This is a genomic window from Amycolatopsis iheyensis (genome assembly GCF_024703995.1).
Lineage (GTDB): Bacteria > Actinomycetota > Actinomycetes > Mycobacteriales > Pseudonocardiaceae > Amycolatopsis > Amycolatopsis iheyensis.
The window spans coordinates 1-55,141 of sequence record NZ_JAMXQV010000017.1 but is presented as its reverse complement, the minus strand read 5'-3'; the positions used below and the strand labels follow the sequence as shown (position 1 = coordinate 55,141).

At 71.6% G+C, this 55,141-nt stretch carries 59 protein-coding genes and 1 pseudogene (1 of these 60 cut by a window edge); 30 read left to right on the top strand and 30 right to left on the bottom strand.

Going from position 1 to position 55,141, the window contains the following annotated elements; genetic code table 11:
- The 8 genes and pseudogenes from M8542_RS29465 to M8542_RS29430 all read left to right on the top strand — a co-directional run.
- Positions 1-108 carry the 3' end of an N-acetylmuramoyl-L-alanine amidase gene (locus tag M8542_RS29465; RefSeq protein ID WP_257923524.1) on the top strand. It extends 1,215 nt beyond the left edge of the window, so 108 of the gene's 1,323 nt are visible here — the last part of the coding sequence; its start codon lies off the left edge, out of view; the stop codon is at positions 106-108.
- 22 nt (positions 109-130) lie between these two features.
- Positions 131-1,558: an adenylosuccinate lyase gene (purB, locus tag M8542_RS29460; RefSeq protein WP_257923523.1), complete on the top strand. Its 1,428-nt coding sequence runs from the start codon at positions 131-133 to the stop codon at positions 1,556-1,558.
- Between the two features lie 115 nt (positions 1,559-1,673).
- Positions 1,674-2,492, top strand: a complete 819-nt coding sequence (locus M8542_RS29455) for an ABC transporter substrate-binding protein (RefSeq protein WP_257923522.1) — start codon at positions 1,674-1,676, stop codon at positions 2,490-2,492.
- A gap of 241 nt (positions 2,493-2,733) precedes the next feature.
- A pseudogene (locus M8542_RS29450) lies at positions 2,734-3,165 on the top strand (substrate-binding periplasmic protein); the annotation flags it as partial.
- A 7-nt stretch (positions 3,166-3,172) separates the two neighbouring features.
- Positions 3,173-3,952, top strand: a complete 780-nt coding sequence (locus M8542_RS29445; RefSeq protein ID WP_257923521.1) for an ABC transporter substrate-binding protein — start codon at positions 3,173-3,175, stop codon at positions 3,950-3,952.
- A 6-nt stretch (positions 3,953-3,958) separates the two neighbouring features.
- Complete coding sequence (locus M8542_RS29440; RefSeq protein ID WP_257923520.1) at positions 3,959-4,726, top strand: amino acid ABC transporter permease; 768 nt, start codon at positions 3,959-3,961, stop codon at positions 4,724-4,726.
- On the top strand, positions 4,720-5,460 hold the full coding sequence (locus M8542_RS29435) for an amino acid ABC transporter ATP-binding protein (RefSeq protein WP_308210300.1): 741 nt from the start codon (positions 4,720-4,722) through the stop codon (positions 5,458-5,460). Before M8542_RS29440 ends, M8542_RS29435 begins: the two co-directional genes overlap by 7 nt.
- A gap of 43 nt (positions 5,461-5,503) precedes the next feature.
- Positions 5,504-6,385 (top strand): MOSC domain-containing protein, encoded by an 882-nt coding sequence (locus M8542_RS29430; protein WP_257923519.1) that lies wholly within the window; start codon positions 5,504-5,506, stop codon positions 6,383-6,385.
- Here M8542_RS29430 and M8542_RS29425 read toward each other — a convergent pair.
- A complete protein-coding gene (locus M8542_RS29425) occupies positions 6,268-7,074 on the bottom strand; it encodes an SAM hydrolase/SAM-dependent halogenase family protein (protein WP_257923518.1) in 807 nt (268 codons plus the stop codon). The two genes, M8542_RS29430 and M8542_RS29425, sit on opposite strands and share 118 nt — an antisense overlap.
- 47 nt (positions 7,075-7,121) lie before the next feature.
- On the opposite strand from M8542_RS29425, the gene M8542_RS29420 reads away from it, so the two are divergent.
- The 3 genes from M8542_RS29420 to M8542_RS29410 all read left to right on the top strand — a co-directional run bounded on the left by M8542_RS29420 (position 7,122) and on the right by M8542_RS29410 (position 9,266).
- Positions 7,122-8,111, top strand: coding sequence for a phosphoribosylaminoimidazolesuccinocarboxamide synthase (locus M8542_RS29420; protein ID WP_257923517.1), 990 nt, complete (start codon positions 7,122-7,124; stop codon positions 8,109-8,111).
- Positions 8,032-8,496, top strand: coding sequence for an NADPH-dependent FMN reductase (locus M8542_RS29415; RefSeq protein ID WP_257923708.1), 465 nt, complete (start codon positions 8,032-8,034; stop codon positions 8,494-8,496). The genes M8542_RS29420 and M8542_RS29415 overlap by 80 nt, the downstream gene beginning before the upstream one ends.
- A gap of 74 nt (positions 8,497-8,570) precedes the next feature.
- A complete protein-coding gene (locus tag M8542_RS29410; protein ID WP_257923516.1) occupies positions 8,571-9,266 on the top strand; it encodes a DUF2334 domain-containing protein in 696 nt (231 codons plus the stop codon).
- Here M8542_RS29410 and M8542_RS29405 read toward each other — a convergent pair.
- Positions 9,224-9,931 (bottom strand): DUF2306 domain-containing protein, encoded by a 708-nt coding sequence (locus tag M8542_RS29405; protein ID WP_257923515.1) that lies wholly within the window; start codon positions 9,929-9,931, stop codon positions 9,224-9,226. The two genes, M8542_RS29410 and M8542_RS29405, sit on opposite strands and share 43 nt — an antisense overlap.
- A 40-nt stretch (positions 9,932-9,971) precedes the next feature.
- On the opposite strand from M8542_RS29405, the gene M8542_RS29400 reads away from it, so the two are divergent.
- Positions 9,972-10,736 (top strand): TetR/AcrR family transcriptional regulator, encoded by a 765-nt coding sequence (locus tag M8542_RS29400; protein WP_257923514.1) that lies wholly within the window; start codon positions 9,972-9,974, stop codon positions 10,734-10,736.
- On the opposite strand, the gene M8542_RS29395 is transcribed toward M8542_RS29400, so the two are convergent.
- From M8542_RS29395 to M8542_RS29385, 3 genes are read right to left on the bottom strand one after another with little or no spacing between them, the layout of a single operon-like run.
- On the bottom strand, positions 10,699-11,334 hold the full coding sequence (locus tag M8542_RS29395; protein ID WP_257923513.1) for an MBL fold metallo-hydrolase: 636 nt from the start codon (positions 11,332-11,334) through the stop codon (positions 10,699-10,701). The genes M8542_RS29400 and M8542_RS29395 overlap by 38 nt on opposite strands.
- Before the next feature lie 35 nt (positions 11,335-11,369).
- Entirely contained in the window at positions 11,370-12,140 is a 771-nt protein-coding gene (locus tag M8542_RS29390) for a tyrosine-protein phosphatase (RefSeq protein ID WP_257923512.1), read from the bottom strand.
- Positions 12,141-12,142: 2 nt separating this feature from the next.
- Complete coding sequence (locus tag M8542_RS29385; RefSeq protein WP_257923511.1) at positions 12,143-13,081, bottom strand: DUF5937 family protein; 939 nt, start codon at positions 13,079-13,081, stop codon at positions 12,143-12,145.
- Positions 13,082-13,142: 61 nt separating this feature from the next.
- On the opposite strand from M8542_RS29385, the gene M8542_RS29380 reads away from it, so the two are divergent.
- Positions 13,143-14,288, top strand: coding sequence for an MFS transporter (locus M8542_RS29380; protein WP_257923510.1), 1,146 nt, complete (start codon positions 13,143-13,145; stop codon positions 14,286-14,288).
- A 34-nt stretch (positions 14,289-14,322) separates the two neighbouring features.
- Positions 14,323-15,819: an aldehyde dehydrogenase family protein gene (locus tag M8542_RS29375; RefSeq protein ID WP_257923509.1), complete on the top strand. Its 1,497-nt coding sequence runs from the start codon at positions 14,323-14,325 to the stop codon at positions 15,817-15,819.
- 91 nt (positions 15,820-15,910) lie between these two features.
- Here M8542_RS29375 and purQ read toward each other — a convergent pair whose 3' ends face one another.
- Together purQ and purS are read right to left on the bottom strand one after the other, a co-directional pair.
- Positions 15,911-16,588, bottom strand: a complete 678-nt coding sequence (gene purQ, locus M8542_RS29370) for a phosphoribosylformylglycinamidine synthase subunit PurQ (protein WP_257923508.1) — start codon at positions 16,586-16,588, stop codon at positions 15,911-15,913.
- Entirely contained in the window at positions 16,585-16,824 is a 240-nt protein-coding gene (gene purS / locus M8542_RS29365) for a phosphoribosylformylglycinamidine synthase subunit PurS (RefSeq protein ID WP_086675945.1), read from the bottom strand. The genes purQ and purS overlap by 4 nt, the downstream gene beginning before the upstream one ends.
- 149 nt (positions 16,825-16,973) lie before the next feature.
- On the opposite strand from purS, the gene M8542_RS29360 reads away from it, so the two are divergent.
- Positions 16,974-18,533, top strand: coding sequence for a GMC family oxidoreductase (locus tag M8542_RS29360; RefSeq protein ID WP_257923507.1), 1,560 nt, complete (start codon positions 16,974-16,976; stop codon positions 18,531-18,533).
- Positions 18,534-18,624: 91 nt separating this feature from the next.
- On the opposite strand, the gene M8542_RS29355 is transcribed toward M8542_RS29360, so the two are convergent.
- The 3 genes from M8542_RS29355 to M8542_RS29345 all read right to left on the bottom strand — a co-directional run bounded on the left by M8542_RS29355 (position 18,625) and on the right by M8542_RS29345 (position 22,493).
- Complete coding sequence (locus M8542_RS29355) at positions 18,625-19,050, bottom strand: pyridoxamine 5'-phosphate oxidase family protein (protein ID WP_257923506.1); 426 nt, start codon at positions 19,048-19,050, stop codon at positions 18,625-18,627.
- 66 nt (positions 19,051-19,116) lie between these two features.
- Positions 19,117-20,862, bottom strand: a complete 1,746-nt coding sequence (locus M8542_RS29350; RefSeq protein ID WP_257923505.1) for an ABC transporter ATP-binding protein — start codon at positions 20,860-20,862, stop codon at positions 19,117-19,119.
- The gene (locus M8542_RS29345; protein ID WP_257923504.1) at positions 20,859-22,493 is read right to left on the bottom strand and encodes an ABC transporter ATP-binding protein; all 1,635 of its coding nucleotides are present in this window, start codon (positions 22,491-22,493) and stop codon (positions 20,859-20,861) included. Before M8542_RS29345 ends, M8542_RS29350 begins: the two co-directional genes overlap by 4 nt.
- A 154-nt stretch (positions 22,494-22,647) precedes the next feature.
- On the opposite strand from M8542_RS29345, the gene purL reads away from it, so the two are divergent.
- On the top strand, positions 22,648-24,954 hold the full coding sequence (gene purL, locus M8542_RS29340; RefSeq protein ID WP_372508632.1) for a phosphoribosylformylglycinamidine synthase subunit PurL: 2,307 nt from the start codon (positions 22,648-22,650) through the stop codon (positions 24,952-24,954).
- Positions 24,955-25,025: 71 nt separating this feature from the next.
- Here the strand turns inward: purL and M8542_RS29335 are convergent, their stop codons facing one another.
- From M8542_RS29335 to M8542_RS29315, 5 genes are all read right to left on the bottom strand, one after another.
- Positions 25,026-26,072 carry a pentapeptide repeat-containing protein gene (locus M8542_RS29335; RefSeq protein WP_257923503.1) on the bottom strand — a complete coding sequence of 349 codons (1,047 nt, stop codon included), beginning with the start codon at positions 26,070-26,072 and terminating at the stop codon, positions 25,026-25,028.
- Positions 26,073-26,076: 4 nt separating this feature from the next.
- On the bottom strand, positions 26,077-26,988 hold the full coding sequence (locus tag M8542_RS29330) for a hypothetical protein (protein ID WP_257923502.1): 912 nt from the start codon (positions 26,986-26,988) through the stop codon (positions 26,077-26,079).
- A gap of 187 nt (positions 26,989-27,175) precedes the next feature.
- A complete protein-coding gene (locus M8542_RS29325; protein ID WP_257923501.1) occupies positions 27,176-28,045 on the bottom strand; it encodes a lysozyme in 870 nt (289 codons plus the stop codon).
- A 193-nt stretch (positions 28,046-28,238) separates the two neighbouring features.
- Entirely contained in the window at positions 28,239-29,039 is an 801-nt protein-coding gene (locus M8542_RS29320; protein WP_257923500.1) for a lysozyme, read from the bottom strand.
- 99 nt (positions 29,040-29,138) lie between these two features.
- Positions 29,139-29,837: a type VII secretion system-associated protein gene (locus tag M8542_RS29315; protein ID WP_257923499.1), complete on the bottom strand. Its 699-nt coding sequence runs from the start codon at positions 29,835-29,837 to the stop codon at positions 29,139-29,141.
- Between the two features lie 61 nt (positions 29,838-29,898).
- On the opposite strand from M8542_RS29315, the gene M8542_RS29310 reads away from it, so the two are divergent.
- Positions 29,899-30,279, top strand: coding sequence for a sterol carrier family protein (locus tag M8542_RS29310; protein WP_257923498.1), 381 nt, complete (start codon positions 29,899-29,901; stop codon positions 30,277-30,279).
- A 1-nt stretch (position 30,280) separates the two neighbouring features.
- On the opposite strand, the gene M8542_RS29305 is transcribed toward M8542_RS29310, so the two are convergent.
- Entirely contained in the window at positions 30,281-31,078 is a 798-nt protein-coding gene (locus M8542_RS29305; protein WP_257923706.1) for an SAM-dependent methyltransferase, read from the bottom strand.
- A 200-nt stretch (positions 31,079-31,278) separates the two neighbouring features.
- Here M8542_RS29305 and M8542_RS29300 point away from each other — a divergent pair, with 200 nt between their 5' ends.
- The 6 genes from M8542_RS29300 to arfB all read left to right on the top strand — a co-directional run bounded on the left by M8542_RS29300 (position 31,279) and on the right by arfB (position 36,171).
- Entirely contained in the window at positions 31,279-32,157 is an 879-nt protein-coding gene (locus M8542_RS29300) for a Sco1979 family transcriptional regulator (RefSeq protein ID WP_257923497.1), read from the top strand.
- 270 nt (positions 32,158-32,427) lie between these two features.
- Positions 32,428-32,667 carry a DUF397 domain-containing protein gene (locus M8542_RS29295; protein WP_160704466.1) on the top strand — a complete coding sequence of 80 codons (240 nt, stop codon included), beginning with the start codon at positions 32,428-32,430 and terminating at the stop codon, positions 32,665-32,667.
- Positions 32,654-32,959, top strand: a complete 306-nt coding sequence (locus M8542_RS29290) for a hypothetical protein (RefSeq protein WP_257923496.1) — start codon at positions 32,654-32,656, stop codon at positions 32,957-32,959. The genes M8542_RS29295 and M8542_RS29290 overlap by 14 nt, the downstream gene beginning before the upstream one ends.
- A gap of 119 nt (positions 32,960-33,078) precedes the next feature.
- Positions 33,079-34,605: an amidophosphoribosyltransferase gene (gene purF / locus M8542_RS29285; RefSeq protein ID WP_257923495.1), complete on the top strand. Its 1,527-nt coding sequence runs from the start codon at positions 33,079-33,081 to the stop codon at positions 34,603-34,605.
- 29 nt (positions 34,606-34,634) lie between these two features.
- On the top strand, positions 34,635-35,705 hold the full coding sequence (gene purM, locus M8542_RS29280; protein WP_257923494.1) for a phosphoribosylformylglycinamidine cyclo-ligase: 1,071 nt from the start codon (positions 34,635-34,637) through the stop codon (positions 35,703-35,705).
- 49 nt (positions 35,706-35,754) lie between these two features.
- Positions 35,755-36,171 (top strand): alternative ribosome rescue aminoacyl-tRNA hydrolase ArfB, encoded by a 417-nt coding sequence (gene arfB, locus M8542_RS29275; RefSeq protein WP_257923705.1) that lies wholly within the window; start codon positions 35,755-35,757, stop codon positions 36,169-36,171.
- Here arfB and M8542_RS29270 read toward each other — a convergent pair.
- From M8542_RS29270 to M8542_RS29260, 3 genes are all read right to left on the bottom strand, one after another.
- Complete coding sequence (locus M8542_RS29270) at positions 36,168-36,902, bottom strand: GNAT family N-acetyltransferase (RefSeq protein WP_257923493.1); 735 nt, start codon at positions 36,900-36,902, stop codon at positions 36,168-36,170. The genes arfB and M8542_RS29270 overlap by 4 nt on opposite strands.
- A 177-nt stretch (positions 36,903-37,079) precedes the next feature.
- Positions 37,080-37,730: a VanZ family protein gene (locus tag M8542_RS29265; protein WP_257923492.1), complete on the bottom strand. Its 651-nt coding sequence runs from the start codon at positions 37,728-37,730 to the stop codon at positions 37,080-37,082.
- Positions 37,731-37,969: 239 nt separating this feature from the next.
- Complete coding sequence (locus M8542_RS29260; protein ID WP_257923491.1) at positions 37,970-38,875, bottom strand: Gfo/Idh/MocA family protein; 906 nt, start codon at positions 38,873-38,875, stop codon at positions 37,970-37,972.
- Between the two features lie 66 nt (positions 38,876-38,941).
- Here M8542_RS29260 and M8542_RS29255 point away from each other — a divergent pair, with 66 nt between their 5' ends.
- The 4 genes from M8542_RS29255 (at position 38,942) to M8542_RS29240 (ending at position 43,499) form a co-directional block, all read left to right on the top strand.
- The gene (locus M8542_RS29255) at positions 38,942-39,571 is read left to right on the top strand and encodes an SCO2322-related protein (protein WP_257923490.1); all 630 of its coding nucleotides are present in this window, start codon (positions 38,942-38,944) and stop codon (positions 39,569-39,571) included.
- Positions 39,561-40,622: a CbiQ family ECF transporter T component gene (locus M8542_RS29250; protein ID WP_257923489.1), complete on the top strand. Its 1,062-nt coding sequence runs from the start codon at positions 39,561-39,563 to the stop codon at positions 40,620-40,622. The genes M8542_RS29255 and M8542_RS29250 overlap by 11 nt, the downstream gene beginning before the upstream one ends.
- Positions 40,619-42,217: an ABC transporter ATP-binding protein gene (locus M8542_RS29245; RefSeq protein WP_257923488.1), complete on the top strand. Its 1,599-nt coding sequence runs from the start codon at positions 40,619-40,621 to the stop codon at positions 42,215-42,217. The genes M8542_RS29250 and M8542_RS29245 overlap by 4 nt, the downstream gene beginning before the upstream one ends.
- A 451-nt stretch (positions 42,218-42,668) precedes the next feature.
- Positions 42,669-43,499, top strand: a complete 831-nt coding sequence (locus M8542_RS29240) for an ECF transporter S component family protein (protein WP_257923487.1) — start codon at positions 42,669-42,671, stop codon at positions 43,497-43,499.
- Here M8542_RS29240 and M8542_RS29235 read toward each other — a convergent pair.
- From M8542_RS29235 to M8542_RS29225, 3 genes are all read right to left on the bottom strand, one after another.
- The gene (locus M8542_RS29235; protein ID WP_257923486.1) at positions 43,481-44,299 is read right to left on the bottom strand and encodes an alpha/beta fold hydrolase; all 819 of its coding nucleotides are present in this window, start codon (positions 44,297-44,299) and stop codon (positions 43,481-43,483) included. The two genes, M8542_RS29240 and M8542_RS29235, sit on opposite strands and share 19 nt — an antisense overlap.
- A gap of 358 nt (positions 44,300-44,657) precedes the next feature.
- A complete protein-coding gene (locus tag M8542_RS29230) occupies positions 44,658-45,512 on the bottom strand; it encodes a 3-hydroxybutyryl-CoA dehydrogenase (RefSeq protein ID WP_308210299.1) in 855 nt (284 codons plus the stop codon).
- Between the two features lie 109 nt (positions 45,513-45,621).
- On the bottom strand, positions 45,622-45,810 hold the full coding sequence (locus M8542_RS29225) for a DUF3073 domain-containing protein (protein ID WP_257923485.1): 189 nt from the start codon (positions 45,808-45,810) through the stop codon (positions 45,622-45,624).
- A 207-nt stretch (positions 45,811-46,017) separates the two neighbouring features.
- Here M8542_RS29225 and M8542_RS29220 point away from each other — a divergent pair, with 207 nt between their 5' ends.
- Positions 46,018-46,914 carry a DUF8083 family protein gene (locus M8542_RS29220; protein ID WP_257923484.1) on the top strand — a complete coding sequence of 299 codons (897 nt, stop codon included), beginning with the start codon at positions 46,018-46,020 and terminating at the stop codon, positions 46,912-46,914.
- Between the two features lie 58 nt (positions 46,915-46,972).
- Here the strand turns inward: M8542_RS29220 and M8542_RS29215 are convergent, their stop codons facing one another.
- The 3 genes from M8542_RS29215 to ygfZ are packed head-to-tail and all read right to left on the bottom strand — an operon-like array spanning position 46,973 to position 49,645.
- Positions 46,973-47,905 (bottom strand): asparaginase, encoded by a 933-nt coding sequence (locus M8542_RS29215; protein WP_257923483.1) that lies wholly within the window; start codon positions 47,903-47,905, stop codon positions 46,973-46,975.
- The gene (locus tag M8542_RS29210) at positions 47,902-48,465 is read right to left on the bottom strand and encodes an RsiG family protein (protein ID WP_257923482.1); all 564 of its coding nucleotides are present in this window, start codon (positions 48,463-48,465) and stop codon (positions 47,902-47,904) included. The genes M8542_RS29215 and M8542_RS29210 overlap by 4 nt, the downstream gene beginning before the upstream one ends.
- A gap of 49 nt (positions 48,466-48,514) precedes the next feature.
- Positions 48,515-49,645, bottom strand: coding sequence for a CAF17-like 4Fe-4S cluster assembly/insertion protein YgfZ (gene ygfZ, locus M8542_RS29205; protein ID WP_257923481.1), 1,131 nt, complete (start codon positions 49,643-49,645; stop codon positions 48,515-48,517).
- A gap of 31 nt (positions 49,646-49,676) precedes the next feature.
- On the opposite strand from ygfZ, the gene M8542_RS29200 reads away from it, so the two are divergent.
- Positions 49,677-50,525 carry an aminodeoxychorismate lyase gene (locus tag M8542_RS29200; RefSeq protein WP_257923480.1) on the top strand — a complete coding sequence of 283 codons (849 nt, stop codon included), beginning with the start codon at positions 49,677-49,679 and terminating at the stop codon, positions 50,523-50,525.
- Here M8542_RS29200 and M8542_RS29195 read toward each other — a convergent pair.
- The 5 genes from M8542_RS29195 to M8542_RS29175 all read right to left on the bottom strand — a co-directional run bounded on the left by M8542_RS29195 (position 50,504) and on the right by M8542_RS29175 (position 54,560).
- Positions 50,504-50,923: a hypothetical protein gene (locus M8542_RS29195; protein ID WP_257923479.1), complete on the bottom strand. Its 420-nt coding sequence runs from the start codon at positions 50,921-50,923 to the stop codon at positions 50,504-50,506. The genes M8542_RS29200 and M8542_RS29195 overlap by 22 nt on opposite strands.
- 98 nt (positions 50,924-51,021) lie before the next feature.
- A complete protein-coding gene (locus M8542_RS29190; protein ID WP_257923478.1) occupies positions 51,022-51,867 on the bottom strand; it encodes a 5-oxoprolinase subunit C family protein in 846 nt (281 codons plus the stop codon).
- The gene (locus M8542_RS29185; protein WP_257923477.1) at positions 51,864-52,460 is read right to left on the bottom strand and encodes a 5-oxoprolinase subunit B family protein; all 597 of its coding nucleotides are present in this window, start codon (positions 52,458-52,460) and stop codon (positions 51,864-51,866) included. The genes M8542_RS29190 and M8542_RS29185 overlap by 4 nt, the downstream gene beginning before the upstream one ends.
- 5 nt (positions 52,461-52,465) lie before the next feature.
- Positions 52,466-53,080, bottom strand: a complete 615-nt coding sequence (locus M8542_RS29180; protein WP_257923476.1) for a heme-binding beta-barrel domain-containing protein — start codon at positions 53,078-53,080, stop codon at positions 52,466-52,468.
- A gap of 127 nt (positions 53,081-53,207) precedes the next feature.
- Positions 53,208-54,560 (bottom strand): DHA2 family efflux MFS transporter permease subunit, encoded by a 1,353-nt coding sequence (locus M8542_RS29175; RefSeq protein ID WP_257923475.1) that lies wholly within the window; start codon positions 54,558-54,560, stop codon positions 53,208-53,210.
- 45 nt (positions 54,561-54,605) lie between these two features.
- Here M8542_RS29175 and M8542_RS29170 point away from each other — a divergent pair, with 45 nt between their 5' ends.
- Positions 54,606-55,073, top strand: a complete 468-nt coding sequence (locus tag M8542_RS29170) for a MerR family transcriptional regulator (RefSeq protein WP_257923474.1) — start codon at positions 54,606-54,608, stop codon at positions 55,071-55,073.
- Positions 55,074-55,141: the final 68 nt, after the last annotated feature.

Here is a 55,141-nt window from a genome sequence, read left to right as displayed (position 1 = left end):
GACGTCCCGGCCAACCACACGCTGGTCACGGGCGGGACCAGGTACCTCCAGCTCTCCTACAACCACCGGCTGGTCTACGTGAAGGCGTCCGACGTGCGACCCTGCTGACCTGCGCAGGTATCGTGAGGGCGTGACGGACAAGCCCCGCATTCCGAACGTGCTCGCCGCCCGCTACGCCTCGCCGGAGCTGGTCTCGCTCTGGTCGCCGGAGCAGAAGGTCGTCCTGGAGCGTCAGCTCTGGATCGCCGTCCTCAAGGCGCAGAAGGACCTCGGCGTCGAGGTGCCCGATGGCGTCGTCGAGGCGTACGAGCGGGTGCTCGACACCGTCGACCTGGAGTCGATCGCCGCCCGGGAGCGCGTCACGCGGCACGACGTCAAGGCGCGGATCGAGGAGTTCAGCGAGCTCGCCGGCCAGGAGCACATCCACAAGGGCATGACCTCGCGCGACCTCACCGAGAACGTCGATCAGCTCCAGCTGCTCCGCTCGCTGGAGCTGATGCAGACGCGCGTCGCCGCCGTGCTGGCGCGGTTGGCCGCCCTCGCCGTCGAGCACGCCGACACCGTCATGGCCGGGCGCTCGCACAACGTCGCCGCGCAGGCCACCACGCTGGGCAAGCGGTTCGCCACGGCGGCCGACGAGCTGCTCGTCGCCTTCGAGCGGCTCGAGAACCTCGTCGAGCGCTACCCGCTGCGTGGCATCAAGGGCCCGGTCGGCACCGCGCAGGACATGCTCGACCTGCTCGGTGACGAGTCCACTTTGGACCAGCTCGAAGACCGCGTCATGCAGCACCTCGGGTTCAACCGGCGGTTCGTCAGCGTCGGCCAGGTGTACCCGCGCTCGCTCGACTTCGACGTGCTGTCCACTGTGGTCCAGCTCGCCGCCGCCCCGTCGAGCCTGGCCAAGACGATCCGGCTGATGGCCGGCCACGAGCTGGTCACCGAGGGCTTCAAGCCCGGCCAGGTGGGTTCGTCCGCCATGCCGCACAAGATGAACACCCGCTCGTGCGAGCGCGTCAACGGCCTCGCCGTCGTGCTCCGCGGCTACCTGTCGATGATCGGCGAGCTGGCCGGCGACCAGTGGAACGAAGGCGACGTCTCCGACTCGGTCGTCCGCCGCGTGGCGCTGCCGGACGCGTTCTTCGCGCTCGACGGCCTGCTGGAGACGTTCCTCACGGTGCTCACCGAGTTCGGCGCCTTCCCGGCGGTGATCGAGCGTGAGCTGGATCGCTACCTGCCGTTCCTCACCACGACGAAGGTGCTCATGGCGTCGGTCCGCGCGGGCGTCGGACGTGAGACGGCCCACGAAGCCATCAAGGAAAACGCCGTCGCCGTCGCCCTCGAAATGCGCGAAGGCCGCGCCGAGAACGACCTCCTCGACCGGTTCGCCGCCGACGAGCGCATCCCGCTCGACCGCGGTGAGCTGGACAAACTCCTCGCCGACCGGATCTCGTTCACCGGCACGGCCGGGCGTCAGGTGGCTCAGGTGGCCGAGCGCGTCTCGCAGGTCCTCGAGCGCTTCCCCGACGCTTCGGGCTACGCGCCGCAGCCCATCCTGTGAGCTGACGCACCCGTCCACGGACTGGAACGAATCCACCCGAACGGGCGAAATCCCTAATCTCGATCGCTGACCCCGCGAGCGCTGTCCGGCGCTCATCATCACCATGGAAGAAGCGATGAGATCCCCGCTGTCCAAGATCGCCGCCGCCCTCACCGCGGGCGCGTTGACGTTGACCCTGACCGCCTGCGGTGGTTCCGACGCGGGGTCGACCACCCTGCGCGTCGGGACCCTGAGCGACGCGCCGCCGTCGATCTACCTGGAGAACGGCCGGTTCACCGGCTACGACAACGAACTGCTGCGTGACATCGCGAAGCGGGAAGGCTTCGAGGTCGAGTTCGTCGGCACCGAGTTCTCCAGCCTGCTGGCCGGCGTCGCGACCGGCAAGTTCGACATCGGCAGCTCGACGATCTCGAGCACCGAGGCACGCAAGAAGACGGTCGCCTTCTCCAACGGCTACAACACCGGCTTCACCACGGTCGTGACGGCGAAGGGCGCGAACCTCAAGGACGTCGCGACGCTGCCGGGCAAGCGGCTCGGCGTGGTGCAGGGCTCGGTGCAGGACGAGTTCGCCGGCAAGGTCTCCGGCGCCCATGTCGTCCGCTTCCCGGACTACAACGCGGGTTTCGCGCAGCTGAAGAACGGCACGCTGGACGGCTGGGTCGTCCCGCAGGACATCGGGCAGAAGTACCTGGACCAGAACCCGGGCGTGCCGCTGGAGCTGGGGTACACGGCCGAGGACAAGGACACGCCGTCGGCGTTCGCCGTCGCCAAGAAGAACACCGACCTGCTGAACAAGCTCAACGACGGCCTGGCGAAGGCCGTCGCGGACGGCACGGTCGCCCGGATCTACGGCCAGTTCTACAAGAACACGCCGCTGTCGAAGGAACTCCGGCAGGGCGGGCCCGGCCTGCTCGTGAAGAACGTGGGTGTGTGACGTGCGGAAGCTGATCGTCACGAACTCGGGCAAGCCGGGCCCGCGGCGACTCGGCAACCACTCCGCCGTGGCGAAAATCCGTTCTCGAGGACCGCGGACAGCCCGGCTTCGGCAACGGGAGCGACTCCGGCCGCCGCAGCCTCGGGTCCGCCCACGCGAGCGGTCATGCGAATCCGGCGGTGCTCTTCTCGGTGGTCCCGCGATCGTCGGCACCGTGGACAAGCGAGGGGTGCGGGCCATCAGCTTGAGCATCCAGGCCAAGCAGGGCACGCCGGTCACCGATGAGAAGGGCCTGGCCGGCAAGCGCGTCGCCGTCATCCAGGCGACCGTCGGCGACCACTGGCTGACCAGCACGGTGCCCACCGCCCAGGCCATGCGCTTCCCGGACTACGCCGCCGCGCTGACCGCGCTGAAGACCGGCGCGGTCGACGCGTACATCCTCGACCAGAGCATCGCGGAGAAGAACGTCACCGACAACCCGGACGCCAAGCTGGTCGTCGTGAAGAGCTTCGTCACGGATGTGCCGCACGGCTTCGCGGTGAAGAAGGGCAACTCCGCGCTGCTCGGCAAGATCGACACCGGTCTCAAGCAGGTGATCTCCGACGGGACCTGGCTTAAGCTGCACCAGCAGTTCCTGCCGACCGCTCCGGTGCCGGCCGGGTTCCAGGGTTAGGAGAAGCATGAAGAAGACACTGGTCACGGCGCTCACCGCGACCCTGTTGATGGCGCTCACCGCCTGCGGCGGTGGCTCGGACAGCGGCAGCGACACCCTGCGCGTCGGCACGCTCAGCGACTCGAAGCCGAACGCCTACCAGGAGAACGGCAACTACACCGGCTTCGACAACGAGCTGCTGAAGGCCATCGCGGCCAAGGAAGGGCTCAAGCTGGAGTTCGCCGCGACGGAGTTCTCGGCGCTGCTCGGCCAGGTCGCGAACGGCACGTTCGACATCGGCAGCTCGGCGATCTCGCAGACCGACGCCCGCAAGAAGACCGTCGACTTCTCCGCGCCGTACAACTACCAGTCCCTCGGCATCGAAGCCAAGGAGACGGCCGGCATCACCGATGAGAACTCCCTGGCGGGCAAGCGGATCGGCGTCGTGCAGGGCACGGTGTCGGACACCTGGCTCGGCTCGAACGCGCCGACCGCGCAGGCCGTCCGCTTCCCGAACGACGCGGCCACGCTCAACGCCCTCAAGACCGGCGCGATCGACGGCGCGGTGTTCGACCAGGCCACCGCCGAGGACTACGCGAAGAACAACGCGGACGCCAAGCTCAAGGTGACCAAGGCGATCACCACGACCATCCCGCACGGGTTCGCCTTCAAGAAGGGCAACAACGAGCTGATCGGCAAGATCAACGACGGCCTCAAGAAGGTCATCGCGGACGGCACCTGGGTGAAGGTGCACGACCAGTTCGAGCCCACCGCGCCCGTGCCGGCGGAGTTCAAGGCGGGGCAGTAGTCCACAATGGACGACTTCATCAACACTTTTCTCGACTGGGAGTACATCTCCCAGGTCCTGCCTGACCTGCTGAAGACCGGCCTGCTGAACACGCTGGTCCTGTCGGTGTCCTCGGCGCTGATCGGCACCGTGGTCGGCATGCTGCTGGCCGTCATGGGCCTGTCGACCAAGTGGTGGCTGCGCTGGCCGGCGCGGATCTACACCGACGTCTTCCGCGGGCTGCCGGCCATCCTGACGATCCTGCTGATCGGTCAGGGGCTCGGCACGCTCGCGCGGGACGTCGTCGGCACGAACCCGTACCCGATGGGCATCCTGGCGCTGTCCCTGATCGCCGCCGCCTACATCGGCGAGATCTTCCGGTCCGGCATCCAGAGTGTCGACAAAGGACAGCTGGAGGCCAGCCGCGCGCTCGGGATGAGCTACACCAGGTCGATGGTGCTGGTGATCATCCCGCAGGGTGTGCGGCGGGTGCTGCCCGCGCTGGTGAACCAGTTCATCGCGCTGGTCAAGGACTCCAGCCTCGTCTACGTGCTCGGGCTGCTGTCCGGGCAGCGCGAGCTGTTCCGGATCGGCCAGGACCTCGCGGCCAACACCGGAAACCTGTCGCCGCTGGTCGCCGCCGGGGTGTTCTTCCTGGTCATCACCGTGCCGCTGACGCACCTGGTCAACTACATCGACAAGAAGCTCCGGACCGGGCGCAAGGTGCGGGTCGACGACCCGGACGACGGCGACCCGGTGGAGCTCGGCGCCGGCGGGAGGGTCAGCACGTGGTGACGGCGGTGCGAACGTCCAGTGTGGAGCTGCGCGACATCCACGTCAGCTTCGGCACGCTCGAAGTCCTGCGCGGCGTGGACCTGCGCGTGGAGAGCGGCAAGACGACCTGCGTCATCGGGCCGTCCGGCTCCGGCAAGTCGACGCTGCTGCGGTGCGTGAACCGCCTGCAGGAGCCGGACTCCGGCGACCTGCTGCTCGACGGCGAGTCCGTGATCAAGTCCGACCCGGACGCCCTGCGCCAGCGCGTCGGCATGGTCTTCCAGCACTTCAACCTCTTCGGCCACCGCAGCGTGCTCGACAACATCGTGCTGCCGCTGCGCAGCGTGAAGAAGCTGGGCAAGGAGGAGGCGGCGGAGATCGCCCGCGCGCGCCTGGCGGAGGTCGGGCTCGCGGACAAGGCGCCGTACCGGCCGAGCGCGTTGTCCGGCGGTCAGCAGCAGCGCGTCGCGATCGCGCGGGCGCTGGCGATGGAGCCCGAGGTGATGCTGTTCGACGAGGCCACCAGCGCGCTCGACCCCGAGCTGGTCAAGGGGGTGCTGAACCTCATGGCGGGACTCGCGTCGCGGGGCTTGACGCTGATCGTCGTCACGCACGAGATGGGCTTCGCCCGCAGCGTCGCCGACGAGGTGGCGTTCATGGACGCGGGGAAGATCGTCGAGCAGGGACCGCCGGCGCAGGTCTTCGACTCCCCGCAGAGCCCCCGCCTGCAGCGATTCCTGTCACAGGTCCTGTGAAAACGGTAGGGAGCTTCGCCGTGCCCGCGGGTAGCCTGCGGGCATGGCGAGGATCGCGCAGCTGACGTACTACCCGGTCAAGGGCTGTGCCGGCACTTCGGTGCCGGTCGCCGAGGTCGGCCCGGCCGGGCTGGCGCACGACCGCGTCTTCCAGGTCGTGGCGCCCGACGGCGACTTCCGCAGCCAGCGCCGCTACCCGGTGCTGGCGTCCGTCCGGCCGCGGGTGCTGGGCGGGAAGCTGAAGCTGTCCGCGGCCGGTTTCGACGACCTCGAGCTCGACATCCGGCGCGAGGGCCCGCGGCACCCGGGGTCGACGTTTTCCTGGCAGGGCACCGGAGTCCACCAGGGCGCCGAAGCCGCGGAGTGGTTCTCCGAGCTGCTCGGCCTGCCCTCGGTGCTGATCGGGGTCGCGCCGGACCACGAGCGCGTCACCAGCGGGGAGACGCCGGGCACCGCCGCGTTCGCCGACGGGCACGCGCTGCTCGTCGCCGGTGAGTCCTCTTTGGATGGACTGAACGAGCGGATCCTCGAACGCGGCGCCGAACCGGTGCCGATGGACCGCTTCCGTGCCAACGTGATCATCTCGGGCTGGGCCGAGCCGCACACCGAGGACGAGGTCCGCGCGATGACCGCGGGCACCGCGGAGTTCGGCTACGCCAAGCAATGCGTGCGCTGCACGGTCCCGATGGTCGACCAGGAGACCGGCAAGAAGGCCGGCCCCGAACCGATCCGCAGCCTCGCGACCTACCGCCGGCATCCGGACGGCGGCGTCACTTTCGGTATGAAAGCTGCGGTCGTGCGGCCGGGTCAGGTCGCGGTCGGCGACGAGGTGATCGTGCACTCCTGGGCCGGCCCGAGCCCGAGCACGGCGGCCGCGGAACCACCGTTGACGGCGACCGCGAGCCGGCCGGCCGAATCGGTGTAGAGCACGCTCGCGCCGGCGGGCACGTCGGCGAACGTCCGGCCGATCACGGTGCTCACCGCGACCCGCTCGCTGTGCACCAGCACCGCGCCGGCCAGCCCCGACAGCTCGAGGTCCGACGGCGTCGCCGCCAGCTGGACGTTGCCGAAGTGGTCGACCGTCAGCACCTCCGACACCAGCTTCCCGGGGAACGCCGCCACGAACGGCTCCGGCAGCTCGACGAGGTCGGCGACCGGGTCGCCGAAGTCGGCGGGCGCGACGCCCAGGGCCAGGTGCGCGGCGGCCGGCGCGAAGACGTCCCGGCCGTGGAAGGTCGACGACGTGACCGGCAGCCGCAGCGCCGGCTCGGCCAGCTCGTACGCGGCGCGGACGCCGCCGAGCGCGTGCGCGGCCGGCAGCAGGACGCCGTTGTCCGGCCCGACCAGCAGCCCGCCCCCGGCGACCACGACCACCCCGAGCCGGGCCGTGCCGACGCCGGGGTCGACGACGGCGACGTGCACCGACTCCGGCAGGAAGGGCGCGGTCTGGGCGAGCGCCATGGCACCGTGCCGGATGTCCTGGGGCGGCACCTCGTGCGTCACGTCGATCACCCGCACGGCGGGCGCGAGCCGCGCGATCACGCCGTGGCAGGCCGCCACGAAGCCGTCGCGCAGGCCGTAGTCGGTGGTCACCGAGATCCAGTCGTACGCCATGCCAGCATCATCCATGGTGGCGGAGGGTGCCCGTTAGGGTTCAGCCCGTGACACCCCTCCCCACCCTCGCGACCGGCAAGGTCCGCGACCTCTACGCCGCGGGCGACGACCACCTGCTGGTCGTCGCGTCCGACCGCATCTCCGCCTTCGAGCGCGTGTTCCCCACCGTCGTCCCGGACAAGGGCCGGGTGCTCACGGCGATGAGCGTGTTCTGGTTCCGCGAGCTCGCCGACGTCCTCCCGAACCATTTCGTGGCCTGTGACGGCCCCCTGATCCCGGAGGCGTTCCGCGGCCGGGCGCTGCTCGTCGAGCGCCTCCGGATGCTGCCGGTGGAGGCCGTCGTCCGTGGCCACCTGGCCGGTCGCGGGTACGCCGAATACCGCAAGTCCGGATCGGTGTGCGGAGTCCCGCTGCCGGCGGGCCTGGCCGAGTGGGAGCGCCTGCCCGAGCCGATCTTCACGCCGTCCACCAAGGCGCGGCCGGGTGAGATCGACGAGCACCTCGACTTCGACACGTTCGTGTCGGTCCTCGGCCGGCCGCTCGCGGAGCAGGTTCGCGAGGCTTCGCTGGAGCTCTACCGCCGGGGCGCCGCACACGCCGCCGGCCAGGGCTTGGTGCTGGCCGACACCAAGTTCGAGTTCGGCACCCGCGCGAACGGCGACCTCGTGCTCGCCGACGAGCTGCTGACGCCGGATTCGGCGCGTTACTGGCCGGCCGGCGGGCACCGGCCGGGCCGGCCGTCCTTCGACAAGCAGCACGTTCGTGACTGGCTGGTCGGCCCGTCGTCGGGCTGGGACTGCGTCTCCGAGCTGCCGCCCTTGCCGGCCGACGTGGTGCGCGCCACGCGCGAGCGGTACCTCGAGGCGTACCGCCGCATCACCGGCCTTTCCCTGGCAGACTGGCCGCGTGATCCTGCTGATCTGCGGCAGCCTGCGAGCAGGCTCGGGCAACGCGGCGGTGCTGGGGACGGTCGCGACCCTCGCCTCGAGCACGACTTACACCGGCCTCGGCGACCTGCCGCACTTCAACCCGGATGACGACCGCGACCCGCTGCACCCGGCGGTCGCCGCCCTGCGCGCGGCGATCAAGGCCGCCGACGCCGTCCTGATCTGCACCCCGGAGTACGCGGGCGGCCTGCCCGGCTCGTTCAAGAACCTGCTCGACTGGACGGTCGGCGGCGGCGAGATCTACGGCAAGCCGGTGGCGTGGATCAACGCGTCGTCGGTGGCGGCGCCGACCGGCGGCCGCGACGCGCACGACTCGCTGCGCAAGGTGCTGACGTACGCGGGCGCGAAGATCGTCGACGAGGCCTGCGCGCGGATCCCGGTCTCACGCGCCGACGTCGCCGACGGTCAGGTCGCCGATCCCGACCTGCGGGGCCGGATCGCGGTGGCGGTGCAGCGCCTGCGGGAAGGCGTCTGAGCCTTCCGGCAACGGACGCCCGCCCGTTCTGCGCAGTTCACGGGCCGGTCAGACGCGTGCGTCCCAATGGTGGCGTGGACGCTCGCTTGCTGGTTTCGCTGTCGGGAATCACCCCGCGCACGCTGCACCGGTGCGCCGACCTCGCGGCCGAGCTGGACCGCCGCAAAGTGCCGCTTTCGGTGCTCTACGCCGCTCGTACCGGCGAAGGCCCGGTGACGGAGTGGGTGCGCACCCGCGCCCGCCGCGGTGATTCGGTGCTGCTGCACGGCTACGACCACTCCGTCACGCCCACGCACCGCACGGTGTACCTGGGCAAGAAGGCGGAGTTCGCGACGCTGCCCGCGCACGAGGCGCGGCTTCGGCTGATCGCCGCGAAGGCCGCTCTCGACAACGCCGGGCTGACTGTCGACGGCTTCGCGCCGCCGCGCTGGATCGCGTCGCAGGGCACGCTGCAGGCGCTGGCCGAGCACGGCTTCCGGCTCTGCGCGGACCTCGGCGCGGTGCGTGACCTGGTCACCGGCGAGGTGCGTCGCGCCCGCGTGAACGAGTTCACCAGCCAGTCGCAGCGGACCGAGACCGTCCGCTGCTTCGCACTGGTGCTGGCGTCGGCGCGCGCGGCCCGCCGGGGCGGGCTGGTCCGGCTGGGGGCGGATGCCACGGACCTCACCCGCCCCGGCCTCCGCCAGGCCCTGCTCGACGCCGTCGACGTCGCGCTGGAGAACCGCGCTTACGGCGCCACGTACGGCTCGCTGCGCGCGGTCGCGGCCTGAACCTTCCGGGGTTTGCGCCGCCGTTCCAGCACCCAGTCGGCGAGCAGGAGCAGCAGCAGCGGGCTGAGCCAGACGCCGATGCTCGCGGCGCTGTAGCGCAGGAGTTCTTCGCTGCCGCGGAAAGTCGTGTCCAGCTCGGGCATGAGCACGATCGTCGTGATCACGTTGACGACCCGGCTCAGCACGATCGACATCGCGAGCGCGAAACTGCGGGACATCCACCGGCGGTGTTCGCCGAACCGGCGCTTGCGGGCCAGCCACAGGCCGGTCACCGTGACGGCGAGCCACAGGGCCGAGCCCACGAGGTTGGCCACCCGCACCGACGGGCCCGCCGCGGTGTGCCAGCCGATGTACAGCCCGAGCAGGCCGGCCGGCAGCGCCCCGGCGAAGACGTAGATCCGCCCGGTGATCCGGTGCCCGCGCGGGTGGCGGGCGCGGAAGGCGGGCCAGATCTGGAAGCACGCCGTCACCATCGCGACGGTGCCGAACAGGACGTGCCCGACGAGCAGCGGGTAGTAGACGGCGTTGCCTTCGGGCGGTCTCAGACGGGATTGGGCCGGGTCGAACGTCAGGTACGGCGGGACGGAGAAGGCCAGGAACGCCACGACCACCATCAGCAGCGGGACGATCCACGGACGGCGCCAGAACGAAACGGTGTATGACATACGCCTGAGTGTACGACATAAACGGTTTTAGGATGGGCGTATGCCGACGCAAGACAGCAAGGGCGCCGACGTGCGCCGCAGCCTCACGCTGCTGTGGGAGGGGAGCTCGCGGGGCCGGCGGGGGCCGCGGGCGCAGCTCAACGTCGCGCGGATCGCCGACGCCGCCGTCCGGATCGCGGACGCGGACGGCCTGGAGGCGCTGTCGATGCAGCGGATCGCCGCCGAGCTCGGCTACTCGACGATGGCGATCTACAAGCACATCCCGAGCAAGGACCTGCTGCTGGAGGTGGCGGCCGACGTCGGCGCCGGGCAGCCGCCGGAGCTCGACGGCGACTTCCGGCGGGCGGTCCGCCAGTGGGCGGGCGCGCTGTGGGACGGTTTCCGGGCCCGGCCGTGGATCCTGCGCGTCCCGCTGGACCACGCGCCGGTCGGCCCCCACCAGCTCGCCTGGCTCGACCGCCTGCTGCGGCCGCTGCTGGCGGCCGGCCTGGCAGGCGGCGAAGCACGCGCGGCGGCGTTGCACCTGACCGCGGTCGTGCGCGGCACGGCGCAGATCAGCTTGGACCTGGCCGGCCGCCAGGACGACGCCGAGCTGGCGCGGGCGCTGGACGGGATGCTCGATCCGGCGCGCTACCCCGCGCTGACGGCGTTGCACGCGGCCGAAGCCGCGGGCGAGTCCGGGTACGAGCGCGCCGCCGAAGACGCGCTCCCCGCCGAACTCGGCTTCGGCGTCGACCGCTTCCTGGACGGCGTCGAAGCGTGGGTGGCTAGAACTTCGCCGGTTCGGCCCGATCGAGCACCTTGACCTCGGTGCCTTCGGGCGCGAGGTTCCCGAACAGGCCGTAGTGCAGCGCGGGGTTGGCGAGCACGGCTTCGTGGATCGGCACGGCAACCCGCGGCGCGACGGCCCGCAGGTAGTCGACGGCCTCGCCGGCCTTGAGCCACGGCGCGCCGGTGGGCAGGCCGAGCACGTCGATCCGCTGCTCCGGCACGAAGAACGAGTCGCCGGGGTGGAAGAAGGCGCCGTCGTCGAAGACGTACCCGATGTTGGGGATCACGGGAATGTCGGCGTGGATGACGGCGTGCTCCCCGCCGACGGCCTTGACGGAGGTGTCCCCGACGGCGAAGGCGTCCCCGACGTTGGCGACGTCGAAGGGCAGCCCCAGCTTCTCGACCTCGGGCGCCGACCCGGGGTCGACGATCAGCTTGGCGTCCGGGTTGGCCTCGAGGACCTTGGGCAGCCGCTCGACGTCCAGGTGGTCGAAGTGCTGGTGCGTGACGAGCACGGCGGAAAGCTCCCGCTCGCCCTCGAAGCCGGTGGAGAAGGCGCCGGGATCGATCAGGATCCGCTCGGAGCCGGTCTCGAGCAACAGGCAGGCGTGTCCGAAATGGACGATACGCATCGGTGTTTCTCCTTCACGCGTGGTCGTTTTCCAGCCTAGTCCTGGTCGGTCAGCCGGTGCCGGATGTCGTCGAGGTCGCCGCGGGCGACCCCCGCGTCGAGGAGGTACCGCTCGACGTCGAAACCGTCGAGCGTGTCCCGGATGGCGGCCGCGGTCGTCGTGCCCCGCGCGGCGAGGACCGCCTCGATGGCCGGCCCTTGGTCTTCGGCGCCCATCGCGGCGAAGAGCGGTTTCACGGCCTCGGCGGACAGGTCGTAGTCCGCGGCGATGGCGTCGGGGCCGACGCCGGCCAGCGCCAGCAGCAGGAGCGCGACGAGACCGGTCCGATCGCGCCCGGCACCGCAGTGGAAGAGGACGCCCCCGGGCGCGGCCCGGGCGACCGTTTCGACGACGGCGGCGCAGCGTCGCGCCTTCCGTTCGAGGAAGACGCGGTAGTAGAGCGGGGTGCCGTTCAGCCGCTCGCGGTTGACGTACCGCCAGAACTCGAGGTCGTCGATGTCGTCGAGGGGAACCTCGACGCGGTCAATGCCCGCCGGGGTGGCCGGGGCGCTCGCGACGGCGAACCGCGCGGAGCCCGCCAGCGCCGTCGGGCCGTCCGCCGCCGGCCGGATTTCGTCGGGGTTGCGCAGGTCGATGACGGTCCGGACGCCGGCCTCCCGCGCCTGTGCCCAGCCCGTGCCGGTCACGAACCGCAGGTCACCGGCCCTGAAGAACGCGCCGCGGCGCGTCGTGCGGCCCGAGCGCGTCGGCAGGCCACCGAGGTCCCTGGTGTTGTAGAAGCCTTCCCAGGCCACCGTTCTGTCCATCGTCACAGTTTGCCGGTCAGCAGCGCGTCGCCGAGCTCCGTTCGCCGGTACAGCACCCGGTGCCCCCGCCGTTCCGACACCAGCAGCCCGGCGCCGAGCAACGCCTTGAGGTGCGCGGAAACCGTGGCCGGCGCCAGTGCGTGGCGGCGGGCCAGCTCGGTGGTCGCCGCCGGGTGGTCGAGCGTGGCCAGCAGCAGCGCCCGCGTCCGGCCGAGGACCTCCGCCACCGGGTGCGACGGCGCGGCCGAAGGCAGCCACAGCGAGGCGACGCCGCGCGCCGGGTAGAGCAGCGAGATCTGCCACGGCGGCACCGTCACCACGCCGACCCCCGGCCAGGCGAACACCGCCGGGATCAGGAGCAGCCCGCGCGAGTCGATCTCGAGCCGTTCCCGCGCCTGGACGTCCACGAGCACCGACGTCCCGGTCAGCCGGACGCGCGGGTGGAGCTCCGCGAGCATCGAAGCCAGGCCGCCGGAACCCAGCTGCCGGGTCCGGAAGGCGATGTCCGCCGCCAGCAGCTCGCGCAGGCGTGGCCATTCCGGCGCGAGCAGCGCGTGCCAGACCGTCTCGAGCTGGTCGGCGAGCAGGTCACGCGCGGTCGCCGGGTCGCGCGGCAGGCCGGACAGGTCGGCGTCGACCATCGCCAGCTCCAGCGCCACCTGGGCCGGCGGCGTCGCACGCACGGCGCGCAGCTGGGCCTCCGCGGTCGTCTCCGGGCCGTCGGGCGGCGGGCTGAGGAACTCGGTGATGTAGTGCCGTGCGCTCAGCACGGCGGCCAGCTCGGGCACGTCGACGTCGGGCGCGGTCGACGCCCACGGCAGGTTCGCTGGGTGCCCGCGGATGCCGAGCCGCGTCTGGACGGCGCCCAGGACCTCCTCCAGTGGCGAAATCGCGAACCGGACGCGTTGCGCGCCGGCCGCGCTCAGGGCCAGCTCGATCATCGGTGATTCGCTCTCACCCGAATAAGTGTGCCGCAGAACGTGGTCGAGAGACGGTCTCCGCATGTCGTTGTTCACCCATCGCGCCTACTGGCGCTGGTCGGCGGGCGTCCAGTTCGCCCGGTTGCCCTCGACCATGGCGCCCCTCGCGTTCACGCTGCTCACGACGGCCACGACCGGGTCGTACCGGCTCGGCGGCGTGCTGATGTCGGTCCTCGTCGCCACCGAGATGGTGTGCGCGGTGCCGATGGGCCGGCTGCTCGACCGCGTCGGTCCGTCGCGTGGCCTGCCGGTGCTGTTGCTGCTCACCGGCGCCGGGTTCGTCGTACTGGCCGCGGCCGCCGCGGCGAAGGCGCCGGCCGCCTTGCTGTTCGCGGCGGTCCTGCTGCCCGGCATCCCGGGCGGGGCGCTGTCGGGCGGGTTCCGGACCCTGCTCGCGGACACGGTCGACGACGAGCTGCTGCCCCGGGCGATCTCCGTCGACGGGATGCTCCTCGAAAGCGTGCTCGTCGGCGGTCCGGCGCTGGTCGCGTTGCTCGACCTGGCGGGTTCGCTCGTGCCGCTGGCCGCGATGGCCGCCGCCTGCGTGGCCGCCGCGGTGCTCGTCCCGCGTCGCACGGCTTCGCCCGACCAGGTGGAAGCCGAGCCGGACGGCCTGTCCGCCGGGCTCGGCACCTACCTGCCGTGGCTGTGCTGCGCCTTCACCGTCGGACTGCTGACGTCGACGATCGAGGTGGCGCCGTTGCCGCTGGTCCAGCGCCTCGGCGCGCCGGCGACGGTCGCTCCGGTCGTGATCGCCGTGCTGTGCGGGGCGAGTCTCGTGGGAGGCGCGCTCTACGCGTGGCGCGGGAAGGTCGGCGACCCGCGGCTGTTCCTGACCGGGTTCGTCGTGGGTGGGATCGTCCTGGCCGCGGACTTCGGCTGGCCGGGCCTGCTCGCGTCGGTGGCGGTGATCGGCGTGTGCGGCGGGCCGCTGGTCGCGGCGACGTCGGTCAACCTGCAACGGCTGCTGCCGAAGAACCGCAGGTCGGCGGGGTTCTCGTTGAGCTTCACCGTGCAGTCGTGCGGCTTCGGGCTGGGTTCGCTGGCGGTCGGCGTGCTGCCGTTGTGGCTCCCGCCGTTGTTCGGCGCCTTTGCCGCGGCGGTCGCCGGTGCAATGCTGGTGCGGAAGCCCGCACGAGCTATTGGCACGGTGTCAGTAACGTCGTAACCTGGGCTGACCCGCGACCTCCAGGGAGACGCCGATGACTGCCGTCCAGCCGAAGCCGACGTCGGTCGGCGAGACCTTCGACTCGCTGAGCCCGGCGACCGACGAGGTGGTCGGAACCTACCCCGTGCACACCGCCGAAGACGTGCGGGCCGCCGTCGAGCGGGCCCGTGCCGCGGCGAAGTGGTGGGCCGGCCTCGGCTTCGCGGGGCGCGCCGAGCGGCTGCGGAGCTGGAAGGGCGTGCTGACGCGGCGGCTGCCGCAGCTGTGCCAGGTCGTCCGCGACGAGACCGGCAAGCCGATCGCCGACGCGCAGCTCGAGAGCATCCTGGCCATCGAGCACATCGCGTGGGCGGGCAAGCACGCGAAGAAGATCCTCGGCAAGCAGAAGCGCTCCGCCGGCCTGCTGATGTCCAACCAGGCGGCGACCGTCGAGTACCAGCCGCTGGGCGTGGTCGGCGTGATCGGCCCGTGGAACTACCCGGTGTTCACGCCGCTGGGCTCGATCGCGTACGCGCTCGCGGCGGGCAACGCGGTGGTGTTCAAGCCCAGCGAGTACACGCCGGGCGTCGGGAAGTGGCTGGTCGACGCGTTCGCCGAGATCGTGCCGGAGCAGCCGGTGCTGCAGCTGATCACCGGCTTCGGCGAGACGGGCGCGGCGCTGGTGGGGGCGGGTGTCGACAAGATCGCGTTCACCGGCTCGACGGCGACGGGCAAGCGCATCATGGCCGCGGCCGCCGAGACGCTCACGCCGGTCGTCATCGAGGCGGGCGGCAAGGACCCGGTGCTGGTCGACGCGGACGCCGACCTGGACGCGGCGGCGGACGCCACGGTCTGGGGCGCGTTCTCCAACTCGGGCCAGACGTGCATCGGCGTCGAGCGCGTGTACGTCCACGAGAAGGTCCACGACGAGTTCGTCGCGAAGGTGGTGGAGAAGTCGAAGGACGTGCGCGCGGGCTCCGACGAGGCGGCGCAGTACGGCCCGGTGACGATGCCTTCGCAGCTGGGCGTGATCAAGCGCCACATCCAGGACGCACTGGCCCGAGGAGGCGAAGCGGTCCTGGGCGGCGAGGACGCGGTGGGCGACCGCTACGCGCAGCCGACGGTGCTGGTCCACGTCCCGGAGGACTCGGAGGCGGTGATGGAGGAGACGTTCGGCCCGACGGTGACGATCGCGAAGGTCCGCGACATGGACGAAGCGGTGGAGCACGCGAACAACACGAAGTACGGCTTGGGTTCGACGGTGTTTTCGAAGTCCCGCGGCGTGGAGCTGGCGGAGAAGCTGCGCACGGGCATGACGGCGATCAACGCACCGCTGTCGTTCGCGGGCATCGCTTCGCTGCCCTTCGGCGGCGTGGGTGATTCGGGCTTCGGGCGGATCCACGGGCCGGAGGGGTTGCGCGAGTTCGCGCGCACGAAGGCGATCGCCCGGCAGCGGTTCACGGCGCCGTTGACGTTGACGTCGTTCAGCCGCAAGGAGTCGACGGACGCCTTGGTGGCCAAGCTGGTGACCATCCTGCACGGCAAGCGGTGACGTGGTCCGGGGCTGTGGACAAGTAGTGTCCGCGGCCCCGGAACTGTCGGTGGCCCCCGGTAAACTGGTTACCGGGGGCCGAGGGCCGCCCTCAGGCGTTCACGAGCGCGTCCACCGCGCTGTAGAACATCCCCAGCCCGTCATCCGAAGGCCCGGTCAGCGCGTCGATCGCGTGCTCCGGGTGCGGCATCAGCCCGACGACCCGCCCGTTCTCGGACCGGATCCCGGCGATGTCGTTGCGCGACCCGTTCGGGTTCCCGCCGACGTACCGGAAGACCACGCGCCCCTCGGCCTCCAGCGCGTCCAAAGTGGACTGCTCGGCGACGTAGCACCCGTCGATGTTCTTCATCGGGATGAGGATCTCGGCGCCGGCGTCGTACCGCGAAGTCCACGCCGTGTCGTTGTTCTCCACCCGCAGCCACTGGTCGCGGCAGATGAAGTGCAGGCCCTGGTTGCGGATCATCGCGCCCGGCAGGAGCCCGGCCTCGCACAGGATCTGGAACCCGTTGCAGATGCCCAGCACCGGCATGCCCGCGCGCGCCGCCTCGATCACCGGCGTCATCACCGGCGCGAACCGGGCGATCACGCCCGCGCGCAGGTAGTCGCCGTAGGAGAAGCCGCCCGGGACGACCACCGCGTCGACGCCGTGCAGGTCCTCGTCCGCGTGCCACAGGGGCACCGCCTCGGCGTCGGCGTAGCGGACCGCGCGGGCCGCGTCGCCGTCGTCGAGCGTGCCCGGGAACGTGATGACCCCGATGCGCGCGCTCACGCGTCCACCCGGGTGATCGTCCACTGCTCGATCACCGGGTTCGCGAGGAAGCCCTCGGCGATCTTCTCGAGCGTCGCGTCGTCGACCGTGTCGTCGACCTCGATCTCGAAGTGCTTGCCCTGGCGGATCTCCTTGATCCCGGTGAACCCCAGGCGACCGGCGGCGCCGAGCGCGGCCTGTCCCTGCGGGTCGAGGATTTCGGGCTTCGGCATGACGTCGACGACGACTCGGGCCACGGCAGGCTGCTCCTTATTCACGCAGGTCGTGGGTACCCCGCGAGCATAGTTCACCCAGTTCGGCAGGCCGCGGCCGCCTAGACTGGCCCTACGCGCCGACCTGCGCCATGATGAGTCGTTGACATCGCGCCAACAGCTGTGGAGGCACCGTGGACTCCTACGACTACGTGATCGTCGGCGCCGGGAGCGCGGGCTGCGTCCTGGCCAACCGGCTCACCGAAGATCCGGCCGCCCGGGTCCTGCTGCTCGAAGCGGGCGCCGAGGACACCGCGGACGAAATCCACATTCCCGCCGCGTTCCCGAACCTGTTCAAGACCAAGTGGGACTGGAACTACGAGACGGTCGAGCAGAAGCACACCGGCAAGCCGGCGTACTGGCCGCGCGGGAAGGTGCTCGGCGGCTGCTCGTCGATCAACGCGATGATCTACATCCGCGGCAACCGCGCCGACTACGACGGCTGGCGCGATTCCCACGGCGCCGAAGGCTGGGGCTGGGACGACGTCCTCCCGTACTTCAAGCGCGCCGAGGGCAACCAGCGGCTCGACGGCCCGCTGCACGGCACCGACGGCCCGCTGAACGTCGAGGACCGCCGGTTCACCCACGAGCTGTCGACGGCGTGGGTCGACTCGGCGGTCGCGTGGGGCCTCAAGCGCACCGACGACTTCAACGGCGAGAGCCAGGAAGGCGCCGGCGTCTACCAGGTGACCTGCAAGAAGGGTCGCCGCTGGTCGACGGCCGACGCGTACCTGCGGCCGGCGCTGGAGCGGCCGAACCTCACGGTGAAGACCTGCGCGCCCGCCACCCGGGTCGTCTTCGAGGGCACGCGCGCGGTCGGTGTGTCCTATTTGGACAACGGGGTCGAGACGACCGCCCGTGCGTCGGCCGAGGTGATTTTGAGCGGTGGCGCGGTGAATTCGCCGCAGCTGCTGATGGTGTCCGGGGTCGGCCCGGCCGAGCACCTGCGTGAGCACGGCATCGACGTCGTCGCGGCGCTGCCGGGCGTCGGCGAGAACCTGCACGACCACCCGGCGTGCGGCATCATCTGGTCGACGCGGGACACGACCGACCTGGTCGACGCGGCCACGCCGCGCGGGCTCGTCCGCTACCAGCTGACCAAGCGCGGGCCGCTGACGTCGAACATCGGCGAGGCGGGCGCGTTCTTCCCGACCACGGACGGCTTGCCGGCGCCGGACATGCAGATCCACGTCGCGCCGACGTTGTTCTACGACAACGGCATGCGCGAGCCGACGGTGCCCGGGTTCACCTCGGCGGCGACGCTGGTGGACGTCGCGAGCCGCGGCCGCCTGCGGTTGAAGTCGGCGAACCCGTTGTGGAAGCCGGAAATCGACCCGGCGTACTACGCGGAGCCGGCGGACATGGACAAGATGATCGCCGGACTGCGGGCGCTGATCGAGATCGGTCGCGCCGGGCCGTTGAAGCGGTTCCTGGACCAGCCGTTCCTGCCCGCGCGGCACGATCTGAGTGATTCCGAGCTGGCCGAGCACATCCGGGAGAACACGCAGACGCTCTACCACCCGGTGGGGACGTGTGCGATCGGGTCCGTGGTTGATCCTGAGCTGCGGGTTCAGGGGATTGACGGGCTGCGGGTCGTCGACGCTTCGGTGATGCCTGTGGTGCCGCGCGGGAACACGAACGCGCCGACGATCATGGTGGCGGAGAAGGCCGCGGATCTGATTCGGGGGCGGTGAGGGCGGCCCTCGGCCCCCGGTAACCATTTTACCGGGAGCCACCGACAGAACCGGCTCAGCGCGGGCGCAGCAGACGTGAGTTGTCCACAACTCAGCCCTTGCTCTGGTCGTTCGACAGCCACTTCTCCGGCCGTACCCGCACGAGCACCGACCGCTCACCGAGGGCCGAGTCGACATACGCCCGAGCCTGGTCCTCGGGCCAGTACCGGCCCGCGATGCGCAACGCCTGCTCGCGCGTCGGGGGCTCGTCGTTCGCCACCACCGGGCCCTCGATCGTCACGTACCGGTACGGCGGGTTCTCGTCCTGCACCGCCAGGCTCAGCCGGCCCGCCGCGCAGATCGCGCGGTCCTTGACCGTGTCGCGCTCCATCCAGATCAGGACCTCGCCGCCCGGCGAGTAGTCGTACCAGACCGGGACCGCCAGCGGCGCCCGGCCGGCGCGCTCCACCGCCAGCACCCCCACGTGCACCCCGCTCAAAAACGACTCGCGCTCGGCCGCGGTCATCACGAAAGACATGGCACTCCCCGGGTAGCCGATCACCTACCTGGGGAGTAACCAGTCCTACACTCCGGACATTCCGGACTACGAAGCCGCCGCCACCAGGCGGGCGTACGAACCGCCCGCCTCCAGCAGCGAGTCGTGCGGGCCCAGCTCCGTGATGCGGCCGCCCTCGACCACCGCCACCCGGTCCGCCGCCGCGGCCGTGTGCAGGCGGTGGGCGATCGCGATCACCGTGCGCCCGGCCAGCACGCTGTTCAGCGACCGCTCCAGGTCACGCGCCGAGCCCGTGTCCAGCAGCGACGTCGCCTCGTCGAGCACCAGCGTGTGCGGGTCCGCCAGCACCACGCGCGCCAGCGCCAGCTGCTGCGCGATCGCCGCCGGGACCGGGTGCTCGCCCGAACCCAGCTTCGTGTCCAGACCGGACGGCAGCGTCGCCACCCACTCCGACGCGCCCGCCGAAGCCAGCGCCGCCAGCAGCTCGTCGTCCGTCCAGTCGCCGTCCGCGCGACGCGCCGGCAGCGCCAGGTTCTGCCGCAGCGTCCCCGAGAACACGTGGTGCTCCTGGGTCAGCAGCAGGACCTCGCCGCGCAGGACGTCGTCGGTCAGCGCCGAGACGTCCTGGCCGCCGATCCGGACCGAACCCGACGTCGGCGCCGCGATGCCGGCCAGCAGGCGGCCGAGCGTCGACTTGCCCGCACCGGACGGGCCGACGATCGCCAGCCGCTCGCCGCGCGGAACCCGCAGGTCGATGCCGTGCAGCACCTCGCGGTCGGCCGTGTACGCGAACCGGACGTCGTGCACGTCGATGTCGCGGCCCCGCGGCACCTCCGTCACCTTCGGCGACTCCTCGAGCGCCACCGAGTGCACGCCGAGGATCCGGCGCGCCGCGGCGGCCGCGACCTGCAGGTCCTCCAGCCAGAACAGCGCCTCGTTCAGCGGCGCCGACATCGCCTGGACGTACAGCAGCATCGTGGTGATCTCACCGAGCCCGGCCCAGCCACGCAGGTACGCGAGCAGCCCGAGCGGCAGCATGACCGCCAGCGGCAGCACGTAGCTGATCTCCAGCGACGGCAGCCACCGCAGCTGCAGCGCCCGCATCCGGCGTTCGCCGTAGATGCTCTGGTCCAGCGCGTGGTGCGCCGCGCCGATCCGCCGCTCGGCCAGCCCGAGCGCCTCGATCGTGCGCGCGCCCTCCGCCGTCTCGTGGACGCTCGTGGTCAGGTCCGCCCAGCGGTCGAGCATCCACTGCATCACCGACGGGATCCGCCGCTGGTACCAGACGTTCACGGTGACCAGCAGCGGCAGCGCGACCAGCAGGCCCAGCGCCAGCAGCGGCGACGTCAGCACCATCGCGACGACCGTGAACACCACGGTCACCGCCGCGATCAGGATCTCCGGCGCGGCGAACCGCGCCGCGTGGTCGATCCGGCCGAGGTCGGTGGTGGCGCGGCTGAGCAGGTCACCGGTGCCGGCCGCCTCGACCGTGCCGAGCGGCAGCTGCAGCGCCGTCCCGACGAACTCCTCGCGGGTCTCGGCCAGCACCAGCTCGCCGAACATCGCGCCACGCAGCCGCGCGACCTTCCGCGCCAGCGCCTGCAGCACCAGCACCGCGACGAACACCGCCGCCAGCACGTCGACGTGGCCGAGCGTGGTGCCGGCCGCGACGTCGTCGACCAGCGCGCCGAGCAGCTGCGGCCCGGCCAGCCCGATCAGCGTCGACACCGACAGCGCGCCGAGCAGCAGCCCGAACTCGCGCTTGTGGGCCGCCGCCGTCTTCAGCGCCCAGCGCCGGACGTCCTTCCGGGACGCCGTGGGGAGCCGTTTCATACCGTCACGCCCTTCGCCGTGAAGACCTCGTCGGCCACATGTGTCCACAGTGGACTTTGACTGAACACCACCGTCGTCTTGCCGCGGCGCAGCGCCGCGACGCGCTCGGTGATGCGTGCCTCGGTGTGCGCGTCGACTGCCGACGTCGGCTCGTCCAGCACCAGCACGTCGGCGTCGGTCGCCAGCGCGCGGGCCAGGTTCAGCCGCTGCCGCTGGCCGCCGGACACCTCGCGGCCACGCTCGCCGATCACCTCGTCGACGCCCTGGGGCAGCGCCTCGACGATGTCTTCGGCGTCGGCCGCGTACAGCGCTTCGGTGGTGCTGACGTCGCCCGCGCGCGCCGGCGCCAGCTGCTCGCGCAGCACGCCGGAGAACCAGATGTCCTGGTTGTGCGCGTAGACGACGCGCCGCCGCAGCTCCGCGAGCGCGACCTGGTCCGCCCGGATGCCGCCGACCAGCACCTCCTCGCCCTCGGCCGGGTCGGCGAAGCGGGCCAACCGGTCCGCCACCGCCTCACCGTCGGCGCCGAAGTCGACGACCGTCAGCCGGCCGGGCGCGACCCGCACCCCGGACTCGGAGTCGGCCAGCTCCAGCGGCCCTTCGGGCAGCCGGGCCGGCGTCTCCGGGTCCGCCAGCTTCGGGCGGATCGCCAGCAGCGCGACGACCTTCCGCGACGCGACCAGGCCGGACGTGATCGACCCGACCGCTTCCGTCGCCGCGGTGACCGGCCAGATCAGGAAGGCCGAAACGCCGTAGAACGCCACGAGCTGCCCGACGTCGATCGAGCCGGCCACGGCCAGCCGCGCGCCCAGCCAGGTGATCACCACGGTGACCAGGCCGGGCAGCGCGATCTCCGCCGCGGCCAGCCACGCCTCGGCCTGGCCGACCTCGATGCCGGAGCGCCGCACCCGCTGGCTCGTCTCGCGGAAGCGGGCGAAGAACCGCCGCTCGCCGCCGATGCCACGCAGGATCCGCAGGCCGGACACGATGTCCGCGCCGAGCGCGTTGACGTCGCCGCGCTTCTCGCGCTGGCTCGCCTTGCGCTTCTGCAGCGGCGCCAGCAGCGGCCCGATGCCCAGCACCGCGACCGGCACGCCGACGAGCGCGACCACGCCGAGCAGCGGCGACGTCGAGACCAGCCAGATCGCGACGACGACGAACGCCAGCAGCGAGCCGAACGCGCGCCCGGTCATCTCGACGGTGTTGCCGATGTGGTTGATGTCGGTGGTGGAGATCGCGACGAGGTTGCCGGTGGTCGTCTTCTCCCGCAGGCCGGCGCCGACGCGCGTGGTGTGTTCGGACACCGCCCGCTGCGTCGAGCCCGCGCCGTGCAGCCACAGGCCGTAGTTGAGGAAGTGCAGCCAGGTCCCGGTCAGCGTCTGCACGACGCCGAGCGCGGCGGCGGCCAGCGCCCAGCGCCAGACCGCGGCGCCGTCGTGCGCGCTGATGGCGCCGATGCCCTGGCCGACGACCAGTGGCAGCAGCGCGCCCGGCAGCGCCCAGAAGACGCCGATCGCGGCCGCGCCGAGGACCGAGCCCAGCCGGGCCCGGAAGACGGCGAGCAGGAAGCGGCTCGCGCTCGGCCGCGCGGGCAGCCGCAGCGGCGGAAAGGGATATGTGGCGGAAAGCACGATTCCCGACGGTAAGCCGCCGACCAGCGGATGGCGATCGATTTTCCGGCGCGGTGTCGGCCGGCTCACACGCGCACAGGCGGTCCGCGGAGGCAACCGGTTTTCGGTGGCCCACCGTCCGGAGTGCCCCGGAGCGCCCCGTATCCTGGCGGCCGTGGCGAACCCTGACACGGACACCGTGACCAGCACCGTTGACACCACCGAGCGCGCCGGGGCGACCCCGGACCACAGTCAGCCCTACCGCGAACTGGGCCTCGCCGACGACGAGTACGCCCGCATCCGGGAGATCCTCGGCCGCCGGCCCACCGACGCCGAGCTGGCCATGTACTCGGTGATGTGGAGCGAGCACTGCTCCTACAAGTCCTCCAAGAAGCACCTGCGGTACTTCGGGGAGACCGCCACCGACGAGATGAAGGCCAAGATGCTGGCCGGCATCGGCGAGAACGCCGGCGTCGTCGACATCGGCGAGGGCTGGGCGGTCACCTTCAAGGTGGAGAGCCACAACCACCCGTCCTATGTGGAGCCCTACCAGGGCGCCGCGACCGGCGTCGGCGGCATCGTGCGCGACATCATGGCGATGGGCGCGCGCCCGCTCGCGGTGTCCGACGCGCTGCGCTTCGGCCCGGCCGACGCCCCCGACACCAAGCGCGTGCTGCCCGGCGTGGTCGCCGGCGTCGGCGGCTACGGCAACTGCCTCGGCCTGCCGAACGTGGGCGGCGAGCTCGTGTTCGACCCGTCCTACTCCGGCAACCCGCTGGTGAACGCGCTGTGCGTCGGCGCGATGCGCGTCGAGGACCTGCACCTGGCGTTCGCGTCCGGCACCGGCAACAAGATCATCCTGTTCGGTGCCCGCACCGGCCTCGACGGCATCGGCGGCGTTTCCGTCCTCGCGAGTGACACCTTTTCGGGTGACGAGTCGGCGGGCGGCCGCAAGAAGCTCCCGAGCGTCCAGGTCGGCGACCCGTTCACCGAGAAGGTGCTCATCGAGTGCTGCCTCGAGCTGTTCCAGCAGAAGCTCGTCGTCGGCATCCAGGACCTCGGCGGCGCCGGGCTGTCCTGCGCGACGTCCGAGCTGGCCGCGGCAGGCGACGGCGGCATGCACATCTACCTCGACCGCGTTCCGTTGCGTGCCACCGGAATGACCCCGGCGGAGGTGCTCTCCAGCGAGTCGCAGGAGCGCATGTGCGCGGTCGTCTCGCCGGAGAACGTCGAGGCGTTCATGGCGGTCTGCCGCAAGTGGGACGTCATCGCCACCGACATCGGCGAGGTCACCGACGGCGAGCACCTGGTCATCACCTGGAACGACGAGGTCGTCGTCGACGTCCCGGCGCACACGGTCGCTCACCAGGGCCCGGTGTACGACCGGCCGATCGAGCGTCCGTCCACACAGGACGCGCTGATCGCCGACACCTCGGCGTCGCTGCCGCGTCCGTCCACTCCGGACGAACTGCGCGCGGACGTGCTCAAGCTGATCGCCTCGCCCAACCAGGCGTCCAAGGAATGGGTGACGTCGCAGTACGACCGGTACGTGCGCGGCAATTCCGTGCTTTCGCAGCCGTCGGACTCGGGCATGATCCGGATCGACGAGTCGTCCGGCCGCGGTGTTTCGGTCGCGACGGACTGCAACAGCAAGTTCGTCTACCTGGACCCGTACCGCGGCGCGCAGCTGGCGCTGGCGGAGGCGTACCGCAACGTGGCGACGGGCGGCGCGACGCCGGTCGCGGTGTCGGACTGCCTGAACTTCGGCGCCCCGACCGACCCGGGCGTGATGTGGCAGTTCGAGCAGGCCGTGCACGGCCTCGCGGACGGCTGCGTCGAGCTGGGCATCCCGGTGACGGGCGGCAACGTGAGCTTCTTCAACCAGACGGGTTCGACGGCGATCCTGCCGACGCCGGTGATCGGCGTCCTCGGCGTGATCGACGACGTCACCCGCCGCATCCCGACGGGCATCGGCGCGGAGGCGGGCGAAACCCTGCTGCTGCTGGGCGAAACGCATGACGAGCTGGACGGTTCGGCGTGGGCCCGCGAGCTCCACGGCCACCTCGGCGGCGTGCCCCCGCGCGTCGACCTCGCGCGCGAGAAGCTGCTGGGCGAGATCCTGGTGGCGGGTTCCCGCGACGGCATGATCTCGGCGGCCCACGACCTCTCCGACGGCGGCCTGATCCAGACCCTGGTCGAGACCGTCCTGATCGGACAGTGCGGCGCCCGGGTGTTCCTGGACGCCGACCAGGACCCGTTCGTCCAGCTGTTCTCCGAGTCGGCGGGCCGCGTGCTGGTGGCGGTCCCGCGCACGGAGGAGCTCAGGTTCACGGAGATGTGCACGGCCCGCGGCCTGCCGTGGCGCAAGACGGGTGTCGTGGACCCGGAGTCGGGCACGCTGGAGCTGCAGGGCATCACGGAGTTCACGCTGGACGAGCTGCGCGAGACCTGGGAGAAGACCCTCCCGGCGCTGTTCGGCTGACCTGTGGACAGGTGACGCGGAGGGCGCCGGGACTGTCGGTGCCCTCCGCTAGCGTGGAAATCGGGGGCTGCTCAGCCGGCCTCGGCGACGATGCGGACCTCGCCGTCGCGCAGTTCTTCGCCGGTCCAGCCGGCCGGCAGCCGTAGCTCCTTCTCCGCGGCCACCTTCGTGTTGTACAGCGAAACCGAGGCGGGCAGGGTCGCGAACCGCAGATCCGCCTGCCCGCCGAAGGAAGTCCGCCGCAGGTCCAGCTCGCCGGACGCGACCACCCCCGAGAACACCGCGTCCTTCGCGAACACCGCGTCCTTGAAGGTCGTTCTCCCGGCGAACTCCGTATCGGTGAAGTCGGCGTCCTCGTGGAAGGACGTGCCGCTGAACCACGCGTGGCTCTCGAACACCGCGCCTCGGCAGCGGAAATAGCCGACCAGCCGCCCGTCCGCCGTGCCCGCGGCGGTGAGGTACACCCGGCCCGTGAACCGGCAACCGCTGAAGTTGGTGCTGCTGTGCAGCGACGCGTACCGCAGCAGCAGGCCGCCGACCAGCTTGCCCGAAAGGTCGAAGTACTCCAGCGTCGCGCCGGTCAGGTCCAGGTCGTACGGCGGGCCTTCGGCGTCGCGCGCGGGCAGCAAGTCCGTGATCAGCCGCTGCGCCGTGAGCCGGACCGTCAGCTCGCGCTCCGGCTCCGGGTTTTCGGCGTCCGGTTCGGGTCGCGTGAACGGCCGCCGCAGGTAGGAGCACAGAACGTCCAGCACCGTCTGCGTGTACTCGGGCCGGCTGCGCGCCAGCCCCGCCAGCGCGTGCAACGCCCCCACCCGCACCTGGTCGGCCGCGTGACCGAGCAGCTCGACCGCCTTCGCGAACCGTTCGTCCGCGACGCGCAGCGACTCGAGCTCGTGCCGCTGCCGCTCGATGTCCTGGCGGCGTTCCTCCACCCGGCGGCGCCGGTCGTTCAGCCACAGCGCGTACAACGCCACGATCGCGCCGCCGGCCAGGCCGCCCGTCTTCAGGGCGTCACTGCGGCTGGTGCCGGGGTCGGCGAGCAACCAGCCGCCGACCCCCACCAGCAATACCAGCGACGCCGCGAACGTCCACGCCAGCGGCGAGCGCCAAAGCTTCACTTGATCAGGAGACCAGCATCGTGCTGACGCAGAAGCCCTTGTCGTCGAAGTTCGTCGCGCTCAGCGTGCCCTTGACGTTCTTGCCAGCGGACGTCCCGGTGACCTGGCCCTCGACCAGGAACTCGTCGTCCGGCACGTCGCCGAGCGTCAGCTGCAGCGGCGGCTTGAGGAACGTCTCGAGCCACGAGCTGAGCAGCTCCTTCGAGTCCGCGCAGCCCAGCGCGACCGCGCCGGTGTTGTCGCCCGCGTTCAGCTTGTCGATGAAGCCCTGCAGCACGGCCTTGGCGTCCGACGCGCCCGAGCTCGGCGACGACTGCTTCGTGGTCGGCGTCGTCGACTTCTTCGGGGTCGACTTCGGCGTCGACGGCTTGGCCGACGTGCTCGACGCCGGCGGGGCCGCGACGTTGTTGTCGTCCTTCGAGAGGAAGAACCCCGGCGCGACGAAGCCGGTGATGCCGAGGCCGGCCAGCACCAGCACCACCACGGCGCCGATGGCGATCCACATCCCGGTCTTGCCCTGCTTCGGCGGCGCCGGCGGCCCGCCGAAGCCCTGGCCGTAGCCACCCTGCTGGTCCCAGCCCGACATCTGGCCACCCTGGTTCGGGTCCCAGGCCTGCTGGCCGTACTGCTGCGCGTTCGGGTCCGCCCACGCCGACTGCTGCTGGGCGTTCGGGTCGCCCCACTGCGGCTGCTGGCTCGCCGGGAACCCGCCCGAGGGATAGCCCTGCTGTTGCTGCTGGCTGGGGTCCCAGCCCTGCGGGTACTGCTGCGTCGGGTACGGCTGCTGCTGCTGCTGCTGGTTCGGGTCCCACCCGCCCTGCTGCGGGTACGGCTGCTGCTGGAAACCGCCGGACTGCGGCTGCTGGCCGTACGGGTCGGGCTGGCCGGGCTGGCCCGGCTGAGGCGGGTACGTCATCTTTCATGCCTTCCGGGCGCTGGGTGTTCGTGCGCTTCCGACGTCCGGTTGCCCCGTGTGGTTCCCCCAGGACGTGCTGAGCAGCATTCTGCAAGCTCGGACGGTACGGCATGAAACCGGCTCCCGGCCGCAGACGAGGCGAACTCGTCACGAACCGGGAGCCGGGTTGCTCGTGCGGTGGTGCGGGTCAGCCGTTGGCGAGTGCCTGCAGCCGGTCGTAGGCGCCGTTGAAGGTGTCCTGGTCGAGCGGGCTCGAGGTGTACTGCCAGACGGTGTAGAAGCCCCAGTTGTAGGGCAGGGTGCCCACCGACGACGCGTACCGCGCGACCCACAGCGGGGCTGTGCTGGAGAAGTCACCGCTCACGCAGCTGCTCCACCAGCTCGTCGAGGTGTAGATCACCGGGTAGCGGCCGGTCAGGGCGTGGTAGGTGTCGTGGAAGTCGAGGATCCACGACGTCATCCCGGCCTTGCTCAGCCCGTAGCAGGTCGCGCCGTACGGGTTGTACTCCATGTCCAGCGCCCCGGGCAGCGTCTTGCCGTCCTTCGACCAGCCGCCGCCGTGGGCGACGAAGTACCGGGCCTGCGCCGCGCCGCTCGCGGTGTTCGGGGTGGCGAAGTGGTAGGCGCCGCGGATGAAGCCCTGGTTGTAGGAGCCGTTGTACTGCTGGGCGAAGTACGGGTTGGTGTAGCTGGTGCTCTCCGTGGCCTTGGTCCAGACGAACCGCTTGCCCTGGTTCCAGTAGGTCGCCCAGTTGACGTTGCCCTGGTAGCTGGCGACGTCGATGCCGGCCACGGTGGCCAGCACCTGGCCGGGGATGGCCTGGCCGGGCTGCGGCTGCTGCGCCGCCTTCTGCGTGTCCGGAGTCGACTTGTCGCCTTCGACGCGCCGGATCTGCGACCCCAGTTCGTGGTTGTGCTGGGCGATGTCCGCGTTGATCGCGGACACGGGGTCGACTTCGGGGGACAAGGTCGCGGCCTGTGCCGTGCTGCCGAGCAGGAGCAGCGTGGCCGGGACGACCAAGGCGGCGAAGAGCCGCCCTCTTCGGGAAGTGGACATCATTGATTCCCTTCACAGAACCCTCGCTGAGGGCGGCTATGTGCAGGTAGCCGCCCGAGCACGATTGTTGAGGACGAGACGGCGGCTTGTCACTCAGTTCCGTGAAATTGGGTATACGTGTGGGTGATTTTCTCGGGAAGTAGATCTTCATTTAGTGACTGGTTAACACTTATTACTCGACCGGCTGGGCCGTTCAGCCCAGCGCGAGCGCGCGCAGCCGGTCGGCCGAGCCGTTGAACCAGTTCTGGTCGCCGGGCAGCGAGCCGCTGTCCGCGAACTGCCAGATCGTGTGGATGCTCCAGCTCGCCGGCAGCTCGCCGATGGCGGTGTTGTAGCGCGCGATCCACAACGGGTTGCCGCCGAACCCGCCGTTGTTCGCGGTGCACCGCTTCCACCAGCTCGTCGACGTGTAGATCGTCGGGTACCGGTGGGTCGCCGCGCGGTAGGTCTCGGAGAAGTCGCTGATCCAGCGGACCATCCCGGCGGCGTCCTTGCCGTAGCAGGTTTCGCCGTACGGGTTGTACTCCGCGTCGAGCGCGCCCGGCAGGGTCCGGCCGTCGGCCGACCAGCCGCCGCCGTGGGCGAGGAAGTAGCGCGCTTGCGAAGCGCCGTCGGAGACGTCCGGCCGGGCGAAGTGGTAGGCGCCGCGGATCAGGCCGGCGTCGTAGGAGCCGTTGTACTGCTGGGCGAACTGCGGGTTGACGAACCCGGTGCCCTCGGTCGCCTTGACGTAGACGAACTTCGCGCCGGTCCGCGCCGCGCCCGGCCAGTCGACCGCGCCCTGGTGCCCGCTGACGTCGTGCCCGAGCTGCTGGTCGTCGGTCGCGTAGAGCACGCCGGGCACCGCGTCGACGCCTTCGACCTTCGCGATCTGCGAACCCGCGAAGTGCTCTTCGGCCCCGGCGTAGATGTCCTGCGCGGTCGCCGGCGACTGCCCGGCGACGAGCAGGACCGCGGCGGCGAAGGGAAGCAATGCACGACGTCTCACCCTCATGCTCCCCACCAGTCTCGTGAGTCTTTTCCAGCCTCACGATGCACCCGAGTCGCCGAATTGGCGACTCGGGGTGTCACTCGATGGGGTTAAACCCGCAGGTCAGCGCTGTTCGTCGGCGATGGCCTTCATGAGGTGCTCGGCCGGCACGACGGCCGTGATCAGGTCGTGCGGGTTGACCGCGACCGGGTGGCCGCCGAGCAGGCCGACGATGTCGCGGCCGAGCACGGCGCGGGCGTGCGGCCACTCGCGCGGCACGAGCGCCTTGCGCGTGTAGGCGGGCACCATGACCCGGCCGTCGGTGTTGTGGAAGCCGATCACCGTGCGCTGCACCGGCGACATCGCGTAGACGAACAGCGTCGCGTCGAGGACGACCTTCGGCAGGTCCGATGCCGGGCGGTGCTCGGTGCGGACCAGCTGCAGCATGTGCTCGAGGTCGTTCGTCGGCTCCGGGAAGCCGAGCGCCTTGGGCGAGGGCCGGTAGCGGTCGTTGGGGTGGAAGTCGGCGACGACGTCGCCCGCGCCGTTCACCGGGTAGGCGCCGACGACCGCCCACGACGGCACCGGGCCGTTGGGGTCGAAGGCCTCGTCGATGACGTAGAGCCAGCTGTCGGGGTTGGTCCGGGCGTTCGCGCGCATCTCCGCGGTGATCTCCGGCGTGCCGTGCTTGCCCGAGCGCCGGGCCTGCTGGCCGCCGCGCCGCGCGGCCCGGTTGGGCTTGCTGTGCTTGCCGGGGCGATCGGGGCCGCTTCCGGTGGGCTGCTGCGAAACCATCCGATCCGCCTCGTCCCGCTGCGCCATCTCATCCCCACGTTCTCGGGTGTGCCTGAAAACTCTTGGTGCGCCACTCTACTGTTTGCCCATGGCCTCTTCGCGTTCGGTCGACCCCGGACAGTTACGTGCGGCGGTGCAGGCGATTTTCCCGTGGCTGCAGGGCGACGCGCCGGATCCCGCGCGGCCGGAGCTGGCCGCGGCGGTCCGGCTCAGCCTGCGCGCGCTCGCGGCCGACGCGCCGGGGCGCACGGTGGAAGTCCGCGTGCCGCCGTTCGCGGCGGTGCAGTGCGTCGAGGGTCCGCGGCACACGCGCGGCACCCCGCCGAACGTCGTCGAGACCGACCCGCGCACCTGGCTCGAGCTGGCCACCGGCCGACTGGACTGGACCACCGCGGTGGCGGACGGCCGGGTGTCCGCTTCGGGCACCCGCGCCGACCTTTCCCACTGGCTGCCGGTGGTCCGGCTCTGAGCTACGGCTTGCGGCCGACGCCGCCGGCGATCGTCCGCTGGGCGACGTTGAGCTCCTTGAGGCGCGGGCCGTCCGGCCACCAGTCGGCGCACAGCGTCACGCCGGGATCGACCATTTCGAGGCCGGGGAACAGCTCTTCGATCTCCTTCTGCGTCCGGAAGGTGCCGGAGCCCATCGGGCTGTGCACGAAGAAGTCCTCCATGCGGCGCGCGGTCGCGGAGTCCTCGTTCTCGGGGTCGAAGAAGTGGCTGAGCCCGACGAAGGAGCCGGACGGCAGCGCGTCGACGTACTCCTTCATGATCGCCTTCGGCCGGTCCTTGTCGCCCTTGAAGTGGTGCAGGGTGCCCATCTGCAGCAGCACGAGCGGCTGCGTGAAGTCGATGTGCTCGCGCACGACCTCGTTCTCGAGGATCCGCTGCGGCTCGAAGATGTCTTCGGCGACGAAGTGGGTGTGCTCGTTCTCCTCGAGCAGCGCCCGGCCGTGGGCGAGGACCACGGGGTCGTTGTCGACGTAGACGACCTTGGCCTCCGGGTGCAGCCGCTGCACGACCTGGTGGGTGTTCTCCGCCGTCGGCAGGCCGGAGCCGAGGTCCAGGAACTGTGTGATGTTGGTCTGGCTGGCGAGGAAGCGGCACGCGCGGATGAGGAAGCCGCGGTTCTCGAAGGCCAGGTCCTGTGCCTCCGGTGCGGCCTGCTGGACCTGCGCCAGGACCTCCCGGTCGATCTCGTAGTTGTCCTTCCCGAGCAGGAAGGCGTCGTACACGCGCGCGATGCTCGCTCGGGTCGGGTCGACCCCCACGGGAACTCGTTCGGTCCGGGTCGCGGCGTCGGGCATGTTGAACCTCGCAAGTTCTGTGTCGAAAGTCTCGTACTCTACGTAGAGTAGGCCGACGCGCGCATGGGGTAAACCGGGTCACCTCTTTGCGCAGGACGGGTTAACGTGTACTTTCGGTAGTCGGGCTAGAACCCCCTGGTGACGTGAGCGCGGAAGGTCCGGTAATGAACGCGGTGAACGCGTCCGCAGGAGAACAGAACATCGGCCCCACGGCGCGCCGCATGATCCTGGGCTCGCAGCTGCGGCGGCTCCGTGAAGAGGCCGGCATCACCCGCCAGCAGGCCGGGTACAACATCCGCGGCTCGGAGTCGAAGATCAGCCGGCTCGAGCTGGGCCGGGTCGGGTTCAAGGAACGCGACGTCACGGACCTCCTGACGATGTACGGCGTCGAGGACGTGACCGAGCGCCAGACGTTCCTCGACATGGTCAAGCAGTCGAACGAGCCGGGCTGGTGGCGGCGCTTCGGCGACACCATGCCGAACTGGTTCACCGACCTCGTCGGCCTCGAAGAAGCCGCCGCCCGGATCCAGATCTGGGAGCCGCTGTACGTGTCGGGGCTGCTGCAGATCGAGGGGTACGCCCGGGCGATCTTCAGCCACGGCCGGCCCGAGATGGCCGACGAGCGGGTCGACCAGCTCGTCGCGCTGCGGATGCGGCGGCAGAAGATGTTCAGCAGGCCCGACGCGCCCCGCGTGTGGATGGTGCTCGACGAGTCGGTGCTGCACCGGCCGATCGGCGGCGTGAAGGTGCTCAAGCAACAGATCGAATTCCTGCTGGAGATGAGCGCGCTGCCGCACGTTTCGGTGCAGGTCCTGCCGTACTCGCGCAGCGGGCTGTCCGCCGAGCACGCGTTTTCGCTGCTGCGGTTCGGCGAGCCGGAACTGCCGAACATCGCCTACGTCGAGTACCTCACCGGCGCGCACTACATCGAAAAGCGCGAAGAGATCGAAAAGTACAGCCGCTCGCTGGACATGCTGGCGGTCGACGCCGAGACGCCGGAGCGCAGCCGCAGTCTGCTCGCGAAACGCCGCGCGGAGATCTGAGCCGCCCGTCCGTGGTCACCGTCCGTCTCGGCGGCCTCGAATTTCGTCCCGATGAGCGGTGACTACTCGTAGTTGTTCACCCGTTAGGGCACTTAACTATCACCCGATAGGTTAACCGTGACCTGGTGATTCTTTACCGTGCGCGAACTTTGCAAGAAATTCTGCACGTGCATTTACCGCTGCAGGCACACGTGCTAGCCTCGGATACGCGGGCAAATGCACATGCAGATGCAGAGCCCGGGAGCTTTTCCGCATCGAGAGGTGGGACCCATGGCTGAGCGATTCGAAAACGGCATCCCGGCCGATCGGCTCTCCGGCGCGCAGTGGCGCAAGGCGAGCTACAGCGGCGCCGTCGGCAACTGCGTCGAGGTCGCGCCGCTGACCAGCGGCGAGATCGCGATGCGCAACTCGCGCTTCCCGACCGGCCCGGCACTCGTCTACACGCGCGCCGAGATGGCGGCCTTCCTGGCCGGCGCCAAGGACGGCGAGTTCGACGATGTCCTCGGCTGAGGCCGTCGCCCCCGTCTTCGACATCGAAACCGGACTGCAGGAGCTGGTGGCCCGCGGCTACCAGTTCGTCCACCCCGCCGACGAGCGCGGTGAGGTACTGGCGGTCGTCGGTGTGCGGGTGCACGACGACGTGGTGGACGTGGTCCGGCTCAACGCCGAGGACGACGTCGTGGCGACCCGGATGCCCGGCACCGAAGAGAACATCTTCGAACCGGAGCGCTGGCTTTGGCGCCGCCACGGCGAGGGCGCCCAGGTGCTCACGGAGATCCTGGCACTGCCGGACGCGTGCTAGGCATGACAAGGCTTCAGGCCCTGTCCGAAGTGGTCAGAACCACGTCGGGCGGGGCCTGACTCATGTCCGGACCGTTTACACTGAAATCGGCCTGACCACGTCTTCCCAGGAGCTCCTCGGTGGTTTCCGACCCCCAGCTCGTGTCCGACCAGCCCGAACCGGAACCCCGCGAGGAGTGTGGCGTCTTCGGCGTCTGGGCTCCCGGGGAAGAAGTCGCGAAGCTGACCTACTACGGCCTCTACGCCCTGCAGCACCGCGGGCAGGAGGCCGCCGGCATCTCCGTCTCCGACGGCTCACAGATCGTGGTCTTCAAGGACCTCGGCCTGGTCAGCCAGGTGTTCGACGAGCAGATCCTGCAGTCGCTGCAGGGGCACATCGCCGTCGGCCACTGCCGGTACTCGACCACCGGCGCGACCATCTGGGAGAACGCCCAGCCGATCTTCCGCACCACCGACACCGGCAGCGGCCTGTCCTTCGCGCACAACGGCAACCTCGTCAACACCGCCGAGCTGCGGGAACGCACCATCGAAGCGGGGCTCAAGCCGCACGCGGGCCTGACCGGCTCCTCCAGCGACTCCGACCTGGTTTGCGGCCTGCTCGCGGCGAACGCCGCCGACAAGGGCATCGAAGCCGCCGCCATGGAGCTGCTGCCCACCCTGAAGGGCGCGTTCTGCCTGGTCTTCGCCGACGAGAACACGCTGTACGCGGCGCGTGACCCGCACGGCGTGCACCCGCTGGTGCTCGGCCGGCTCGAGCGCGGCTGGGTCGTCTCCAGCGAGACCGCGGGCCTCGACATCGTCGGCGCGTCCTTCGTGCGCGAGGTCGAGCCCGGCGAGCTCATCGCGATCGACGCCGAGGGCCTGCGCTCCTCGCGGTTCGCGAACCCGGACCCCAAGGGCTGCGTCTTCGAGTACGTCTACCTCGCCCGCCCCGACACCACGATCGCCGGCCGCGGGGTGCACGCGACCCGCGTCGAAATCGGCCGCCGGCTGGCGCACGAGCAGCCGGTCGAGGCCGACCTGGTGATGCCGGTGCCGGAGTCCGGCACCCCGGCCGCCATCGGGTACGCGCAGGGATCGGGCATCCCGTACGGCACCGGCCTGGTGAAGAACGCCTACGTCGGGCGCACGTTCATCCAGCCGTCGCAGACCATCCGCCAGCTGGGCATCCGCCTGAAGCTGAATCCGCTGCGCGACGTCATCCGCGGCAAGCGCCTGGTCGTCGTGGACGACTCGATCGTCCGCGGCAACACCCAGCGCGCGCTCGTCCGCATGCTGCGGGAGGCCGGCGCGCTCGAGGTGCACGTCCGGATCGCGTCACCGCCCGTGCGCTGGCCGTGCTTCTACGGCATCGACTTCGCGTCGCGGGCCGAGCTCGTCGCCAACGGCGTCGACACCGACGGCATCCGGCGCTCGATCGGCGCCGACTCCCTGGGCTACATTTCCCTGGACGGCCTGGTCGCGGCGACCGAACAGCCGAAGTCGCGGCTGTGCACGGCGTGCTTCTCCGGCGAGTACCCGATCCCGCTGCCGGAGGACGCGCTGATCGGGAAGCACCTGCTCGAAAGCCTCGACTCGGTCAATGGCGCGGCGACCCCCGTCAGCCCCGCCGGGTACGGTGCCGAAGACGCCGTCCGGCGTCCCTAGCAGTTCCTTCCAGAGGGAGTCCTTCCACCGTGAGCGAGTCCACGAGCGCCACGTACGCCGCCGCCGGGGTCAGCATCGACGCCGGCGACCAAGCCGTCGAGCTGCTCAAGCCGCACGCCGAGCGGGCCACGCGCCCCGAGGTCATGGGTGGCGTCGGCGGTTTCGCCGGGCTCTTCTCCCTGAAGCTCGACAAGTGGAAGGAGCCGGTGCTCGCGTCCTCGACCGACGGCGTCGGCACCAAGATCGCGGTCGCGCAGGCGCTGGACAAGCACGACACGGTCGGCATCGACCTGGTCGCCATGGTCGTCGACGACCTGGTCGTGACCGGCGCCGAGCCGCTGTTCCTGCAGGACTACATCGCCGTCGGCAAGGTGCACCCGGAGAAGATCGCCGCGCTGGTCGGCGGCATCGCCGAGGGCTGCGTCCAGGCCGGGTGCGCGCTGCTCGGCGGCGAGACCGCGGAGCACCCCGGGATGATGGGCGAGCACGACTACGACATGTCGGCCACCGGCGTCGGCGTCGTCGAGGCGTCCCAGCTGCTCTCGCCGGAGAAGGTCCGCCCGGGTGACGTCGTGCTGGCGCTCGGCTCGTCGGGCCTGCACTCGAACGGCTACTCCCTGGCCCGGCACGTGCTGCTGGACATCGCGCGGATGCCGCTCGAGGGACACGTCGAGGAGTTCGGCCACACCCTCGGCGAGGAGATGCTGGAGCCGACCCGGATCTACGCGAAGGACTGCCTGGCGCTCGCGGCCGAGACCGAGGTCCGGACGTTCGCGCACATCACCGGCGGCGGCCTCGAGGCGAACCTCGCCCGGGTCATGCCGCGCGGCCTGGTCGCCCGGCTCGACCGCGGCACCTGGACGCCGGCGCCGGTGTTCGCCCTGATCGGGCAGCGCGGCAAGGTCGAGCGGGCCGAGCTGGAGAAGACGTTCAACATGGGCATCGGCATGGTCGCGATCGTCGGCGGCGAGGACGTCGACCGCGCGCTGGCCATGCTGACCGCGCGGCACGTCCCGGCGTGGGTGCTGGGCGACGTCCACCCGGCCGAAGACGTCGACGGCCCGCGCGCGGTGCTTTCGGGCGACCACCCGCGGTTCTGAAACGTGCTTGCTCGCGGCTGTCACACTTGAGGGTGTGGCAGCCGAAGACGTGGTGATCGGCTCCCGGTTCACGATCCCGGGAGCCGAGTTGAGCGAGCGCTTTTCGCGCTCGTCCGGCCCCGGCGGCCAGGGCGTGAACACCACGGACTCGCGGGTCGAGCTGTCCTTCGACGTCGCTTCGTCGCCGTCGATCCCGGAACACCTGCGTGACCGCGTGCTGGCCGCGCTGGAAAACCGGCTGGTCGAGGGCGTCCTGACGATCGCGGCCAGCGAACACCGCTCGCAGCTGCAGAACCGCGAGGCGGCGCGCGGCCGGCTGGCGAACCTCCTGCGCGACGCGTCGGCGCCGCCGCCGGCCAAGCGACGCCCCACGAAACCGTCCCGCGGTTCGAAGGAACGCCGCCTGGCGTCGAAGAAGCGCCGGAGCGACGTGAAACGAGGCCGCTCCGGCCGCTTCGACGACTAGGCCATCGACAGGTGCACGCACTCCCCGGCCGGCCGGTAGCCGACCCGGGCGTAGACGTTCCCGATCCCCAGGTCGCCGGGGGTGAGGAACGCCGTGTGCGCACCGGCCTCGTGCACCTCGCGGGTGAGCCGCGCGGTGAGCGCCGCGGCGATCCCGCGGCCGCGGTACGGCTCGAGCACGGCGATCCCGGCGACCTCGGTGGTGCCGTCGACGATGTCGAGCGCGACCCCGCCGCCGACGACCACGTCGCCGGCTTCCGCGAGGAGGTGCCGTCCGCCGGTCTTCAGCTGGTCGAGCTCGGCGTCGCTGATCTCCGGCGGTTCGCCGAACGCGATGTTCTGCGCGGCTCGCATGCGCCGGAAGTCCTCGTCGGACTCCGGTGCGCGCAGCCGGGTCCCCGCCGGAGCCGGCCGGTCGACCCGCCCGGCCGGCGAGCAGGTCATCAGGGGCACCCGCCGCTCGAGTTCGTACCCCGCCTCGACCAGCAGCTTCTCCAGGTCGGGAGCGACGTCGGTGAAGTACTCCAGCCGCGGGAGCAGGTCCCGCCGCCGATACGCCCCGGTCAGCGCGTCGATCTCGGCCGGCGTCGGCCGCGCGCCGTCGTCCGGGATCGCGTAGTTGAGCATCGGGTGCGGGGTGCCCGGCGAGTAGGTGGCCAGGAAGGGGCCGACCCGCTCGGTGTCCCGGCCGCGTGGTGCCGTGGTGCGGACATATGCCTGGATGGCGGACATGTGAGCCTTTCGAAAAGCGCGTCAAGGAACCGCAGCCCTCGAAGCGGGCTTGCGGGTGGGTCGCCGGGCGTCGGGCCTAGCGAGGGCCGACGCCGAGAGCGGCGTCAGGCATAGGCGGTCATTCCTTGACTCGAAGGGGCTGTCCTCGCGCTCATCGTGGCACGGCCCGCAACCGGATTACTGGCGTTCCGGGTGCGCGACGGCCGCGTAGCGCTGGTCCCAGACCGAGCGCGGGACGCGCAGCCGGAGCGTGGGCGACTCGCAGATCCGCCGCCGTTGCGCCGGGATGGCCACCGGCGGTGGCGGGTCCAGGGCGAGCCACCCGCGACGGCTCAACGCCGCGCCGAGCGTCGCGCCCGCGGTGTTCAGCAGGACGTCGTCGGCCGAGGTGACCCGGCCGCAGTGGATGAGATATTGCGTACCTTCCACCAGTACCGAGGCGAGCAACGCGGCCAGCGCCACCCGCAGGAGCGTGCGGAGCCGGCGCGCCCGCAGCGGCAGCAGGGCGCCGAGCGGGCAGAGCAGCAGGACGTTGCCGATCACCTGCCAGAGTGAACCGTCGTCGGCGAACGCGGCGGTGATGTCGGAGCCGGGAACGAGATCGAGGGTGCTGTCGGACGCGCTGTCGACCGGCATGATGACCAGGCAAAACACGAGAAAAGCCAGGAACGCGGCGGCGCAGTCGACGCCGGCCGTCCCGGCCGCGAAGCGGGCCGGGAGTCTCCGCCGCCGCCGGGCGGCGAGCAGTGGCCACCCCAGCAGCGCGTACGGCAGCGCGATCGCCGAAATCGGAATCATCCCCCAGAAGGCGCGAAGCAGCGCTTCCATGCGCGTCCTCTCTCGGAACCCCTCCACTCGATTTCACCTTCGCACCACAAGATCGACTCGGCAGTCCGAGCGGGCCGCACTATTCGGTGATCTTTCCGGTGGCGGCGTTGGTGTTTCCGTGGTTCGGTCGCGAGGCGCACTGTCCACTGTGGATGCTGTGGACAACCCTGTGGATGAATTCGCGGAGCTCGTGAAGAAGCCTTACTTCACAACGTGAATCGGCGAAGCCGGCCTGTGTACTACTCGGCCAGGTTCCGGGCCTGCTCGAGGAGGTTCTGCAGGTGCAGGCCGCGCCGGACGTCACACGGGTGGGCCGTGGTGCCGCTGGCGATCATCGCCGCGAAGTCGTCCAGGAGCGCGGTGTAGGACTCCTGCGCGGAGCCCGGTTTGCGCCCGAGCGTCCGGTACCCGTGCTCGCCCCAGACGGCGACCTCGACGACGGTCGGCTGCACCGGCAGCCGCAGCGCCAGTGTCGCGGTGCTGACCACGCCGTTCTCGTGCGCCAGCATCAGGTGCCAGAGGTCACCGGGGCTCCGCCGGGCCGCGACGACCTCGGTGACCGGCCCGAGGGCGGCGTCCAGCAGGTCGAGCGCGTGCGGGCCGATGTCGAACAACGCGCCGCCGTCGCCCTGGCGCCACTCCGAAGCGGCGTACTGGCCGCCGAGCAGGGCACCGGACAGCCAGCGCGCGCCACCGCCCGCCCAGCCACCCGCCTGGGCGAGCCCGGCGAGCCACTCCTGCGTCTGCGCGGCGTACCGCAGGGTCAGCACGACGAGCGCGGCGACGTCGGCGGCCGCGACGGCGTCGGCCAGCCGCCGCGCGCCGGCCAGGTCGGCGGCGATCGGCTTCTCGAGGATCAGGTGCTTCCCGGCCTCGGCCGCGCGCACGGCCAGCTCGGCCTGGATCGACGGCGGCACCGCGAACGCGACCGCGTCGACCTGCTCGAACAGCTCCTCGACGCTGCTCGCGGTGGCCGCGCAGTGCGTCTCCGCAAGCGTTTGCGCCGCTTCCGGGCGACGGGCCCAGACCGCGGTCAGCGCGGTGCCGGGGTGATCCGCCAGTCCGGGCGCGTGGATGGTCGACGCCCACGGGCCGGCGCCGATCAGGCCGACGCGCAGCTGTCCGTCCGCGATGAGCTGTCCCACGAGCCGCAGTCTAGGTGTGGTGCTCGTCGCGCCGGAACCGCGTCCACGGCTGGTTAAGGTTCTCGCATGATCGCCGCACGTTTCGCCCGCTTGTCCGCCGTCTGCGTCTTGCTGCTGGGAGCCTCCTTCGCGGGCGCCGCGCCCGCCTCGGCGACCGGCGCGGACGGGTCCTGCGCCGACGGCGCCGGCGTCACGGTGGTCGTCGACTTCGGTGACCTGGGCCCCGCGCCCCTGATCCGCTGCGCGGCCGGCACGCCCGCGAACGGCGTCGCGGCGCTGCAGGACGCCGGGTTCGAGCTCGCCGGCTCGCAGAAGTACGGCCTGGCCGTGGCCTGCCGGATCAACGGCAAGCCCGGCCCCGACGTCGAGTCGTGCGCCGGCATGCCGTCGGCGACGGCGTACTGGAGCTACTGGCACGCCACGGCGGGCGGGACCTGGCAGTCGAGCCAGGAGGGCGCCCAGACGGCGAAGCCGGCACCGAACAGCTTCGAGGGCTGGGCGTTCGCGCGGCCGAAGTCGGCGAACGACCTGCCGGCGCCGCCTCGCGTCGCGCCGGTGCGTCAGGCCGCCGCCCCGGCGCCCGCACCGGCGAGCGAAGGCAGCTCGTTCCCCTGGGGGCTGGTCATCGGAGCCGTCGTGATCGTGCTGGTCGGCGGCGCCGGGATCGTCGTGGCCCGTCGCCGGCGTGCGCAGTAGGGCACTGCACCCCGGCGCCTGGTGGGTGTGGGCGCTCGCGCTGGCCATCGCCGCGAGCCGGACGACGAACCCGCTGCTGCTCGGCGTGATCATCGCCGTCGCCGGGCTGGTCGTCGCGAACCGGCGGAGTGACGCGCCCTGGGCGCTGGCGTTCCGGCTCTACGCCTACGTCGGCGCGCTGATCGTCGCGTCACGCGTGCTGTTCCGGATCCTGGTCGGCGGCGAGGACAGCGGGCACGTGCTGTTCACGCTGCCGCGGATCCCGCTGGCCGCCGGGTTGACGCTGCTCGGGCCGACGTCGGCGGAAGCGTTGCTCGGCGGGTTCTACGACGGCCTGCGGCTGGCGACGATGGTGGTCTGCGTCGGCGCGGCGAACGCGTTGGCCAACCCGAAACGCCTGCTCAAGGCGGTGCCGGGGGCGCTGTACGAGGTCGGCACGGCGGTCACGGTGGCGCTGACGGTGGCGCCTCAGCTCGTCGAGAGCGTGCAGCGTGTGCGGCGGGCCCGGCGGCTGCGAGCGGGGCGGACTCGCGGGCTGCGGGCGGTCAAGGGCATCGTGGTGCCGGTGCTGGAGGACGCGATGGACCGATCGCTGCGGCTCGCGGCCGCGATGGACTCCCGGGGCTACGGCCGCCGGGCCTACCTGGGCTCCGGCCTGCGCGTGCTGATCGCGGCCTGCGTCCTGGCCGGGCTGGTCGGGGTGTGCGTCGGCGTCTACGGCGTGCTCGACGGGACGTCGTCGTGGCTCGGCGTGCCGCTGCTGGTCGTGGGCCTGGTGGTGGCGGTCGTGGGGTTCGTCCTCGGCGGGCGGCGCGTGCGGCGGACGGCGTACCGGCCGGACCCGTGGCGGTGGCCGGAGACGGTCGTCGTGCTCGCCGGGGTCGGCGCGTGCGTGTCGTTGTTCTTTTCGGCGCGGGTCGATCCGGGGAACCTCTACCCGTCGTTGAGCCCGTTGCGGTGGCCGGAGGTCTCCCTGGTGCACGTGTTGTCCCTGCTCGTCGCGGCGCTGCCGGCGTTCGTCGCGCCCCCGCCGCCGGCGGTGGTCCGGTGATCGAGTTCTCGCGGGTCACGGTGACCTACCCGGACGCTCCGGCGCCGGTGCTGTCCGACGTCTCGCTGCGGGTCGAGGAGGGCGAGCTGTGCCTGGTCGCCGGGCCGACCGGAGCCGGCAAGTCGACCTTCCTCGGCGCGCTCAACGGGCTCGTCCCGCACTTCACCGGCGGGCGGCTTTCGGGGCGGGTGCTGGTGAACGGCCTGGACACGGCCCGGTACCCGCCGCGCGAGCTGGCTTCGGTCGTCGGGGTCGTCGGGCAGGACCCGCTGTCCGGGTTCGTGACCGACACCGTCGAGGAGGAGCTCGCGTACGCGATGGAGCAGCTCGCCGTGGCGCCGGACGTCATGCGCAAGCGCGTCGAGGAAACCCTTGACCTGCTGGGGATCGCGGAGCTGCGCGACCGTCCACTTCGGACGTTGTCGGGTGGGCAGCAGCAGCGCGTCGCGATCGGTTCGGTGCTGACGGCGCACCCTTCGGTGGTCGTGCTCGACGAGCCGACGTCGGCGCTGGACCCGACGGCGGCCGAGGACGTGCTCGCGGCGATCACCCGGCTGGTGCACGACCTCGGGACGACGGTCGTCGTGGCGGAGCACCGGATGGAGCGGGTGGCGCAGTACGCGGACCGGCTGCTGTACCTGCCGGGTGACGGTTCGGTGCGGTCCGGGCCGCCCGCCGAGATCCTGGCGACGTCGTCGATCGCCCCGCCGATCGCCGAGCTGGGGAGGCTTGCGGGCTGGTCGCCGCTGCCGTTGTCGGTGCGGGACGCGCGGCGGGTCGCGGGGCCCTTGCGATCGCAGCTTCAGAAATTGTCGGTGGTGGGTCGTACTCTCTCGGTGACCGGTTCGGCACTGGATGTGAGAGGGGTGGTGGTCCGCTACGGAGATGTCCTGGCGGTGCGCGGGGTGGACCTGCGCGTCGGTCCGGGAGAGGTGGTCGCGCTGATGGGACGCAACGGCTCCGGCAAGTCGTCGCTTCTCTGGGCGGTGCAGGGCAGCGGCCCGAGGTCGACGGGGAAGGTCGACGTCGGTGGCGCGGACCCGGCGTCGCTCAAGCCACGAGTGGCCCGTCAGCGCGTGGGCCTGGTCCCCCAGACCCCGGCCGACCTGCTGTACCTCGATTCGGTGGACGCCGAGTGCGCCCAGGCCGACACGGAGTCCGAGGTGCCGGCGGGAACGGCCCGGGAGCTGCTGGACCGGCTGGCCCCGGGAATAGCCGGTGAAGCGCACCCCGGCGACCTCTCGGAAGGCCAGCGGCTGGCGCTGGTGCTGGCGATCCAGCTGGCATCGGCCCCACCGGTGGTACTCCTGGACGAGCCGACGCGCGGCTTGGACTACCACGCGAAACGGCGCTTCGCGTCGATCCTGCGAGAGCTGGCCTCGCAGGACCACGCGATAGTGCTGGCCACCCACGACGTGGAGTTCGTGGCCACGGTGGCCGACCGCGTGGTGGTGCTGGCGGAAGGCGAGGTGGTGGCGGACGGCCCGACGAAGGAGGTGGTCGTCGCGTCCCCGGCGTTCGCGCCCCAGGTGGCGAAGATCCTGGCGCCGGAGAAGTGGCTGACGGTGGACGAAGTCGCGGAAGCCCTGGCATGAGGGTGGCGATCGCGGTGGCGGGCGCGTGCTGGGTGGCGTCCGGGCACGGGGCCGGAGCGGCGGCGCGGTGGCGTGCTGCTCGGTGCGGCGGCGGCGCCGGGCGAGTGGACGTGGTCGTCGTGTGGCGGCGTGATGCTCGGTGCCGAGCCGGTGGCTCACGGCGTGGCGCGGTTTTTCTCGGCGGTGCCGGGCGCGTGGCGCGATGGCGTGATGCTCCGAGCCGCGGCGGTGGCTTGTGGCGTGGCGTGGTCTTTCTCGGCGGCGCCGGGCGCCTTGGCGCGCGCGGCGGTGCTGCCGTGGCCGGAGCCGTCGTGCGGCGGCGTGATGCTCGGTGCCGAGCCGGTGGCTCGCGGCGTGGCGCGGCCCGCGCCGGGGCCCCACGCGGGGCCGCGGAGCGCCCCGGCGCGGCTACCCCGCGTAGGCCCGCGCCCCGAACCACGGCGGTCCGGGCATGACCGACTTCCTCGGCCCGCCACCCCGCGCCATCCACCTCCCCGTCCGGCCCGCGCTGGTCCTCGGCACCGCCACCGTCCTCGGCCTCGCCATGTTCTGCTGGCCGCTGTTCGCGCACCCGCAGCCCGGCTCCTCCGCGCACACCACCGATGCCCCCTTCGTCTTCATGGCGACGCTGCCCGTGCTGATCCTCGTCGTCCTCGCCGAGCTGTCCCGGGGTGGCATCGATGCCAAGGCGCTCGCGCTGCTCGGCGTCCTCTCCGCGGTGAACGCCGGACTGCGGCCGCTCGGGGCCGGGACCGGTGGCATCGAGCTGGTGTTCTTCCTGCTCGTGCTCGCCGGGCGGGTGTTCGGGCCCGGGTTCGGGTTCGTGCTCGGCTCGACGTCGTTGTTCACCTCCGCGCTGCTCACCGCCGGGGTCGGGCCGTGGCTGCCGTTCCAGATGCTCGCGTCCTCGCTCATCGGGCTCGGGGCCGGGCTGCTGCCGCGGAAACCGCGTGGCAAAGCCGAAATCGCGCTGCTCGTCGCGTACGGCGTCTTCGCCGCCTACTTCTTCGGGCTGCTGATGAGCCTGTGGTCGTGGCCGTTCCTGGCCGGCACCAGCGGCGACCTCGGCTTCGTGCCCGGCGCGCCGCTGGTCGACAACCTGCGCCGGTTCGCCGTCTACACCGTCCTGACCTCGACCCTCGGCTGGGACACCGGCCGCGCCATCACCAACGCCGTCGCGATCGTCGTGCTCGGGCCCGCCGTCCTGGGTGTGCTGCGCCGGGCCGCGCGGCGGGCCGCCTTCGACGCGCCCGTCGAGTTCGATCAGGCCAAGGCGTCGTAGAGCCTGACCAGCTCCGCGAGGTGAGCCGCGTCCGGGACATGGCTCGTGTCCAGGTCGAACACCCGGAACCGGTTGTGCGGCGTGGCCGCGTCGGCCTCGCGGATCATCCGGTCCTGCAGTGCCAGGGGAATGATCCGGTCCCGCAGGTGCCGGACGTACACCCGCGGCACCCGGCCCCACCGGGCGCGGGCGCCGCGGGCCGGGGTCGCGCCCTTGCCGAGGAGGTCGTCCGGGGCCATCGCGTTCAGGAACGCGAAGAACTCGGCGTCCGTGCCCTCGGCCAGGAACGCCGCCTTCGCCGCCGCGAGCAGGGCCGGGTCCGCCGACCGCCAGTTGAACCGGACCGCGCCGATCACCGACGGGTCCGCCGCGGCGAACCCCAGCAGGTCACCGATCCGGGTGCCGGCCGCTTCCGGGGTGGCCATGTACTCGTCCGGCGTGGCCAGGTCGACGCAGCAGAACGCCGTGTCGTAGACGAGGAGGTCCACCAGGTGCGGCACCGCGTCCGCGACCAGGCTGATCATCGCGCCGCCGATACTGGCGCCGACCAGCACCACCGGGCCGTGCGCCGCCGCGCGGCGGACCACCTCGACGGTCGCCGCCACCTGGTCGGCGACCGTGACGCCGGCCAGCGCCGACGGTTCCGTCGCGAACGCCGCCAGGTCCTGGGGCGCCTGGTAGGAGCGGCGGAACTGCTGACCGGGCTGGTCGACGCCGACGCCGCGGTGACCGCGCAGGACCAGCTCGTTCGGCGCGGCCGAGACACCGTTGGCGCCGGCGGCGAAAACGAAGGTGGTCACGCGCGAGGACGACGCGGTGTGAGCGCCGGGGTCGGCAGGGGAGACCGCGGTCGACGCCGGGGCGCCGGAGGCCGACGCTGAAGCCGCAGCGGGTGCGCGGCGGCTTCCGCCGGAAGCCGCGGCCGACGCTGGTGCGCCGAAGCCGGCGCCGGAAGCCGCGGCCGACGAGGCGGATGCGCCGAAGCCGGCAGCGGAAGCCGAGGCCGGTGCCGAAGCGGCAGCGGTTACGCCGAGGCCGGCGGCAGGTACGGCGAAAAGCGCGGTGCGGCGAGTCAGTTCGGGCATACCCGACACTGAACCAAGCCGGCACGTCGCTGCCCAGCCGACAAAGTTGCCGGCCGGGCGCAACGAAAGTGGATCAGCTGTAGGAGTAGAAGCCGCGGCCCGTCTTCTTGCCGAGCAGGCCCGCGTCCACCATGCGCAGCAGCAACGGCGGCGACGAGTACAGCGGCTCCTTGAACTCCGCGTACATCGAGTCCGCGATGGCCTTGATCGTGTCCAGGCCGATCAGGTCGGACAGGCGCAGCGGCCCCATCGGGTGGGCGGTGCCCAGCTCCATGCCGCGGTCGATGTCCTCGGCCGAAGCGAAGCCCGACTCGATCATGCGGATCGCCGAAAGCAGGTACGGCACCAGCAGCGAGTTCACGATGAACCCGGCGCGGTCCTGCGAGCGGATCACGGTCTTGCCCAGCGCCGTCGTCGCGTGCTCTTCCGCGCGGCGGGCCGTCTCCTCGCTCGTCAGCAGCGAGGGCACCAGCTCCACCAGCGGCAGCACCGGCACGGGGTTGAAGAAGTGGATGCCGACCACCTGCTGCGGCCGGCTCGTCGCCATGCCCAGCTTCATGATCGGGATCGACGACGTGTTGGACGCGAACAGCGCGTCCTCGGCCTCGACGATCTTGTCGAGCTGGCGGAAGACGTCGACCTTCGCCTGCTCCTGCTCGAGGATCGCCTCGATGACCAGTTCGCGGTCGGCGAACTCGGCGATGTCCGTGGTGAACCGGAGCCGGCTGCGGGCCGCTTCGGCGTCCTCGGGCGAGAGCTTGCCGTTCTTGACGCCGCGCTGCAGCGACTTCTCGATGCGGGCCTGACCCGCGTCGAGCGCCGGCTGGTTCACCTCGGTGACCACGACGTCCAACCCGGACCGGGCGTGCACCTCGGCGATGCCGGACCCCATCAGGCCCGCTCCGACGACTCCAACCCGACTTACCACCGGCTCAACTCCTTCATCGCTTCGCAGCCCGTACTTTTTACGGCAGCACACAGCGCGCGAGGGCGGTCGCCGGGTGTGTCCGGCTATGCCCTCGCGCGGTTACGCGTGCTCAACGACGGTACTCGTCGTACCCGTCGTCGTACGGGTCTTGATCATCGCTATCGGGCTCCTCGTAATGACTGTTAGAGGAACCACTCGACAGCTCGCGCTGCAAAGCATCGAAGTCGGTCTCGTGCGAGCTGTACTTGAGCTCGCGCGCCACCTTCGTCTGCTTGGCCTTAGCCCGGCCGCGCCCCATGGCTCGACCCCCTCGCACAGGGGCGGGGCGGCCGGGGGAATCGGCGGCCCCGCATCGTCTCGACAATTCTTTCCTGCTCACACCGTACCGTGTCCGGGGGGTTCGATGCGACGTGGCACGGTGTGCCGGTGGTGACAGTGTCCGCCGGACACCGGTTACCGGCCGGTCGGTGGCGATCGGCGCAGGTAGGCGTGCCACGATCTACTCGTGCTCCGTCCCTTCGTGGCCTACTTGCGGGTGTACGAACCCCTGCACGCCCTGGGCGACCCGCCGGACGACCGGCTGCGCGCCGCCGTCGCGGCGGCCAGGCTGCGGCGGACGGACGCGGGCGCGCGCGAGCAGGCCATGTGGCTCAAGTCACAGGTCGCCGCGCCGCGGCGGTTGCTGCCCGCCGAGCTGGCGAACGGCCGTGCCGCACCGAGCCTGCTGACCGACGTCCTGGTGCTCGACCCCGCGGACGTCCCCGACGGCAAGGGCGCGAGCGGCCCGCTGGTCTGCCCGCTCGAACTGCGGGCACGGTCGGCTGCCGCGCTGGTCACCTTCCTGGGGGACGCCCATCCGGCGCTGAAGAACGTCGTCCTCGACGAAAGCGGCTTCACGCAGGAGACGATCCGCGCGCGGACGAAGTCGGCGATGGGCGACCTGACCGCGTCGGCGGCGCACACGCTGTCGACGAGCTGGACCGTCCCGCTGCCGTGGTTCGTGCTGATCGACCCGAACGAGCGCCGGCTGGTGCTCGGCAGCGGCCGCGACGACCCGAAGCGCGAGGTGTCCTGGCGCACGTCGCTGGCGAACGCGCAGCACCGGGCGCGCGAAGCGGGCGAGCTGCTGGAGCAGACGTTCGGCGACTCCGGGCCGGGCCGCGTGCTGTACGAGACGCGCCGCTGGCTGGACAGCTTCCACGACGACTCGGTGATCGAGCTCGACTACGGCGGCCTGGTGCAGTTGTTCGCGGACCCGATCCTGGAGTCCGACAACACCGCGGACGAGGTGCACGACATCCTGGACGCCCTGCGCTCGGGCAACGTCGAGGAGCTGGCGGAGCTGTTCGGCGACCTGCGCGAGTTCTGGGGCGACCTGGCCGCCCGCGAACGCTCGAACTAGCCGCGCCGAAGCCCCGGAACTGTCGGTGCCCACCGGTAGCGTGGAAAACGGGGCCTGCTCAGCGCAGTTCCGGCACCCGCACTTCGCCGACCGGGTGACCACCGCCGAGCACCGAGCCGCGCGCCAACCCGTCGAGACCGGAAACGTCCACGCCCAGGTACCGCAGCGCCGCCACGGCCAGCGGCGCGCACGCCCGCTTGTTGCCGTCGTCGACCTTGATCGCCACCGCGAAGCCGTCCGGGAGCGCGAACGCCTGGACTCCTTCGGCGCCGCCCTTGGCGACCAGACCGTCCACGGCGGACATCAGCTCCGTGTCCTCGCGGCCGGTGCCCGCGACCAGCCACGGGTGCGCCCGCATCGCCGAAGCGACCTCCAGCAGCGGACCCGAAGCCGCGGAAGTCACCCGGCCGAACGCCCGCGCGAGGCCGGTCAGCGAGAACGCGAACAGCGGCGCGCCGCAGCCGTCGACTCCCGTGTGGGCGATCGGCTCGCCCGTCAGCTCCGAAACGACCGCCGCCAGAGCCTGCTGCAGCGGGTGGTCCGGGGCCTCGTACCCCGCCGTCGGCCAGCCGGCGCGGACGCACGTCGTCAGCATCGCCGTGTGCTTGCCCGAACAGTTCATCGTCACGCGCCGCGGCTCGGCGGCGTCGCGCATGCTCGGCACGTGCAGCGGGAAGTCCGGCGGGCACGCGAGGTCGTCCTCGCCCAGCCCGGCCGCCTCCAGCAGCTCCAGCACGCGCTTGACGTGCCCCGGCTCGCCCGAATGCGACGCGCACGCCAGCGCCAGGTCCTCACCCGTGAAGCCCAGGCCGGACCGCAGCATCCCGGCCGCCTGCAACGGCTTGTTCGACGAGCGCGGGAAAACCGGGGAGGTCACGTCGCCGAGGGCCATGCGCACGCCGCCGTCGGGGCCGGTCACCACCAGCGCGCCGCGGTGGACGCTTTCGACGAACCCGGAGCGGACGACTTCGGCGAGGACGGGGTTCGTCACTCGCCGTGCCCGCCTTCGCTTTCCAGCAGCTCGTCCACAGTGGCCGAGCCCTGTTGATAGCGCTTCGCGATCTCCGCGTTGAACGCGTCCATCACGCCCTGGACCTCGCGCCGGAAGGACGACACCGACAGCTCTTCGCGGGCGTAGGTGTCCAAAGCGGAGGCGAGCTTCTCGTCCGAGAGCGACTCGACGTCGGTGAGGTCGGTGTCGCCGATCAGGGCCTCGGCGTGGCGCCGGTGCTCGCCGGCGCGGGACGGCTCGAGCTGCTGGTGGCGGCCCGAACCGGCGGCCGGGCCCAGCGCGTTGTCGGCCAGGATGGTGGCCAGCTGGTCGACGATGCTCGACTCGCCGCCGGAGCTGCGCCGCGCCTGCTCGGCACGCACGATGTCGATCCGGGCGTGCAGCAACCGGCGCAGGTAGGAGAGGTCGGTCTCTTCCTGCGCGGCTTCGTCGCGCCGCTCGCGCAGCACCTTCAGCGGCAGTTCACCCAGGCCGCTGAGGTACCCCGGGCCGAGCACGCGGTCGATCCGCCGCCTGCCGCCGGGCCGCACTTCGATCACAGCGCAGTTTATCCCGGTTGAGCGTGATCTCGCTGTCAGGGGCTTTCGTTCAGCCACGAAGTTGCGCCGCCGCCGCGCGCCCCGGCGCGGGCTGCTCCGAGGGAACGGAATCCGGGTCGATCGCGGCCTGCACGAGGTTGTCCTCCGAGCCGGTCAGCAGCTCGGCGCCCACCGGCGTCGACCGCTTGACCAGCGCCAACGCGATCGGGCCCAGCTCGTGGTGCTGGATCACCGTGCCGACGCGGCCGACGGTCCGGCCGTCGAGCAGCACCGGGTCGCCGGTTTCCGGCGTGACCTCCGGCGAGCCGTCGAGGTGCAGCAGGAGCAGGTTGCGCGGCGGCCGGCCGACGTTGTGCACCTTCGACACCGTCTCCTGGCCGCGGTAGCAGCCCTTGGCGACGTGCGCGGCCGAGCCGACCCAGCCCACTTCGTGCGGGATCGTGCGGTCGTCGGTGTCGACACCCAGCCGCGGCCGCACCGACTCGACGCGCAGCGCGTCGAACGTCCAGCTGCCGGCCGCGCGGGCGCCCGCGTCGGTCAGCCGCTTCCACCAGTCCACCAGCGCGGTGCGCGGCACCGCCAGGTCGACGCTCGACCGGCCGGGCCACGGCATCCGCCGGGCGAACCCGCCCTCGGGCAGCGCCGCGACCGCGTACGGCTCCGGGCCGACCTCGGCGCCGACCGCGCTCAGCACGCGCTCGGCGTCCGGGCCGAGCACGGTGAGCAGCGCCAGCTCGCCGGTCGCGTCGCGGATGTCCACCTTGGACCAGAACTTCATCGCTTCGAGGTACTCGAGCAGCGTCTGCGGGCCGCCCTTGGGCAGCGCGCTGGTGACGCTCGTGCCCGGGTCGGAGTCGAGGTACACCGTGCCGTCGAGGTGCGCGAGCACCATGTGCGTCTCGACGCGACCCTGGCTGTCGAGCACCAGCGCCTCGGTGCCGGAGCCTTCGGCGAGCTCGGTCACGTGCTGCGAGATCACCAGGTGCAGCCACGAAAGCCGCTCTTCGCCGCTGACGGCGAGGAACTCGCGGTGCGACCGGTCGATCACGACCACGCCGCGCGCGGCCGTGCGCTGCTCGGCGAAGGGGTCTCCCCAGTGCCAGGGGACACCGGCTTCGGGGTGGTCGTCAGGAGAAGGGATCGATCCGGGCACGTCCAGCAGCGGCGAGCGGTACGGCATACCGCCCAGCCTAGGTGAGTACCGTGGCCGCATGCGCGTCCTCGTCTTCCTCGACGGAACCCCGGCCGACCCCGACACCGCCCAGATCAAGGTCGACGACCTCGGGCTGATGCGCGGCGACGGCGTCTTCGAGACGATCCTGGTCGTCGACGGCAAGCCCCGGGAGCTGCGGCCGCACCTCGAGCGGCTGGCCCGCTCGGCGGCCATGCTGGACCTGCCCGAGCCCGACCTGAACGCGTGGGAACACGTCGTTTCGGTGGTGCTCGAAAAGTGGTCCGGCAGCCGTGAGATGACGCTGAAACTGGTGTACACCAGGGGATCCGACGGCGACCCGGCCGCGAAGCCGACCGGCTTCGCACTCGGTTCCGAGGTGCCGCCGTCGATCTTGAAGGCGCGTGCGGAGGGCGTCGCCGCGATCACCCTCGAACGCGGGTTCCCGCCGGACCTCGCCGAGCGCGCGCCCTGGCTGCTGCTCGGCGCGAAGCCGTTGTCGTACGCGATGAACATGGCCGCGGTGCGCGAGGCCGGCCGCCGTGGCGCCGAAGATGTGATTTTCACCGCCGCCGACGGTTCGGTCTTCGAAGGGCCGACGTCGACCGTGGTGCTGGCGAAGGGCCGGACGCTCTACACGCCGCCGTCGAGCATCGGCATCCTGCCGGGCACCACCCAAGCCGCGGTGTTCCGCGGCGCCGAGAAGGCGGGCTGGGCGACCAAGGTCGAGCCGCTGACCGTCCGCGACCTCGTCGAGGGCGAAGGCGTTTTCATGGCTTCGAGCGTGCGCAAGCTGACCCGCGTGCACACCCTCGACGGCGAGCGGCTGCCGGACGCTTCGGCGGTGTACGCCGAGCTCGTGGCGGCCTACGAGAGCGAATACGCCTGAGTGATCCGCACGATCGCCGGCGCGACCGCTTCGGCGCGGTAGGCGGCGATCTTGTGGTGCCCGTCGATGATCAGCTCGCGGTCGCCGTCGGCCAGCACGACCGCGACTGGGCGGTGGCCGGCGCGGATGGCTGTCCGGTAATAGCCGACGCGGGCCTCGTCGGCGGGCGGCCAGGTGTCGGTCGGGGTGAGCAGCTGGTCTTCGGGCAGCCGTTCCGGGCCGCTCACGCCGTAGTCGCCGTCGACGAGCAGGTCGAGCACCGGGCCGAGGGTGGCGGCCAGCGGGCGGCGCAGCTGGCCGGTGGCCAGCGCGATCCGCAGGGACTGGGGCAGCTCCGCCCGCACGCGCGTGTTCACGTCGAGGAAACCCGTGCCACCGCTGATCGTCACCTGTTCCACGCTTATCAGGACGGGTGACGGCGCGACATGGTTCCAGCTCTCACGCGGACGGGTGCACCGGGTGACCCGGGTCTCACTCGCGTGGCGGTAGCGGACTTTCAGGACATCCGGAACCGCACTCGCGTGCCCGGTCGCGCCTGCGCGAGCGCGCCCAGCGCGGCGGGCCGGACGACGGCGGCCACCGGGTAACCGCCGGTGGTCGGGTGGTCGGCCAGGAACACCACCGGCAGCCCGCTCGGCGGCACCTGGATCGCCCCGGTCACCACGCCTTCGCTGGGCAGTTCGCCTTCGACGGCCCGGCGCAGCGGAGTCCCGTCCAGGCGCAGGCCGACGCGGTTCGACTCGGCCGTGACCGTCCACCACGCCGACAGCCCGGCCGCCGGGTCGTCGAGCCAGTCGTCGCGCGGGCCGAGGGTCACCGGCACCACCAGCTCACCCGGCGCCAGGACCGGCACGACGACGTCGGCGCCCGCGGGGATCCCGGGCTCGCCGAGCGGGAGCACGTCCCCGACCGCCAGCGGCTCGGGTCCGATGTCGGACAGGACGTCACGCGAGCGGCTGCCCAGCACCGGTTCGACGGCGATCCCGCCGGACACCGCGAGGTAGCAGCGCAACCCGGCCGCCGGGGTGCCGACGGACACCGGCTGCCCGGCGCGGACCGGCACCGGCACGTGAGAGCCGAAGGCGCGGTCGCCGACGACGACCGGGACCGCCGGGCCCGTCACCGCGATCGTCGCCGACGTCGTGAACCGCACGGAGAGCCCGCCGAGGAGGGCTTCGACGCCCGCGGCCGTCACGGGGTTGCCGACCAGGCGGTTCGCCAGCCGCAGCGACGCCGTGTCGAGCGCGCCGGAGGGCGCCACGCCGAGGTGCGCGTAGCCGGGCCGGCCGAGGTCTTCGACCAGCGCGTGCCGCCCGGGGTCGAGCACCTCCAGCGACCTCATCGGACGGCCCGGAAGCGGACGCGGTCGCCCGGCGCGAACAACGCGGGCGGGTCGGCGTGCGGGTCGAACAACTTCGCCGGCGTGTGGCCGAGCAGCCGCCAGCCACCCGGCGACGCACGGGGGTAGACGCCGGTGAACTCACCGGCGATCCCGACCGACCCGGCCGGGACGCGCGTGCGGGGCGACTCCAGCCGCGGCTGCCGCAGTGGCGCGGGAAGTCCCGTCAGGTAGCCGAAACCGGGCGCGAACCCGGTGAAAGCCACCGTGTACACGGCCTCGGTGTGCAGCTCGACGACGGCGTCCGTGGACACCCCGGCGTCCGATGCGATCAGGGACAGGTCCTCGCCGTCGTAGCGGACGTCGAGGGTGACCTCGCGCGGCTCACCGGCCGGCGGGTGCGTGAGATCGGCGTCGTCGAGCAGGGCTTTCACCGCGGCCACCCCGCCGATGACGAGCAGGCTGCGCGCGCCGGGCACGAGGTCGACGACGGCGTCTGGGCGGGCGGCGGCCACCGTGGCGTGCGCCGCCCGCATCTGGTCCAGGGAATCGCAGTCCAGCAGGGCGGCGTCCTCGCCACAGCGCCGCCAGCGCACGGCCGTCAGCCGACGACGCGGCGCAGCAGGGCCGAGGAGTGCGGCTGCATCTCCTGGCCCATCATCGCGCGCTCCTCGACGTAGCCGAGGGAGCCTTCGATCAGGCCGTACAACCGCTGGGCCGCCGTGACGTCCTTCGCGGTGGACGTGCGGATCAGCGCGTCCGTGCCGAGCTCCCACGAGGTCTGGTTGCGCGGCTTGCCGTAGTACAGCTCGACGATGCCGGTGTTGTGGGTGAGCAGCAGCTCGATGGTGTCGTCCTCCTGCGGCCGCCAGAAGCCGGACTCGCGGGCGGCCGGGCGGATGACGTTGCCGTCTTCGTCCAGCAGCCAAGCCCGCGACTCGTGGACCAGGAACGGGCGGCCGTCGTGGGAGATGGTCAGCTGCTGCGCGTACTTGTAGGGGCCCTCGATGGTCGGGTAGTCGACCTCGCCCTCACCGCGCCACACGCCGACGAGCGGCAGCAGGGCGAGACACGCGTCGTGGAGGTTGGGCCCCTCACGCAGGTTCGCGGTGTCGTTGGGGATGGGCAGGTCGTCCCACAGCGGGAGGTTGCGCGCACGAGTGGTTTCCGCGCGTGCCTCCGCTGCCGCGATGGCTTCGTCGCCGCTGGCGGTCATGAGTCAGCGCTGGTCCGCGTACAGCCGGTAGACGACGTACACGGCGAACCAGGTGATCGCGACGCCGGCCAGCACCAGCAAGGTCGTAAACAAGGCTTCCACGGTTGGCAGGATAGTCCGCCGCCCCTCACCCGGCCCGGCGCAGGGTCACGGCGGTGAGCACGGTCACCGCCAGCAGCACCAGCCCGGCCACGCCCATGGCCAGGTGCAGCCCGCCGGTGAACGTCGTCCCCCGCGCGATGAGCGTGCCGAGCGCGGCCACGCCCAGCGTGGTGCCGGTCTGCCGCGCCGCGTTCACGGTGGCCGAGGCGATGCCGGCGCGGGTGCCCGGCAACCCGGCCAGCCCGACGATGTTCGTCGGCGTCACCGACAGCCCGACCCCCGCGCCGGCCAGCGCGAAGGTGAGGGCCACCAGCCAGTACGGCGTCGAGCCGTCGAGCAGCAGGAACGCGAAGGCGCCCAACGCCGCCGTGAGGTAGCCGGCCGGCAGCACGCGCTCCGCGCCCAGCCGGGCCGAAAGCCGCCCGGCGGAGAACGCCGCGAGCACGTTGACCAGCACGTACGGCAGCATCTGGACACCTGCTTCGGTGGCCGTCGCGCCACGGGCCTCCTGCAGGTAGAGGCCGATCAGGAAGACCGCCGGGTAGGCGGCGAAGCCGAGCCCGGCCGAGCCGGTGATGGCCGCGGCGAAGCGGGCGCGGCCGAAGAGCCGGATCGGCAGCATCGGGTGCTCCGCCCGCAGCTCGACCACGACGAACGCGCTCAGCGCGGCGAGCCCGAGGGCGCCGGTGGTCAGCGTGAGGGCGTCGAACCCGGTGCGGCCCGCCTCGATCACGGCGAAGGTCAGCGCGCCGATCCACAGCGCTCCGAGGACCTGGCCGGGCAGGTCGAGCGCGCCATGCGAGGGATCGCGGGACTCGCCGACGCGGCGGCCCGCGACCAGCACGCCTACCCCGATCGGGAGGTTCACGAGGAAGATCGTCGGCCAGCCGAACGCGTCGGTGAGCGGGCCGCCGGCGAGCGGGCCGAGCACCATCGCCGTGCCCGCGACCGTGCCCCACAGGCCCATCATCTTCGCCCGCTCGCGCGGCTCGGGGAATTCGTGCGCGAGCAGCGCGACGGAACCGGGGATGACGGTCGACGCCGCGAACCCCTGCACCACCCGGGCCGCGACCAGCCACTCGAGTGCCGGAGCCAGTGCGCAGGCCAGCGAAGCGAGCGTGAACACGGCCACGCCGGTGAGGTAGACGCGCTTGCGGCCGTAGCGGTCGCCGAGCGAGCCGCCGGAGAGGATCACCGCCGACAGCGCGACCGCGTAGCCGTCGATGATCCACTGGAGGCCGCTGAAGCCGGCGTCGAGGTCACGCTGGATCGTCGGCAGCGCGACGCTCACGACGCTGACGTCGAGCAGGGCCATGAAGCTGCCGAGGAAGACGGCGGTGAGGAGGCCGACGCGGGTCGCCGGTGAAGTTAGGGTCACCTAAACAGGTTGCGACCTCAACCCGGCTTGAGGTCAACTCCCGGCATGCTTTCGATCGGTGAAGCGGCCTCGGCGGTGGGCGTCGCGGTGTCCGCGTTGCGCTACTGGGACGAGCGCGGCCTGGTGACCCCGGCGGAACGTCGCGGCGGCAAACGGTTCTACGGCCCGGACGAGCTGCACCGGCTGGCCGCGGCGAAGATGCTGCAGGACACCGGGATGCTCAGCCTCGACGAGATCGCCGCCGTCCTGCGCGGCCCGGAGCATGGCGACTGGCGTGCCGCGGTCCGCGAGCGGATCGCCGAGCTGGCCGACCAGCGGCGGAAGCTCGCGATCGCCGAGACGTTCCTCGAGCACTTCCTGCGCTGCCCCCGGGATCACCCGATCGAGACGTGCCCGTCGCTGCGCGACCACACCGACCGGGTCCTGAACGCCGCGAAGGCCTCCCCACCGGAGTGGCGGATTCGAGGGGTCGTTGCAACACGGGTGATCAACTGGCTTCGGTCAGGAGTTTAGCCAAGCGCTCGGCTGGGGTGTCCCAGCCGAGCGTTTTGCGTGGGCGGCGGTTGAGCTGCGCGGCGACG

Coding starts and splice junctions, on each gene's coding strand:
- M8542_RS29455 (WP_257923522.1), top strand. CDS start 1,674: ATGAGATCCCCGCTGTCCAAGATCGCCGCCGCCCTCACCGCGGGCGCG.
- M8542_RS29445 (WP_257923521.1), top strand. CDS start 3,173: ATGAAGAAGACACTGGTCACGGCGCTCACCGCGACCCTGTTGATGGCG.
- M8542_RS29440 (WP_257923520.1), top strand. CDS start 3,959: ATGGACGACTTCATCAACACTTTTCTCGACTGGGAGTACATCTCCCAG.
- M8542_RS29430 (WP_257923519.1), top strand. CDS start 5,504: ATGGCGAGGATCGCGCAGCTGACGTACTACCCGGTCAAGGGCTGTGCC.
- M8542_RS29425 (WP_257923518.1), bottom strand. CDS start 7,074: ATGGCGTACGACTGGATCTCGGTGACCACCGACTACGGCCTGCGCGAC.
- M8542_RS29405 (WP_257923515.1), bottom strand. CDS start 9,931: ATGTCATACACCGTTTCGTTCTGGCGCCGTCCGTGGATCGTCCCGCTG.
- M8542_RS29400 (WP_257923514.1), top strand. CDS start 9,972: ATGCCGACGCAAGACAGCAAGGGCGCCGACGTGCGCCGCAGCCTCACG.
- M8542_RS29395 (WP_257923513.1), bottom strand. CDS start 11,334: ATGCGTATCGTCCATTTCGGACACGCCTGCCTGTTGCTCGAGACCGGC.
- M8542_RS29390 (WP_257923512.1), bottom strand. CDS start 12,140: ATGGACAGAACGGTGGCCTGGGAAGGCTTCTACAACACCAGGGACCTC.
- M8542_RS29385 (WP_257923511.1), bottom strand. CDS start 13,081: ATGATCGAGCTGGCCCTGAGCGCGGCCGGCGCGCAACGCGTCCGGTTC.
- M8542_RS29380 (WP_257923510.1), top strand. CDS start 13,143: ATGTCGTTGTTCACCCATCGCGCCTACTGGCGCTGGTCGGCGGGCGTC.
- M8542_RS29375 (WP_257923509.1), top strand. CDS start 14,323: ATGACTGCCGTCCAGCCGAAGCCGACGTCGGTCGGCGAGACCTTCGAC.
- M8542_RS29355 (WP_257923506.1), bottom strand. CDS start 19,050: ATGTCTTTCGTGATGACCGCGGCCGAGCGCGAGTCGTTTTTGAGCGGG.
- M8542_RS29350 (WP_257923505.1), bottom strand. CDS start 20,862: ATGAAACGGCTCCCCACGGCGTCCCGGAAGGACGTCCGGCGCTGGGCG.
- M8542_RS29330 (WP_257923502.1), bottom strand. CDS start 26,988: ATGACGTACCCGCCTCAGCCGGGCCAGCCCGGCCAGCCCGACCCGTAC.
- M8542_RS29325 (WP_257923501.1), bottom strand. CDS start 28,045: ATGTCCACTTCCCGAAGAGGGCGGCTCTTCGCCGCCTTGGTCGTCCCG.
- M8542_RS29320 (WP_257923500.1), bottom strand. CDS start 29,039: ATGAGGGTGAGACGTCGTGCATTGCTTCCCTTCGCCGCCGCGGTCCTG.
- M8542_RS29315 (WP_257923499.1), bottom strand. CDS start 29,837: ATGGCGCAGCGGGACGAGGCGGATCGGATGGTTTCGCAGCAGCCCACC.
- M8542_RS29310 (WP_257923498.1), top strand. CDS start 29,899: ATGGCCTCTTCGCGTTCGGTCGACCCCGGACAGTTACGTGCGGCGGTG.
- M8542_RS29300 (WP_257923497.1), top strand. CDS start 31,279: ATGAACGCGGTGAACGCGTCCGCAGGAGAACAGAACATCGGCCCCACG.
- M8542_RS29295 (WP_160704466.1), top strand. CDS start 32,428: ATGGCTGAGCGATTCGAAAACGGCATCCCGGCCGATCGGCTCTCCGGC.
- M8542_RS29290 (WP_257923496.1), top strand. CDS start 32,654: ATGTCCTCGGCTGAGGCCGTCGCCCCCGTCTTCGACATCGAAACCGGA.
- M8542_RS29270 (WP_257923493.1), bottom strand. CDS start 36,902: ATGTCCGCCATCCAGGCATATGTCCGCACCACGGCACCACGCGGCCGG.
- M8542_RS29265 (WP_257923492.1), bottom strand. CDS start 37,730: ATGGAAGCGCTGCTTCGCGCCTTCTGGGGGATGATTCCGATTTCGGCG.
- M8542_RS29255 (WP_257923490.1), top strand. CDS start 38,942: ATGATCGCCGCACGTTTCGCCCGCTTGTCCGCCGTCTGCGTCTTGCTG.
- M8542_RS29240 (WP_257923487.1), top strand. CDS start 42,669: ATGACCGACTTCCTCGGCCCGCCACCCCGCGCCATCCACCTCCCCGTC.
- M8542_RS29225 (WP_257923485.1), bottom strand. CDS start 45,810: ATGGGGCGCGGCCGGGCTAAGGCCAAGCAGACGAAGGTGGCGCGCGAG.
- ygfZ (WP_257923481.1), bottom strand. CDS start 49,645: ATGCCGTACCGCTCGCCGCTGCTGGACGTGCCCGGATCGATCCCTTCT.
- M8542_RS29200 (WP_257923480.1), top strand. CDS start 49,677: ATGCGCGTCCTCGTCTTCCTCGACGGAACCCCGGCCGACCCCGACACC.
- M8542_RS29190 (WP_257923478.1), bottom strand. CDS start 51,867: ATGAGGTCGCTGGAGGTGCTCGACCCCGGGCGGCACGCGCTGGTCGAA.
- M8542_RS29180 (WP_257923476.1), bottom strand. CDS start 53,080: ATGACCGCCAGCGGCGACGAAGCCATCGCGGCAGCGGAGGCACGCGCG.
- M8542_RS29170 (WP_257923474.1), top strand. CDS start 54,606: ATGCTTTCGATCGGTGAAGCGGCCTCGGCGGTGGGCGTCGCGGTGTCC.